We start from the raw sequence: 57,671 nt of genomic DNA, 5'->3' as shown, positions 1-57,671 counted from the left end.
TTGCTTAGGTTGCAAAGGCACTCCACCCAGGAGTTGGCAGAAGAGGTGGGCCAATTTGCCAAGCCTTTTGGTCTGCTGCTGCGAAGCATTCAGGATAGCTACAGCCAACTGGCTTTGCCAGCAGACAGAGCTACGGATGCCAAGGCTCAAGTTCAAAAGCAATTTCAACTGCTGCGCTGGTATGTGGAGAAACGCTTCACCACGCAGGCAATTCTCTTAGCTCGGGAGTGGGTGATCTCGGCCCTCTGCTTGTGTGAGGGGCTGCCCAACTACCGCCAGCGGGAAGCGCGGCAGGAGATCGAACACCAACTGGGATCCCTCATTCCGCGGAAAGACCAGCCCCTTGGAGATCCCCCTGCGACTGGCGAATCGGGCCGATCCCTCATCCCACGGGAAGACCAGCCCCAGGCGCTTCCTCCTATTACCACCCATGTGCCCGACGCCAAGCAGCTTGCCGATCTCTGGTCTCGCCTCAGCCAGTACCGCAACGATGTTGCCCATGTGCAGATGAATCTAGACCCTTTGAACAGCGAAGCTCTAGAAAGCTTTGTTTTGCAAGACCTGCTGCCTGGCCTGGAAGAGCTGTTTCCCAAATTGACCTGGGCAGAAGGGAAGTTGGAAGGGGATCTTTCCACTTCTCCGTAGGCTAAAGACATCGGTTCGCCCTCAGGTTCTGGGTTTTTGGTCAAACAACGGCTATTGAGAAATACTGAAGAAAACTGAGGGCTGGCCGGGATCAGATCGATGTTCGAGGAGTTCCTAACTGTTCTGTTTCTCCAGCGAAAACACCATGTCTTACTACTGGCAAGCTAAGCTCTGGGGTCTGTTACATGATCCCGCCCTCAAAGCCCTACACGACAGGACTGGCCGCTCCAAGGAAGGGCCGTGGACCAGACTGGCGGCGATGCAGGGATGGTCTTCTCCCAAAGCCGAGGGATCCTCTCCCATAGGCGATGCCGATCTCATCGCCTCGGCCAGCGACCGCGCGGCCATTGGCCATTTGCCCATAGCCATCAACTATCAAGTTGAGGATCGCAACTTGGGTCTTGGACTAGAAATGAGCCACTTGCTCTCCGGGCGCAAGCGCTTTTGGCAATTGGCCGATGACCAACACCAAGCCCTCAAGGATGCCCGCTCCCGTGCAGACTACCTGATGGAACGGGAGGAGAGCGCCATCCCCGATTGGGTTTGGCAAGAGGAGGATCCCCAAAAAGTGTTTTGGTGGTTTTGGCGGTGCTTTCCCCAGGCCATTTGTCAGAAGTTTGGGGATGAGAGCTTGCTGCTATTGCCGGCAGAAACCCGGCTTCCAGACGGATCCCTGTGGAGCCACGCCAGCGTCACCGCAGCCCTAGCGGGATGTTTGGCCGGCTACGACGAGCCCACGCGACCCTTTTTGGTGAGCTTTACCTTCAACCCCATCCAAGAGTTGATCAAAGCCAGCCGCAAAATGCGGGACTTCTGGGCTGGCTCCTGGCTGCTGCACTACCTTTCTGCTCGCATAAGTTGGCGACTAGCTGAAAAATACGGTCCCGACTGCCTACTCTACCCCAGCCTCTATGGCCAGCCATTAATCGACTACTGGCTGCGGGAGAAGTACCCCGAATTTGAAGAATGGATCCCTCAGCCTTCGCCTAACGCCCTGCTCACCGCCGGTTTTCCCAACGTGCTCCTGCTGCTGTTGCCGGAAGACCGGGTGCAAGCGGCCATGCAGATGGCGCAGCAGACCCTCAAGGAAGAATGGAAGCAGTTGGCCCAGAAGGTGCTGGATTACCTGCAGGGGGATCGCCGCTGGCTGAGGCAGTTGCACCCAGAGGACCCCACCTGGCAGGGATGGCTGGAGCATCAGTGGCAGCACTACTGGGCAGCCGTGCCCCTGGGATCCCCGGCTCATGCCCTCAAGGATACCGGCATCCTCAAGCCCCCTCAGGTTTCCATTGATGCGGATCCCTGGGTCAGTGCCCAAAACCGCACCCATCACCTAGAGGCCAAGCAAAAGCTCTTTGCTGATGAGGAGCTGGAGTTTCTGCGGGCTAGCTTTTGGGATCCCCAAAGACAACAGCGCCGCCAATACAAGGCCGGACTCAACGTGGGATCTTGGTGGGCAGCCGCAGTGGAGCAAAGTCGGCGGCTACAAGCCGCTTGTAAGCAGGCCCGCGATTGGCAGCTCCCCGTTGCGTTTGGGCCGCGCAGCACCGTTTCGGGCTTGGGGCCGGTGGTGCATCCCTCGCCGCGGCAGGGGTGGATAACAGAAGGGGAGAGTCGGCGGCTTTGGCAACGGCAGGCCGGGCTCTTCGATGGCCGGGAACAGCTCAATGCCACCGAAACCCTCAAGCGGGGCTTGTACAAAGTGCTGCCGGAGCTCTTCCGCGAGCTGGATGAAGACCAGATTGCCGCTTCCTACCCGGATCTCACGGCTGGCGTAGCCGGCTACCTCAAAACCCAAGGGCGACGGGAACGAGAGCACTTCGAGCAGGCCTGTCAGGCAGTGGAGGCCCGCTACCCGGAGGTCAGAGGGGTGCTGCGGGAAATGCGGGGCAAATGGGGGATCCCGTGGGCCGACCAGCAGGAGCTGTGCTACCATCCCCGTCTGCTCAATGCTGGTTGGCTGGTGGAAGACCTGGAGCTGGACGAGGAAACGCAAAGAAGCTACCGGCAGGACATCGAGACGCTTCTAGGCCGCTACTACCCCAGCGTTAACCCCGCCAGTTGGTACGTGCTGGCTGCCGGGGATGGGGACGACATGGGCAAATGGCTCAGGGGCGAGAAGATGAAATCCTACTACGACTATCTGCCTCAACCCCTACAGCGGCTGGCCAACGGGCAAACGGAAGCCATTGGCGAGGTCTTTGGCAAGGACAAGGAGGAGCTGGAGCAAGTCAAAGACGCTTTTCAGAAGTTTGTCAAAAACAGCCGCAAGCGCATGGGGCCTGCCACCCACAGCGCCCTAAGCCGCGCCCTGCTGGATTTTTCCGGCCAGTTGGTGCCCTACCTAACAGAGCAACGCTATGCAGGCAAGCTCATCTACGCCGGTGGGGACGACGTTTTGGCCTACACCAACCTCTGGGAGTGGGATGGCTGGCTGTGGGATATTCGCCAGTGTTTCCGGGGGGGAGAGGATGACTGGCGGGAGTTTGAGAACCTGGGGGACTACTGGCAGTGGAAAAAAGGGCGGCCTCCCGAAGGTTTGAGCCGGCGCCCCCTCTTTACCCTGGGATCTGCAGCCACCATCAGCTTCGGCGTGGTGATTGCCCATCACTCGGTGCCTCTGGCCATTGCCCTGGAAAACCTTTGGCAAGCGGAAGAAGAAGCCAAGGGCCACCTCTATGCCCATGGCTGCCCCAAAGACAGCGTGCAGGTGCGGGTGCTGTTTGCCAATGGCAACCAACTGGTGAGCACCAGCAAGTTCGACACGTTCGACAAGTGGAAAGACCTCCTTGATTTTGACTGGAAGCTCATGGGCCAGCAGCAGGATCAAAGCTCCTTGTTTGAACAAGCGGCCCAGCTTTGGGAGCAACACCCAGCTCCGAGCCTAGAGGCAGTGCGCGAGTGGGCCCGGTTGTTCTGCAGCCGCCGGGATCTCTTCAAACAGGAATCGGAGCAGAAAGAGCACTTCCAGAACAAGCTTGTGGAGTTTATCCAGCATTTTTGGCAGCACAGCCTGCCCGCCCAGCCCCAGGAGTGGGATCTGGAGATCAAAAACTGGTTCAAGTTGGCAGCTTTTGTGCTGCGCAACCGCACCGTTGCTTTGGGGAGGAACAGCCGATGAGTTGGTTTACCCTATCACCCTTGGATGTGTGGATGTTTCGAGATGCCAAGCCCTTTGCCCCGGGAGAGCGGGCCTGGGCCAATAGCAGCTTTCCCCCCAGTGGCCACACCTTGGCCGGGGCTGTTCAAGCCTACCTGGGCCAGCCCTTGACGCTGCGGCTGCGGGGCCCCTTTCTCTGCCATGACGAAAGGCTCTATTTCCCCGCCCCTCTGCATCTGGAAGACGGATCCCCCCTTGTTCCCGTTCCTTGGTTGGACGAGAGGGATCCCTACTTCCATTGCCACTGGGATCCCACCCGGCCAGCCCCCTTGGTTTCCTTGAGGCCAGCAGAGGAGGAACCCGAACGCAGCCAGAGCAGCAAGAAGAAGAAAACAGGAGGCTACCTGCCCTTCGAGGCGGTGCAAAAGGCGCTGGAAGGCAAAGGCTGGGATCTCAGCCAGGCCGTTAAGCCACCGCTGAAGTATGAAGTGCGGCCCCACAACACCCTGCAGGTGAGCAAGCGGCAAGTGCGAGAAGCCGATGGCTACTTTGTGGAGACCTGTATCCGCCTTCAGCCGGGCTGGAGTTTGGCCCTTTCCATCGAGTGCTGGGATCCAGATGGGGAAGCCTGGGATCCCTTGCCCCTGCAGCAAGAAGTGTTTGTGCGGCTGGGGGGAGAAGGCCACGGTGCCTTGCTAGCCCCTTGTCCGAAGTTGCAGGCGCAGTGGCAGCAGTTGCAGGCCCTTTCTCAGGCCGCCTTTTGCCAAGCCGGACGCGCTTTGGCCTACTTAGCGACCCCAGGCGTGTTCATCAAAAAGGTGGACGGGCGTTCCCTCTGCCGTGCCTGGCCGTGGGAATGGCGATTGGCCACTCCCCATCCTGCTCACTCCCTCACCGGCCCCCTGGTGAGCGTGGCCACCGGCAAGCCCGTTCCCATCAACGGCCGCCTGCGGGTAGATCACCCCCAAGAGCCGCGACAGATGAGCCTACCCGCTCCTCAAGTTTTTGCAGCGCCTCCTGGCAGTGTCTACTACCTGGAGCAACCGGCCCCCCTCAACCAAGAAGAGCCGGAGCTGGAAGATGGCCGGCCCAACGTCTTCTATCGCTGGCGGCTTTTGGGCTACAGCGAATTGCTTTGGCTCCGTTGGGCCGACTGAGCGCAGGTGTTTGAAGTTCTGTTTCAGAGTTGATGAAGGAGTGTTTTCCTATGGCTTTTCACGTAGTCTATCTCACCTTGTTGACCCCTCTGCACACTGGCGGCACCACCCAAGAAGGCAACCTCTTGGGCATTGCCCGCGAATCCCACACCCATTTGCCCTACATCCCTTCCAGCACCATTCGGGGCAGGTTGCGGGCCAGCGTGGCCGATAAAGACAAAAAATTTGAGCTCTTTGGCAACGAAATTGGGGAAGGGGATCAGCTTACCCAGGGGTCTATTTGGATTGGAGATGGCTCTTTGCTGTGGATCCCGGTGCCCTCCCTCAGCCACGGGGTGGTGTGGATAAGCTGCCCGCTTCTGCTCAAGCGCTGGCTGCGGCTAACAGGCCAGAATCTGTCAGTGCCGGATCCCTACAGTACGAGCTTGAAGGCCGACCGACCCATTTACCTCAAAGATGCCATTCTCAAAGAAGGTCTCAAACAATGGTCGGAATGGAAGAGCTACACCAAAGACCCCAACATCAGTCGCGTGATCGTTTTACCAGATCAGTATTGTGCCACCCTCATTCAAATGAGCCTGTGGCGGCAGGTGAAAGTCAAGCTTAGCGAGCACAAGGTTGTGGAAGGAGGCTTCCGCTATGAAGAGGCTATTCCTCCCGATAGCTTGATGTACTTTACCTGGGGGGTTACAGCCCAAGCAAATGGCAGTTCTCGACAGACAGCAGAAGAGTTTCAAAAGCTGCTGCAATCTAACCAGATTATGCAGATTGGCGGCCAGGAAAGCTTGGGCCGAGGCTTTGTGGAGCTGTCTTTGAACTAGATCTCAACCTAGGAGGGAGGTTTTATGAATAGCTTTGACCCGCGTACATTGGCCAAGCCCGTTTACGAATCCCTGTGCCAGCTCAGAGCGCAAACCAGGAATCCAGAAAGGCTAAAAGAGCAAAAAAACCAGGCTGTGGAGCTCTACACCTATCTTTCTACTTGGGGCCTGCTGCGCCTCAAGGCCGAAGAAGACGCCCTTAGCCAAGAGGGCAAAAAAGAGGTGGTCAAGGAGTTTTTCGATTGCCTAGAAAAGATCTCCGGTCAAAACGAAATTGCCAAATCCAACGGCCTGGATCGTCTCATGGGGTTGGGAGTTGAAGAGTACCTGGGCTTAACAGGGCTGGGACTTGCTTTGGCACAAGAATTCAGCTTCTGGGCTACAGCCATTTACCATGACATTAGCGGAGGGGAATAATGAGCGTAGCCATTCCAATCCAGTCTATTTCCCTGTGTGAAGGAAGCCAAGTGGTCATCCATTCGCTGACTTGGCAAGACTTTGAGAGCATTTTGGAGGAGTTAGGGGAAGACCGCCACACTCGCGTTGCCTATTACAACGGCACTTTAGAGATTATGTCTCCCTTATCCAAACACGAGCGCCCTCATCGCATTGCCGGCTACATTGTCTCAGCCATTCTCGATTCTCAAGGGAGAGACTGGGAAGACTTTGGCTCAACAACCCTTAAAAAGTCTGGCAGTGCTGGGGTAGAGCCTGACACCTGCTTTTATGTCCATTACCTAGAGCAGGTGCGAGGGTGTGAGGGAAGAATTGATGTTGATCTATTGCCCCCGCCTGATCTGGCCATTGAGTCCGACGTTACTTCCCGGACCTTTATCGATGCCTATAAAGCTATTGGCGTGCCCGAAGTTTGGATCTTGGGTGAGCGAAGTTTACGGATATTTATTCTGCAGGGAGAAGACTACGTAGAATCGAGCTGCAGCCGACTTTTCCCAGACTTCGACATCCCCAGGCTTGTGCCTCAACTCATTCGACGCGCCTTAGAAATTGGCACCAGCGCCATGTTGCGCGAATTTCGGGAAACGCTTCGCAATTCCTAATACTGCTTTCCAGCTTTAGGAGAAGATCAAATGCCTAGCAATCGTCCTGCCAACGCTCCACAACCCCTTCCCCGTCCTGGAAGACCAGGCTCACCTCAGCAAGGGGATCCCAGCCGTCTGCCAAGTTCAGGAAGTCGAGGAGGAGGCCATCCCCCCAATCAGAGAGGGGGGAGTGGTGGTGGAGGGGGCGGCAACCATTCCCAACCTTCTCCTTGGTTAGGACATCCCTCGGATCCCAGTCCTAGGCCGGCTTCCACAGCGAGCTTTATTGAATATCTGCGCTGGATGAGAGCCTATGGGGCTCCTTTCAGGGACGGAACCAAAGTTGATCTGGTGCATCGGGCGGAAGCAGCGGAAGCAAATGCAGACTACAGCTCCCGCTTGCAAGTTCTAAACAATCGCATCAAGCGCATTGCCAATGACACCTTTCAGGTCACCTGTCCCTGGCGAATTCGGGTGGGTGGAGCCAAAGGCCCGGAAAGCATGCTGCTGCCCGCTTTTGATCACTTGGGGATCCCCTACATTCCCAGCTCCACCTTGCGGGGGGTAGCCCGCACCCAGGCTATTCGAGAGTTGATGCGGAAGCACAACCTGTCTTGGGAGGAGGCAGATAAAGCAGTGGCACCCTGGCTTGGGCATCTAGAAGCTGAGGACAAAGATAGTGCTGGCAAGGTGATCTTTTTGGATGCCTACCCTGTGCCGACCAGGACTCAAAAACAAGGGGATCCTGATAACTCCAGGTCGGGAGGCTTGGCTGTTGATATTGCCAATAACGTTTGGAGATGGAATGGCAACAGCTTGGAATATAAAGCAAATCCCAATGTCTTTTTCTCTCTCAAACAGGCCACGTTTTTAATCGGGATCCGCAAAGGCCCAGGCTGCACCGACGAGATGTTAGCCCAAGTGAAAGAATGGCTCATCCGCGGGCTGGAGCAAGGAGTGGGATCCCAGGTTAACACCGGCTATGGGCGACTAATCCTAACTGACCAAACCCCCACCCAATACAAGGGAGAATTCTTGCGGCTGCCTTTTGAGCTGGAGGGTCAGTTGATCCACGGGCGGCAAGTGGTCAACTGGAGACCTGATAAGAACCGGTATGACAACAAATCAATTGCCGAAGTCCGACCGGTAGCCTTTAAGAACATGCTGCGCTACTGGTTTCGAACCTTTGCCCTGGGTGTTTTGCCCGTGAAGCAGGTGCAGGAATGGGAGGGGCAACTTTTTGGGGCCATCACTCCCCAGCAAAAACACGGCTGGATCCACGTGGATCTTTTGAAGGGGCGAGTAACTCAACCGGAGCCGGAACCCAATCAAGCAGGAAAGGGGGAGCCTGCCGGACGGCAAGAAGGGATCCTCATCCTCAGCCTTTCTGAGGAGTGCCAAAACTATGCTTCAAAGGAGAAGCAGGAAGCGGTGCAAAAGCTCTTTCGGAACCTCACGTGGATGATGTTTCATCTGGGAGGTATTGGCCAGGGGGCAAGAAGGCCCTGCTACTCTCGCCAAGACCGCGGTAGAGCTCCTTGGTGGCGTGGCTCTACCCTGATCCCTGAGTCGGAGGATTCATTTTGGGATCTTCCAGAGTCAGTGGCCGAGTTTCAGAAACTTTTCCAACGGCGACTGGTCGACTTCTTTGCGGCTCTCGGGGCCCTCAGCGAGCAGGCTCTTGATCCCAGAAATCCATGCAGCTTTGACCAAGTTGCTAAAGAGAGATGGCCTCAAGCAGTGGACAGAAACTGCCAGATTGTAGTCTGCAGCGGCAAGGAAGAATTCAAAAAGCCTTATGCCTTGGCAATCCTGCATCAATTGGGCCGGCAGGGCGAAGGGCGATACGACAAATTCTTGTGCGGAGGTGTGCAGGGAGATGTCGTGCCCTCGCCTGTTTGGATTGCCAACCTAGATGATTACCAAGTAGTTACCGTTTTTGGGGCAACGGTGGATCCTAGGAAAAGTTATCTTGAACAGCTCAGGAAAAATGCTGATGATTTTGGAATAATCTGGCCCTTGAGGTAGAGATCTTGGAGAATCTCTGGAGGAATAAAATGTCCAAAAAGAGGATCAATGCCAAAGTTCTTAGAAACCTTGTTACAGCTGTGGTCAACGGCTCGATCACGCTGGCCATCCTGCTAATTGCTCCTTTGGGATTGGCAGCCGTGATTACCAATACCATTCTTGTCGCGATTGCCAGCTTCTTTTCGGGCAGTCTGGCCGAGATCGTGATGGATTTCTTGTCAAGTCCTGAAATTGATGTTGAGATTTTACCGGAGCGTGGCCGCTCTAAACCCGGCAATGCCATAGATCAGAGGCGAGGCGCTGAAGATCTGCGTCGTCATGACGAATAATGCGAACTTTATATGTCTCTCAGCAGGGGTGTAGGCTAAGCCTTAAGCAAGAGTTCGTAATGGTCTATTTGGGCGAGTCGCTCTTGCAGGAGGTGCCTCTACCCTTGCTGGAGCAAATTTTAATCTTTGGCCGATCCCAGGTCACCACAGACGTAGTGAGAGCGTGCCTGAGGCGGAATATTCCTATTGCCTATCTCTCCCGGCTAGGCTATTGCTATGGTCGCCTTGTTCCTATAGAGAGGGGGTACCGCCGCTTAGCTCATTTGCAACAAGCGCTCCCTGAAGAATGGCGATTGCAAACGGCAGCCCAGATGGTGCGAGCCAAGCTGCTCAATAGCCGGGTGCTGCTGATGAGGCAGCTCAGGCAACGCCCCACTGAAACAGGGGATCTGACCCTGCGCAGTCTGGAACATTTGGCTGCTCAAGCTCTTGAGGCCAAGTCTCTAGATCAATTGCGGGGCATTGAAGGAGCGGCTGCGGCTCTGTATTTCCCGGAATTGGGAAATTGCCTTCAGCAAAGGGGCTTTGTTTTGCTTAACCGCACTCGACAGCCGCCCACTAACCCGGTTAATGCCATGCTCAGCTTTGGCTACATGGTGCTCTGGAACCATCTATTAACCCTGATTGAGCTGCAAGATTTGGATCCCTATCAGGGTTGCTTGCACGCCAGCAGCGAACGCCATGCTGCTCTGGTTTCGGACTTACTGGAAGAATTTCGGGCGCCTATTGTAGATTCAATAGTCCTCTGGCTGATCAACAAGGGCATTATGAACATCGAAGAAGACTTTGAGTATCGCGATGGTGGCTGTTTTCTAAGTGATAGTGGCAGGAAAAAGTACCTTACAGCTTTCATCCAAAGAATGGAGGGATCCATCCAGACCCCTGACGGAGATCAACCCCGCTGGGATCTGCTAACGCAGCAAGTTAAAAAGTTTAAGCAATCCGTCTATAATCCTCAAGATTTGTACCAGCCCTACCGGATTCGCTGATGTTTCTTTATGTTGTTACCTACGATACTCCCTGCGACAAGCGACGCAAGAAAATTGCCGACCTGCTAGAAGGCTACGGCAAGCGCGTGCAATACAGCGTGTTTGAGTGCGTCCTCGACAAAGACAAGTTCGAGGAGCTCAAACTGCGGCTCCGCAAGAAGATCAAGCCCGAGGAAGACAGCGTCCGCTTCTATCCGCTCACTAGCTATGTCCTCGCCCAGGTGGAAATCTGGGGTGGGCCTGCCCTGACTGCACCCCCCAGCTCGGTCATTGTGTAGCTCAGGCAAGTCTCTTCCTACTTAAGCACTCGGTGTTTCCAAAAGTACACTCAAACGGTATCAACGCCTGCGCGAGCGATCCGCCAAAAGCCGCAAAGGCCGATTCTTTCGTCCGATCCCTCGACGCCTTGCGCCACAAGGCTTTCCGGCCCCAAAGCCCCCTCGCCAGCACCCTTTTTGCCGACTTTTTTCCGGATCCCTCGCAAATGGGTCTTGCATTCCTTGCCCTGCTTGGGTTTAATAGGGGTAGGGTTCCCCCTTCGGGGGGATCCCTAGAAATTGGAAACTTTTTAGAGTAGAAGCGTTCTACTTGTACAGTCAACTAGTTGTTCCCCCTTCGGGGGGATCCCTAGAAATTGGAAACTGTTGGCCTCGATGTTAAGGCCAAGAGCGCCATCATGTTCCCCCTTCGGGGGGATCCCTAGAAATTGGAAACTGCTTGACCGTTTGACCCTCATACAGCCCTTTGTCAGGGCTGGTTCCCCCTTCGGGGGGATCCCTAGAAATTGGAAACGTTGATCATCTGCTCGTCCGCTGGGCAGTTGAATCGCTGCGGCTTGTTCCCCCTTCGGGGGGATCCCTAGAAATTGGAAACGTGCATACGCTCTTGCCAGCCAAATTAGAGCAGCTGGAATTCGGGAAAGTTCCCCCTTCGGGGGGATCCCTAGAAATTGGAAACCGCAAATTAACCGTCACTCCCAACACCTGGTTAAGCTGCGTTCCCCCTTCGGGGGGATCCCTAGAAATTGGAAACAACTGACACCGGCGGTTGTGGACGAGTTGGCTTTGGTGTTCCCCCTTCGGGGGGATCCCTAGAAATTGGAAACGTCTCTTGCGAAACTCTTCTGCTGCCGCTTTGGCTTTGCGGTTCCCCCTTCGGGGGGATCCCTAGAAATTGGAAACACCTGGCTCAGCGGGAGGAAGAATAACATGTAGGTCGTTCCCCCTTCGGGGGGATCCCTAGAAATTGGAAACATGATGCGCAAAGCGCGTAAAGCGGTGGAAGATCTGCGGTTCCCCCTTCGGGGGGATCCCTAGAAATTGGAAACGCTGAATTTTGTTCATAGTACCCTCCTAAAGGAGTAGAGTTCCCCCTTCGGGGGGATCCCTAGAAATTGGAAACTTGGGAGTAGAAACAACACCCAGGAGAAATCCTGGGTGGTTCCCCCTTCGGGGGGATCCCTAGAAATTGGAAACTCCTTTTTCAAGGTTTCGACGATGTTGGATTTGGAGGTTCCCCCTTCGGGGGGATCCCTAGAAATTGGAAACTAATCATATAGACTCCTCCCTTATCGGGATAGAAAGGTTCCCCCTTCGGGGGGATCCCTAGAAATTGGAAACTTGATTTAGTTGGTAAGCTGGTTCAGTTTGCTGATGTTCCCCCTTCGGGGGGATCCCTAGAAATTGGAAACACTCCACTCAGGCAGGAGCCAGTCCTCCTCTACCTTGTTCCCCCTTCGGGGGGATCCCTAGAAATTGGAAACTTGCAAGTGAGGCTTTATACTCGGCTTCGAGCCGAGCCGTTCCCCCTTCGGGGGGATCCCTAGAAATTGGAAACGGCACATCCGCTACTATTGCAGAATTGCGTAAGGCAGTTCCCCCTTCGGGGGGATCCCTAGAAATTGGAAACGGCTACGAAAGTACTGCTTGTTTGTACGCCCGAGAGGGGTACAAGTTCCCCCTTCGGGGGGATCCCTAGAAATTGGAAACTATCGAGCCCAAGCCTCTGGTGGTACGGATGTTTAACAAGTTCCCCCTTCGGGGGGATCCCTAGAAATTGGAAACTTCACTATGGCTATCATGATCACAACTCGTGGTCGGGTTCCCCCTTCGGGGGGATCCCTAGAAATTGGAAACGAATACTACTCAATCGGAAAGAAATTATGCTTCGAAGTTCCCCCTTCGGGGGGATCCCTAGAAATTGGAAACCAACTCGGAAACTCATAAAAGGTACACTTTCTGAGGTAGGTGTTCCCCCTTCGGGGGGATCCCTAGAAATTGGAAACGGCCAGTACTCCTCAGGCAGGAGCCTGATGAGAAAACTGAAACGTTCCCCCTTCGGGGGGATCCCTAGAAATTGGAAACAGGCCAAGAGACGCAGGAAAACGCGGGTCTTCATACAGGTTCCCCCTTCGGGGGGATCCCTAGAAATTGGAAACATGTGGCGCTCCCAGCGCCCAATCAACCGGATCTCCATAAAAGTTCCCCCTTCGGGGGGATCCCTAGAAATTGGAAACAAGAACAACGGTATGTCAGGTGATGTACGTACGGCCCAAGTTCCCCCTTCGGGGGGATCCCTAGAAATTGGAAACTACATGTTAGTCCGTGCCGTCGGGAGGGAAGCCGATAAGCCGTTCCCCCTTCGGGGGGATCCCTAGAAATTGGAAACACTATAGATCAACACAACACCCGAACGCGGTCAAAATGAAGTTCCCCCTTCGGGGGGATCCCTAGAAATTGGAAACGATAATTCTTGACTCGTGTTCGTATACTACTTGAGCTAGTTGCAGTTCCCCCTTCGGGGGGATCCCTAGAAATTGGAAACGTTATTACCTCCAATGTGGAAGAACTCTCCATTGGAGGTTCCCCCTTCGGGGGGATCCCTAGAAATTGGAAACGATATTGCTCCCTTAGGCAGGTAGAAAAACCACCCTTGGTTCCCCCTTCGGGGGGATCCCTAGAAATTGGAAACCTTGTGGTGGGCTAAGTCCTGTGCAATAAACTAAACCGTTCCCCCTTCGGGGGGATCCCTAGAAATTGGAAACCCGATCCTCCTAACTTTGGCAGGGAAACACTGAAACGTTCCCCCTTCGGGGGGATCCCTAGAAATTGGAAACCCAGATCTCAACGTAGACTGGCTGCTTTTTCTCGAAGTTCCCCCTTCGGGGGGATCCCTAGAAATTGGAAACGATCCAACTCACCTCCCCGAGTACCCCAGCAAGATACCGGATGTTCCCCCTTCGGGGGGATCCCTAGAAATTGGAAACGCAACGCCTACCGGACCGTTGCTCTGGTTGTGTCAAGTTCCCCCTTCGGGGGGATCCCTAGAAATTGGAAACTCTGTGTAAATGAAGACTTTCCCATTAGGTTTCTGCTGGTTCCCCCTTCGGGGGGATCCCTAGAAATTGGAAACATTAACCACCCATCGCGATACTTATCGTGATAGGGGTTCCCCCTTCGGGGGGATCCCTAGAAATTGGAAACAACGAGCACCTAGATCAACTAGGATTCGTGTTTCCTGGGGGTTCCCCCTTCGGGGGGATCCCTAGAAATTGGAAACGGCACAGCCCCTCAAGCTGGGGTATCTGTCCACAAAGATCGTTCCCCCTTCGGGGGGATCCCTAGAAATTGGAAACGTTGTATGCAAATTACATTGTTTGGGTCGTGGAATAACTACGGTTCCCCCTTCGGGGGGATCCCTAGAAATTGGAAACAGTGGCGACTAATTCCCACACTCCCTTGTCTAAGGAAAAGTTCCCCCTTCGGGGGGATCCCTAGAAATTGGAAACGTCCCCCCAGTTGAATCGCCCCATTAGGAAGGCAATATCCGTTCCCCCTTCGGGGGGATCCCTAGAAATTGGAAACCGGCGAAACTCGGCGTAGTCCACAGGTTGGTTACCAAGTTCCCCCTTCGGGGGGATCCCTAGAAATTGGAAACAGGAACTAGGTCAGCTTACACGCAATAGCCCACTCTGGGCAGTTCCCCCTTCGGGGGGATCCCTAGAAATTGGAAACAAGTATTCATAACGAACCTCCCTTGTGTGGGAATAAAGAGTTCCCCCTTCGGGGGGATCCCTAGAAATTGGAAACCGTAATCATGGTTTACCTCCCTTTACAGGGATAAAAGAAGTTCCCCCTTCGGGGGGATCCCTAGAAATTGGAAACTTTGGATCGGAACTAGATTAACCAGCGGATTCCCCACTGTTCCCCCTTCGGGGGGATCCCTAGAAATTGGAAACGGTCTTCGAGTAGCGACTGTAGTGGTATTTCACCACTTCTGTTCCCCCTTCGGGGGGATCCCTAGAAATTGGAAACGCTCTACCATGGCGAAAGCCATGTCAAGCGCTTCGTGTTCCCCCTTCGGGGGGATCCCTAGAAATTGGAAACAGGACCGGGATGTTTTTAAAGGAACAGCCAAACCTGCTGTTCCCCCTTCGGGGGGATCCCTAGAAATTGGAAACTTCGTATTGACAGTAGATGTAGTCTTCAACCCGTTCGTACTGTTCCCCCTTCGGGGGGATCCCTAGAAATTGGAAACTTAGAGGCTGCTTTAGAAGAGGTGCGGAACACCCTACCTGTTCCCCCTTCGGGGGGATCCCTAGAAATTGGAAACAGGAGTTAGGGTCACACTGGGTGACACCCCTGAACCCGTTGTTCCCCCTTCGGGGGGATCCCTAGAAATTGGAAACTCTACCATGATTATCAAATGGTCAAATGGCGAACGTTACCTAATGTTCCCCCTTCGGGGGGATCCCTAGAAATTGGAAACACCAAATCCGATGTAATCCGCTACACTTACGTAGTGTTCCCCCTTCGGGGGGATCCCTAGAAATTGGAAACCCCCATCAAAATCGCCCCCCATTGTCTCCCAGTCAGCTCGGTGTTCCCCCTTCGGGGGGATCCCTAGAAATTGGAAACGTTCGACTTCTTAGACGACTGTTTGTCTACCATTCCTGAAGTTCCCCCTTCGGGGGGATCCCTAGAAATTGGAAACGATTAGGGGGTTACTCGTCCTTCAGAATGTGAAAGCATACAGTTCCCCCTTCGGGGGGATCCCTAGAAATTGGAAACTAACTCACCTGACTCAGCACCCAGGATTATCTCCTGGGTGGTTCCCCCTTCGGGGGGATCCCTAGAAATTGGAAACATCCCAGGTGGCGTAGGTTACATTTATGTGAGCTTTTGGTTCCCCCTTCGGGGGGATCCCTAGAAATTGGAAACCGTTTTGACATGGTTTACTCCTTTGAGAAGTGTGCCTAGTTCCCCCTTCGGGGGGATCCCTAGAAATTGGAAACTTTTGGTCGTTGGAGATATTAACCAGTGGAAACCACGTGTTCCCCCTTCGGGGGGATCCCTAGAAATTGGAAACGTTAGATTAGCGTGCTACCCGCCACTGCCCACGCTGGTGGGTGTTCCCCCTTCGGGGGGATCCCTAGAAATTGGAAACCGTAGAGAGAACACCCGACGGGGGTAAGCTCTTTATCTATACCGTTCCCCCTTCGGGGGGATCCCTAGAAATTGGAAACAATAGACCTCCCTTGTGTGGGAAGAAAGAACACCCAGGTGGAAGTTCCCCCTTCGGGGGGATCCCTAGAAATTGGAAACGTTGAATAAAGAGTAACCCCCAACCCAACACACCCAGGTGTTCCCCCTTCGGGGGGATCCCTAGAAATTGGAAACATAACGGGGATACTAATCCCCGTTATCACACTACTGAAAGTTCCCCCTTCGGGGGGATCCCTAGAAATTGGAAACCTGCACGTTACGTTAATCTAACCTAACCTCCCAAAACAGTTCCCCCTTCGGGGGGATCCCTAGAAATTGGAAACGCGTTCTTTGGCTTTCTGGATCTGGATGTCAATCAATTTGGGTTCCCCCTTCGGGGGGATCCCTAGAAATTGGAAACTCACGTCGGGAGGGACAGGTAGGCCATCGAACCGCAACACGCGTTCCCCCTTCGGGGGGATCCCTAGAAATTGGAAACTTCAACCGCAAAGGAGAATTCAACGTTCCTTTTGGAAAGTACAAGTTCCCCCTTCGGGGGGATCCCTAGAAATTGGAAACCTGTCTTGACACTGGGGCTGGTGATCAGCAACTGCGGCTGCTTGTTCCCCCTTCGGGGGGATCCCTAGAAATTGGAAACATTTTCTATGCAACGATTGCCGAGTTTCTCGGCAATTGTTCCCCCTTCGGGGGGATCCCTAGAAATTGGAAACTGCAATCAAAGCATCTGCTGCACCTGATGTTACTGGTAGCAGTTCCCCCTTCGGGGGGATCCCTAGAAATTGGAAACACCATGTTCTGACGTGTACGAGGAATTTCAGCTTAGTTCCCCCTTCGGGGGGATCCCTAGAAATTGGAAACTTTTATTTCCATATGTACCTCCCTTTACTAAGGAGAAGTTCCCCCTTCGGGGGGATCCCTAGAAATTGGAAACCTGGCTCTCCCGACAGATCCCACAGGATCAACTGGGGTTCCCCCTTCGGGGGGATCCCTAGAAATTGGAAACCTTGATTTCAATCCCCTCGTACACTAGGGGATTCATGTTCCCCCTTCGGGGGGATCCCTAGAAATTGGAAACATCACGTGGTGTGCCTACGTATCCGCATGGACCCCAAATACCAAGGTTCCCCCTTCGGGGGGATCCCTAGAAATTGGAAACCCCTTGTTGCTGACATGAGTCTTATATTCTTCTAGACTGTTCCCCCTTCGGGGGGATCCCTAGAAATTGGAAACCTGGGCCAAACGCTGCTTCAGTCGCTCTCGATACCGCCGCGTTCCCCCTTCGGGGGGATCCCTAGAAATTGGAAACCTTCAGAGGCGTTCTGGGGTCATTTAAGGCCCGTACAGGGAGTTCCCCCTTCGGGGGGATCCCTAGAAATTGGAAACAAAAAATAAAAGGAGTGCCTTTATCAGGCACTCCTCATGTTCCCCCTTCGGGGGGATCCCTAGAAATTGGAAACCAAGAAGGCCCCCTCCACCTTCTTGTCCTTTTTTTTATTGTTCCCCCTTCGGGGGGATCCCTAGAAATTGGAAACTTGCGGCACCCTATTGCGATAACCATCGCGATGGGTGGTTAGTGTTCCCCCTTCGGGGGGATCCCTAGAAATTGGAAACCAATGTGATCTGCATAGTAACCTCCCTTGCGGGTAGAGTTCCCCCTTCGGGGGGATCCCTAGAAATTGGAAACAAAAGAGTACAGCCTACATCCAGAGGAGTTCGTCTGTTTTGTTCCCCCTTCGGGGGGATCCCTAGAAATTGGAAACAACAACCTGGGTGTTCTTTATCCCTGAAAAAGGGAGGTTCAACCGTTCCCCCTTCGGGGGGATCCCTAGAAATTGGAAACTTTCCACCCTTAACCTTCACTTCCACGACGTGAAGCGTTCCCCCTTCGGGGGGATCCCTAGAAATTGGAAACTCGGTCGCCCAATTCTGGCCACACGAAGCGAAAGCCGAGTAGTTCCCCCTTCGGGGGGATCCCTAGAAATTGGAAACTTACTGTTGAATAGAGAGTAACCCCAACTCAGCACCCAGGTTCCCCCTTCGGGGGGATCCCTAGAAATTGGAAACGGAAATGGCACAGCGGAAAGCTGCTGTCAAAAACCTCGTGGCGTTCCCCCTTCGGGGGGATCCCTAGAAATTGGAAACCACTTATTCCCCCGCTATTCGTCGGAGAGTGAAGTTCAAGGTTCCCCCTTCGGGGGGATCCCTAGAAATTGGAAACGACATCCAGTGGGTTCAGGTAAATGTCGTTACCTTCGGTTCCCCCTTCGGGGGGATCCCTAGAAATTGGAAACTAGAGCACTTCATTGGCCTCACGAAGCGAGTTGGTGATGTTCCCCCTTCGGGGGGATCCCTAGAAATTGGAAACCAAAAGTCCCCCATTTTGGCCACACTCCACGTTGGGGAGTTCCCCCTTCGGGGGGATCCCTAGAAATTGGAAACAGAGTTAGCCTACTTTCTGATCCCCAAAATATAGAGGAGTTCCCCCTTCGGGGGGATCCCTAGAAATTGGAAACTAATGGCAGCCTTTTTTATTTTAGAAGGCAGGCTTCAGTGTTTGTTCCCCCTTCGGGGGGATCCCTAGAAATTGGAAACTTTCTACTCCCGGAAGGGAGGAGGTTACCATGAACGTCATGAGTTCCCCCTTCGGGGGGATCCCTAGAAATTGGAAACTGTTAGGGATGCACTGTTAGGTCTCCCTAGCAAAGAGTTCCCCCTTCGGGGGGATCCCTAGAAATTGGAAACGAAAACTGAAACGATTAACCAGCAGCTTCCGAAATTTGGGTTCCCCCTTCGGGGGGATCCCTAGAAATTGGAAACTAATGCACCTCCCTTCCGGGAGTAGAAACAACACCCAGGTTCCCCCTTCGGGGGGATCCCTAGAAATTGGAAACTAAGTGAGACAAGACGATAGTTGTGGTAGCCAGGGATTTGTTCCCCCTTCGGGGGGATCCCTAGAAATTGGAAACATAGGTATTCGTCTAGATCGTTGAAGACGAATACCGTCTGTTCCCCCTTCGGGGGGATCCCTAGAAATTGGAAACGCCTCACCGAGGTGAGAAGCGAGTCCGTCTAGACGGTTTAAGGTTCCCCCTTCGGGGGGATCCCTAGAAATTGGAAACAGCACCTTCGTAACATTGCGAAAGTGTTGGCTTCCATGGTTCCCCCTTCGGGGGGATCCCTAGAAATTGGAAACCTGGTGAAGCCCTTCGGGGCAGTAGCTGACCTTCTCGGTTCCCCCTTCGGGGGGATCCCTAGAAATTGGAAACGCTAATGATTGCTTAAAAGCTTTGCAAGACTAACCTTCCTGTTCCCCCTTCGGGGGGATCCCTAGAAATTGGAAACATGAAGTACTCCCCACGATCGTTGTATATACGTACTACCTCCTTGTTCCCCCTTCGGGGGGATCCCTAGAAATTGGAAACGTTCAGGCTTACTTGTTGGACTGATAACCCAGTAGTAGTTCCCCCTTCGGGGGGATCCCTAGAAATTGGAAACTGCAATCAATTCAGCAAGAATGGCATCAGCAGGTAGTTCCCCCTTCGGGGGGATCCCTAGAAATTGGAAACTTGAAGCTCCTCCCTTCATCAGGGATAAAGAACACCGTTCCCCCTTCGGGGGGATCCCTAGAAATTGGAAACTATCGGAGGCTCGACCTCCACACCTGGCAGTGAGGGTGTTCCCCCTTCGGGGGGATCCCTAGAAATTGGAAACTCAACGTTGCTCCACCAAGCGTCCGGACCATTCTTTCACACTTGTTCCCCCTTCGGGGGGATCCCTAGAAATTGGAAACAGTATTGTCGAATTCAATCCCAGCTTAGATTGTACTAGTTCCCCCTTCGGGGGGATCCCTAGAAATTGGAAACGTCTCCTGTGCAGGTCTAGGCTGGGATGCTACCTCCTTGTTCCCCCTTCGGGGGGATCCCTAGAAATTGGAAACTCTTCGTCTGCAGTTATCCAAAGTCTATTATCTTCACCATTGTTCCCCCTTCGGGGGGATCCCTAGAAATTGGAAACCCTTTTCCTCCCTGTTTGAGGGTGTAATTTATCCCTGAAGTTCCCCCTTCGGGGGGATCCCTAGAAATTGGAAACCTGATGTGCCCTTTATAGCAGTTCAACTCAGTCTGGAGTGTTCCCCCTTCGGGGGGATCCCTAGAAATTGGAAACTACTCAAAGTCTTGCGGATTTAAGTAGTCCGCAAGCTGTTCCCCCTTCGGGGGGATCCCTAGAAATTGGAAACTTAAACGGATGGAATTGGGGTTTACTTGCTTGGGTTGGAGTTCCCCCTTCGGGGGGATCCCTAGAAATTGGAAACAGATCTCGTCTATTGCGTAGATGTCCCACTCATGGAGGTTCCCCCTTCGGGGGGATCCCTAGAAATTGGAAACCCACCTGTTAGATTCTTCATCGTGTCTGAATGCGAATGTTCCCCCTTCGGGGGGATCCCTAGAAATTGGAAACTGCTGAAGCTGACCTGAATACCCTGGGGTGTATACTGAATGTTCCCCCTTCGGGGGGATCCCTAGAAATTGGAAACCGACACCGGGTCAAGTAGCCGCGAGCATCGGTCGGTTGTTCCCCCTTCGGGGGGATCCCTAGAAATTGGAAACAGAGTTTCGCAAGAGACTCCAAGCTGCTCGTACTTGGCTGTTCCCCCTTCGGGGGGATCCCTAGAAATTGGAAACGTCTTCCCAGTCCTCGAAGTCGGGTGTGGGGATGATCCCCCAGGCGTTCCCCCTTCGGGGGGATCCCTAGAAATTGGAAACAAGACTTACGTTACCATGTGTGCCTTAGACGAGCAGGATGTTCCCCCTTCGGGGGGATCCCTAGAAATTGGAAACCACGTTCCATTTTGGACCTCCCTTATCGGGAAAGAAACAGTTCCCCCTTCGGGGGGATCCCTAGAAATTGGAAACAGGATAACCCAAAACGGGCTGCAATCCCCTCAAGTGTTCCCCCTTCGGGGGGATCCCTAGAAATTGGAAACATACCGATCATCTTCATATATGAAGTCGGCGTCTTCTAAGGGTTCCCCCTTCGGGGGGATCCCTAGAAATTGGAAACCCTCCCTGAGGCTGTTTGAGACTAGCCGTGCTCTTAGAGTTCCCCCTTCGGGGGGATCCCTAGAAATTGGAAACTTAGGCAGGCATTGGTTTTAATTGGACAGCACTCGAGTTCCCCCTTCGGGGGATCCCTAGAAATTGGAAACTTTTTATCTGTGTAGATAAATCGGATACCATTCTTGGTGGTTCCCCCTTCGGGGGGATCCCTAGAAATTGGAAACGCTCGGTACTGTAGCATTGCCCGGAGCTTCTCCCAGTGTTCCCCCTTCGGGGGGATCCCTAGAAATTGGAAACCCGACTACGGCCTGATAGCAGGCCTCGGCCATTTCGGCGTTCCCCCTTCGGGGGGATCCCTAGAAATTGGAAACACCGTGATGTTCCAACGCTCTTGCATAGCGTCCCATGTTCCCCCTTCGGGGGGATCCCTAGAAATTGGAAACAGCGCAGCATCGGCTTGGGCTTTCGCCTTAGCCTTGTTCCCCCTTCGGGGGGATCCCTAGAAATTGGAAACCTTCAAGTAGCTGCGAACGAGACGAATGGCTGCCAAGTGTTCCCCCTTCGGGGGGATCCCTAGAAATTGGAAACAAATAGTCTCCGTGAGGCTGCTGAAATAGTCCGAACGTTCCCCCTTCGGGGGGATCCCTAGAAATTGGAAACACCACAGCTCACACGCTACATCTTCAACAACCGTGAAGTTCCCCCTTCGGGGGGATCCCTAGAAATTGGAAACCCTATAGCCACAAAAAATCCCCCGCCAATAAGGCGGGGTTTTTCCTTCGGGGGGATCTATAGAATTGGAAACCTAGGGATCCCTAGTTGGAAAGAAATTGGAAACAGAGAAAAGATTAGAGTAAAGCCGGTGCTGCTCGGCAGAGGCCAGGCAGCGCTGTTGGTGCTCAGGCCACTCCTGGAGGGCTAGTTTTTGTTGTTCCTGGAGAAGGGTTTGTAGGTCTGAGTCTGCAGGCAGCTCGCCTTGCAAAACCTGCAAATCGTTAAAGCGGCCCAGTTGATCCTGCAAGCACTTCAGGGTTGCTATCCAATCTTGCATGGTTTCCCCGTAAAAGGGCGCAAAAAACTCCACCTGATAGCGCAGCCGTTTGGTGGCCTTGCGCAGCTCGTGCAGTTGCTCAGCCTGGGCTTCCGTTGCGGGGAAAGCAGGGATCCGCCAGCCTGGCTGCAGCAGCCACTGGGCCAGCAGGGGAGTCAGCAAGTGGGGCAAGCTTTCCGGCAAAGGCAGCTCCGCCTGGGGCTTATAGCGGGGGTGAGCCAGCCACTGCTCGCAGGCAGCTTGAAACGCCAGGAAGTCAGCATCTTCAAGAATGCGGCGGGAGCGTTTCTCGGCTTGGGCTCGACGTTGCTGCAGATCTTGTTTTAGCTTCTCCAGTTCTGCCTGCTGGGCTGCCGGGATCCCTTCCCAACAAGGTTCCTGCAGGATTTCCAGCAGCACGTCCAGATCCCGCTGTTTGCCCAAAGCACTGGCCAGCTTTTGCAGGCGTTTGGGCTTGAGAGGCTTGGGCAGCCGGACGGATCCCTGAAATACCTGCACCCAGGTGCCAATACGGCGCAGGGTCACCCGGATTTGGTGGAGAGATTCTGCCGCCTCTGGATGCTGAGCCAGAACTCGCCTTACGTGTTTCTGCAGCCGCTGCCATTGCTGGCTCAACAGCTGGTGGGCCCAGGCGGCCACGGTTGGCAAGGGCGCAGATGAGGGCAAGGTCAAGTGCAAGGACTCCGTCCCGCTGACGCGAAAGGACTCCGTCCCGCTGACGCGATCGGTTTTCAGCTCAGCAGCAACAGCGTCCACAGCCAGTCTCCTCTACCCAAAACGAGAACCAAGAGGGCAGCAGACTCTTTTCACATAGGTCATCCAGCTTAGCTTGAGGTTACCCCCGCCTCTTCCTTTTTAACCTAATCTTAACCTGGGTAAACCGAGCAGGCTGTGGCCAGGGAAACTGTCGCGAGCTTTGGCCTGTCGCGCCATTCCCGTCAGCGGAACAGAGCATGACTCTAGTCAATAATAAGCTCAACTATACTGAAAATAATGTATAATATGTTCAGTACGGATTACTACCAGTTGATCTTTCTGTTTACTTTCGAGTCTGCCAACATGGTAGCCAAAGCAAAGCAGAAAATTGGTAGTAAGACGACACGGAAACTGCGCTTTGGGTATTCTACTCAAAGCTTTGCGGGATACCGCCATTCTGTTTGGAAACAAACAGAATGCTATCGCTGCATAGTTGAACAGTGATGTTCAGCAATGTTCAGCGTAAATGTATCAGTCTAGGGCTCCCGGCCTGCTGTCGCAAGTGGTAGGCGGGGTTCGACTACTGACCAGAGGCGGGCAGCCACCTCTGCCGGGGATCCCTGGGCTGAAATGCGGACAATCCGCTGGGGTTCTGCGGCGGCCAGGGTTTCGAATCCGCAGTAAACCCGCCGGTGGAACTCTAGGCCTTCTTGCTCGTTAGTGCTCTGCACCGCTAGCTCAACTGCGCCAGAAGAACGGGAGCGAGCTCGTTCTAGCCCCACCTCGGGGGGCAGATCCAGCCACAGGGTGAGATCCGGCTGTAGCCCGTCGGTGACCCATCGGTTGAGCTGCCGGATCAGATCCAGATCTATGCCCCGGCCATAGCCTTGATAGGCCAAGGTGGAATCGGTAAAGCGATCACAAACGACCACCTGCCCTGCCGCCAGAGCCGGCGCGATGACTTTGCTCACGTGTTCAGCCCGATCCGCCGCGTACAGGAGCAACTCCGCCAGAGGGCTAAAGGGATCCCCGTGCAGCAACAGCTCCCGCAGCGTTTTGCCCAGCGCCGTGCCCCCCGGCTCGCGGGTACACAGACAAGCGTAGCCTTCTTGGCGCAGTCGCTCAACCAAGAGGGCCTGTTGGGTGGTTTTGCCCACCCCTTCCCCGCCTTCTAGGGTGATGAACACACCGTCGTCCTGATACATTCACGCTGAACTCTCCTGAACATGGTTCAGGAAAGAAGCGATCGCATCCTGCCTATCTCTGTTCGCGTCAGCGGGACGGAGTCCAAACAGGAAGGCGGTATCCCGCAAAGCCCTGAGGAATACCCCCCGAGCGCTTTCCCCCTTCACTTCCCGGCAACCGTTGCGGTGGACTCAAGGATCAGGGGGAAACTTGGTCTACTATATCCCTCTCAATGACTTTTGCCAAACCGCCTAAAGCTCAGTAAATTCAGCAAAGTTCAGGGTTTTGGGGGTTAGAGGCATGCTCTGCAGGAGGGTTAGCGCAGGTTGAGTTGGGGCTGCAAATTAAAGGAGTGCCCCGGCACCACCACGTAGACGTCGGGGATGTTGGTGGGCTCCAGGCTTTGCAGGGCTAACCCTTCGATGTTGGAGCGCAGGGCGTTGTTGATGGTGGCTTCCAGTTGGGACAAAACCTGCGCCTCGTTGCCCTGAGCGGCCAAGCCCGGAAACTGGCTGTACACGGCGCGCGCCAAGCTGCTGGCCAAGGGGAGCTGGATCAGGGTGAGGTTGGATCCCCCCAGCTGGGGGCCCAAGGTGTTGGCCCGGCCGCGGATGCCCAAAGCTTGGAGGGCATTGGCCGTTTGGCTGACGGGGATGGTGCAAGTATCCATCTTGTAAACGGGCACTGAGGCCATGGTCAGAGCAGAAACGCTGGTCAGTTGCACCACAGTAAAGGAGGCAGTGCCGTTGTAGGCAAAGCAAAAATCGCGAAAGGCTGCGGGCACATTGGCAGCGCGGATGGGGCGCTCATCGTCAAAGCCGCCCGACTCGGCGAAGATGTTGCGGATAGCGAATCCCCCGAAGAAGGCCAGCAGGGCCACCACCAGCAGGATCGTCAGATCGGAGGAGGAGACCCCCCCGCTGGAGCTGCCGCCTCGCCCACCACCGCCATATCCCCCACCGCCAACATAGCCGGAGGTGTAGCCGTAAGCCGCGGAACGGCTGTAGTCACTGCGGTAGCCGGATTCCCCAAGGACTCCGTCCCGCTTACGCGAGCGGCCAGCAAAGGACTCCGTCCCGCTACCGCGAAAGGCAGAGGAACGGGCGGATCCGTCGTAACTGCGGCTGCCGGAGACAGAACGGCGGGGAACTAGCGCTTGCCCAGGGCGCTCACCGGCTCCTCCTGCAGCGGCTTTCTGCCCCCCCTTTTCGCTGTCAACACGAGACCCCTCGTCTCGGCCAGTCTGGGGGGAGCGGTTGGAAGGGCGAGAAGTGGCCCCTTGCGCGGACTCCCTGTAGCTATCCCGCCCATTCTCCAAGGACTCCGTCCCGCTACCGCGAACGTCCAGCCAATCTTCTGCGCCCACAAAGGTTGAGCCCTCTTCCGGCAAAGGGGGTGGGGAACGACGACCTTGGCGCTCCCTTCCTTCACCAGAGTTTGCAACCGAGGAGACCGCGGCTTCCTCACCGGCAGAATCCGGAGCATAGCGGCTGGGATCGGGGGCAGCAGTCCGTTCCGCTGCTGCAATGGGATCTTGATCCTCAAACTCAGAAAAACCCATAGTTCTTCGAGCGCTCCCCTCAGCTGCCAAGGCAAGACGGCTTTCAATTTCACTCCCCCGAAGGGAAGGGACTATTGTATGCTAGCAGCTCCCCAGCCAGGACATCGGATGCTATTCCTTGGATCCAAGCCAGCCCATACGCTTCTCCAGGAGAGGCAACTGCGCTTTCAAGGCGCGCAAGGCTCGGCCTCGGTGGCCGATGGCCTCTTTTTGAGCTGGGCTCATCTCGGCAAAGGTTAGCCCCACTTCGGGCACCCAAAACAGGGGGTCATAGCCAAACCCCCCCTCTCCCCGCGGCTGGGTCAAGATCTCTCCTGAGCATACCCCTTCCACCAGGGCATGCACTACACCTTGGGGATCCACCAGGGCAATGGCGCAGTGAAAGGTGGCTCGGCGATTTGGGATCCCTTCCACTTCCCTGAGCAACCGCTCGATGCGGGCAGCATCGTTGGGGGCATAGCGAGCCGAGCGGATCCCAGGGGCACCGCCAAGGGCTTCTACCGCTAGGCCGGAATCGTCGGCAATGGCCCACTCCCCCAGAGACTTGGCCACGGCTCTGGCTTTGAGAAGGGCATTTTCGGCAAAGGTGGTGCCGGTTTCTTCCACCTCAATTTCTGAGGGCATGCGGCGCAGCTCCCAAGCAGGGGCATGGGCCTGGAAAAAGGCATTGAACTCGCGCCATTTGCCGGGGCTACTGCTGGCCAAGATCAAAGGACGGGTCATGGAAGGTTCCTACGAATTGTATGGATGTAGCGGAAAGCTGAGGAGGCGGAAGGCTGTCCAAGGGCTTCCTGCCTAATGGATCTCGAGAACCATGTTGTGCAGGGCTGTGTTAATCACCAGGGTGGATCCCCATCGCTCTACCTTGCCCCCATCCCAATGCATGTGTCCGCAGATGTAGTAGCGGGGCTGCAGCTGTTCCAAAAGGGGGCGCAAAGTGGGTGTGCGACGGTGATACCACTTCCCGCCTTCATCCAAAAAGCCTCGCGGCGGAGCATGGGTGAGCAGCAGGTCAATGGGCCGGGGGGGTTGACTGTAGAGGGCGAGCAGCTCCTGCAAATGGGCGGAGGTGAGAGACCAGCTCCAACCACAGGGGGGAGTCCAGGGCACAGCCAAAACCTGTAACCCCAGCCACTCAAAGCAGCAGGACTGGGTGATGGCCCGTCCCCAACGGCCAACCAGCGAATTCAAAACCGAAGCTGCTGGATCGTGGTTGCCAGGTAAAAAGAGCCAGGGTTTGCCCAGGCTCTCCACTGCCGCCAAAAAGGATTGCAGATGAACCACCTCTGCTTGGGCTGCCGGATGAAAGCCCTGGGTGGCCTTGCGGGAAGGTTTGCCGGCCTTGGAACAGAAATCCCCGCAGTTGATGTAAGCATCCACCTCCGGCAGATGGGCAAGGGCCTGCCGGATCAGCCGAGCGCTGCCGTGGTAGTCAGAGCCGAGCAGCAGTTTAATCCCCATGGGCCTCTGCAGCAGAAGAATCCAGGTGGGATCCCTGAAGCAGGGCGGCAACTTGCTGCCAGGAGCTGCTGTACCAAGCTTGCTGGGCTTCCAGTTCTTCGCCGAGGGATCCCGTGGGGCCAAAATCTGGGCAGGCGTACCCCAGGGAGCGTAATCCTGCCACCAACACTGCCGGAGACAGCCACCACTGCTGGGCCAAGCGCAGCAGATCCACCTGGCTGCGGGTTTGCAGGTATTGGCGGAGCTGGCGTTGCAAGCTGGCAGCGGAGGGCAGGGGCACCGCTTGCTGATGGACGGCAATCAACAGCTCGCTGCTGGGGGTGCAACAGAGCAGCCACTTGAGGTGATCCAGAGAAGGGGGCCAGCTCCACAACCAGAGTTGATCATAGCGGTGGCCGGCTTGGGGACGGTCGTAGTGGAGAGTCAGGTACCGCCGTTCGCGATAGCGGGCCGTAGGCCTTGAAGACAAGACCAGCGAGGGGCGGCGGAAGCCGTAGAACAGGATGGTTCCCTGCGCCTGAGGCCAGAGGACAGAAAATCGGTCTACAGCTTGCCAACGCAAAGGCTGGGTGGGCTGGGGGGTGGGGCGCCAGATCAACAGAGGTGAGGGCTCTGTCCCCCTCTGGGAGCCAGTCGAGGGCCTGGAGTTGGGCATGGGAGGAGTGGCATCCAGAGAGGCGGGGGAGATGGGAGACTTGCTCCCATCAGGGGTGCGGGGCGCTGTTTTCTCGAGAGGGGGGTTGCCGGCAGTGGCAGCCTCTTGGGCAGGTCGGATCCCGAGAATTTCCAGCTCCAGTTGGGTTTCTCCCTGCCATGTTTTGGCCTTGAGGGTGTAGGCTACATCAACTCGCTCCGGCAGCGGATGGGTTTCCGCTCCCCGCCAACGGATGGCCCAAAGAGGGCGCTGGGGCTTCGCGTTTGTGATCCCCACCAACGCATCGGTGATGCTGGCCACTCCGCGGTCATCACTGGGGGTTTTGGCGGCTGAGTCGCTCCTGCCCGGACAAGAGGACTCCGTCCGAGTAGCACGTAACCCATGGGAGCGTTGCGTAGGGAGAGCAGGATCCCGGAGCAGCAGCTTCAGGTGGCCGGGAACTGGGCCAAATCGCTGCTGTTGCAGAACCTGCAGGTTGCGGCTGCAGAAGACCGGCTCAGGATTGCCGATGCCACAGGGCTGCAGATGCTGGAGCTCTCGATAGAGGTCAAGGGTGAGATCTGACAGCGACACTTCGGCATCGATTTGCACCAGCGGCTGGATCTGCTCCGGCTGCAACTGCTGTTGGGCAAACTGCCGCAATCGTTCTTCAAAAAAAGGCCAGTCTTCTGCTCTCAGGCTAAATCCCCCGGCAGCGGGGTGGCCGCCGTGCTTGGTGAACAGATCCTTGCAAAACTCCAACGCTTGAAACACGTCAAACTCGGGGATCCCCTGCCGCGCCGAGCCACTGATCTCCCCTTGCCGCGACTGGCTGCCGATGAACACCGGACAGCCAAAACGCTCTGCCAACCGCGAGGCCACAATGCCGATCACCCCTTTATGCCATTTCTGCTGAGGGGATCCCAAAATTGTTAACACCCGCTCCTGTTGCAGATCTCGGCCTTGCTGGGCAATTTGCTCTAGGGCTTCTGCCTCGATGCGCCCGCACATCTGCTGCCGCACCTGGTTGAGCCGTTCGCAGCGGCGGGCCAGTTTCTCTGCTTGCAGGGGATCGTCGGTGGTCAGCAACTGGATCCCCATTCTCGCCCGGCCAATTCGCCCAACGGCGTTGATGCGGGGCCCCAGGCCAAACCCAATCCACTCAGGCCGCAACCCCTCCAGGGATCCCTGCATGCCCATCACCTGCAGAAGGGCGCGGATCCCTGCCACCTGGGAGGTGGGCAAGAGGTGCAGCCCCTGCCGCACCCAAAGGCGGTTAACCCCCGTCAGCGGCGCCAGATCGGCAATGGTGCCCACGGTAAACAGTTCCAGGGCCACCCGCTGCAGATGGCCATCACCACGGCGCTCGGCCAGCGCTTGGGCCAGGAGGTAGGCAACTCCCACCCCGGCCATCCCCCGATAGGGAGAAGAAACGGGGAGCTGCTTGGGATTGAGGATGGCATCGGCAGGGGGCAACTGGGGCGGCAAATCGTGGTGATCCGTCACGATCACCGTCAAGCCTAGAGCTTTGGCCAGTTGGATGGGCTCGTGGGCGGAGATGCCGTTGTCCACGGTGAGAATGAGGCGCACTCCCTCTCGGTGCAGCTCTTGCACCATGCGGCTGTTGAGGCCATAGCCCTCCGTCATGCGGCTGGGGATGCGGTAATGCACTGGAGCGTCCTGCAAAGCCCGCAGCAGCAGGGCCGTGCTGGTCATGCCGTCGGCATCGTAGTCGCCGCAAATGGCGATGGGCTCTTGTCGGCGAATCGCCCCGTCCAGCAAGTCCACCGCCAGGGGCAAATCGGCAAAATCCTGGCTGGGTGGAGGCAGGTGGGCGGGATCCGGCTGCAGGTACTGCTGCACGGCAGCAGGGCTGGAGAGCCCGCGATTGAGCAAGATCTGGGCCAACACAGGCGAGATCCCCACTGCCTCGGCCAAGCTCTGGGCAGCCAACTTGTCCACAGGATGAAACAGCCAGCGTTGAGCAGGGATCCCGGCCATAGGGAAGGGTGGGGCTTGGATGGGGATAGAGGGTAGGCAGTGCTACAGTTGGCCTATAGGGTATCCTTTTGACGTTAGCTCAAAACGCTCCTCTGAATCTTTCCTGCCGCCGATGTATTCTCTGCTGCTTACCTATGGTCTTAACCCGCTGACAGGCTTAAAGCTGTTGGTCAAGTCCTCTGAGCAGACCTCTCTGTGGACACTGGCCCAGCAGCTTTGGGGCCGCCCCGGATCTCGGCGACGCAGGCCGCGCCTACAAATCTCGTTAGGCCGCTTGGTGCCAGAGCAAACCGAGCACTTGTCCAAGTTGGAAGTGCTGCTGCGTCTGCGGTTTTTCATTGCCCTCGAAGCGGAAACTCCAGAGAGTGCTGCCCACCACTGTCGCGAACGGTTCTTGCTTCCTTCCGGCCAGGGATCTGCCATTCAGCTTGCCCGCTACACAGAGGGCTCGCAGCAGTACAAGACGGAGATCATCCGCTTTGCCCTGGGGGGATCCCGCACCCTTGTGGCGAGGACTCCATCCCGCCGCCGTCGCCTCTGAAACAAACTCCCCGACAAGCCATAGCGATAGAGCATGACTCTAGTCAATAATAAGCTCAACTATACTGAAAATAATGTATAATATGTTCAGTACGGATTACTACCAGTTGATCTTTCTGTTTACTTTCGAGTCTGCCAACATGGTAGCCAAAGCAAAGCAGAAAATTGGTAGTAAGACGACACGGAAACTGCGCTTTGGGTATTCTACTCAAAGCTTGGCGGGATACCGCCATTCTGGTTGGAAACAAACAGAATGCTATCGCTGCATAGTTGAACAGTGATGTTCAGCAATGTTCAGCGTAAATGTATCAGTCTTGCCAGCCTATCTATACTGGAGATGCACTAGATCTGTGTTTCTCCCGTGAACCCAACTGGGCTGCATCTTTGCGGTGGCAGTGCGGAGCATTCTATCGGTGGTGGGCGGCATCTGCAAGCCCATCCCTGGCACAGCCTTGCCCAAACTTCGGCTTACGCTAGCTTTGAGTTGTCCTTCCCGCAAGGGGTGAACTGCGAGCTCTGGCACTGTGGGGGATCCCCGCAGGCCCAGGCAAAGACTCCATCCCGGATGCAGAGGTTTGAGTTGCCGCCAATCCCGCCAGAGGAGATGGATCCCATGTGCAACACCCGTCAGGACTACGGCTGGCTGAAATGCTCCGTACCCCTGTTGCCAGCGCAACCGGCCCTCTTTGCCGGATCCCTGGCGGCCTTTGCCCTTGTGCTCCACGCCGTTAATGGGAACGTCCTGCCGGCTGCTTTGGCCCTGACCCGTTACCAAGTGCATGTACTGGCGGATGGGGCGGCGGAGTTGGCCCAGGTGCGCACCCAGGTGCCGGATGCCTATTTTGTGCAAGGGGATGGGCAGGTTTTCATTCTGGCGGGGACGTTCATCAACCGCAGCCATGCCCAACGCCGTCAGGCCGACTTGGAACGGTTGGGGTTATCGGTGCGGGTGGTGAGCCGCCAAGAAACGGATCCCCCTCTGCCCCCTGCTTTTCCTGCCCAAGCAGCACCCAGCCGCCCTGTTGCCAGCTCAAAAGCCTCTGTGCCGCCGACGCCAACCGCTCCGCCCTTGGATCCCCAGCGTCCCTTTGCCACCCACGTGCCCAACCCCACCGGTGATCCCCGTTTGGAAGAACGGGTGCGCCGCTTCTTTCCAGGAGCCACTGTGGTGCAGTACCGCGGCCAGGTTGCTTTGCAAACGGGAACCTTCTCCCGCCTGTCGTTGGCCCAGGATCAAGCCCGCTGGCTAACCGCTCAGGGGTTACCGGCAGTGGCGGTGTCGCTGGTAGGAGAAAATGCTGGCCAGGATCCCATCTCCAATCCCGCCCAAGGGGAACGCTATTGGGTGTTGGTGGCGGATCCCACCGGGGAGAAATGGCCTGCGCTAAAACAACTCCTAGAGGGATCCCTGCCCTTGATCTACGATGACCTGCGGGTGGTGCGCACAGGTGGGTTTGCCGACCCTGCTGCTGCCGCCGAGCAGGTGCGTTACTTGGCCGGCCAAGGCTATGAAGCGGGGATCTTCCCCGCCGATCTGCGCCGCTCTCAGCCTCTTTTGCAAGCGGATCCCGTCTCCTCCTCGCCTGCCCAGGCTGTTCCTCCTGGGGAAGAAGGTGCTGGCAGATTTTGGGTGGTGGTGCCGGCTGGGGAAGAGGCCCTACCCAAGCTGCAACAGTTTGCCCCTGATGCCTTCCTGCGGGGCTCAGTGATTCAGGTGGGCACCTACCGGCAACGGGCCAACGCCGAACAGGCGCGGCGCTCTCTGGCCGAAGCAGGGTTCGATGCCCGCATCCTGCCCGTGGAGTAGCCAAGAGCCACTTCCGCCATAAACGCTCTCCTCCTTCCCTGCCGTTGGGGATCCCCATTCTGCCCAAATGGCGACTTGGGTGAGTTTCTGCTTTTGACATACTCCCCACCCTACTGGCTTGTCAAAGCCTACAGCCCGCTTGGGCGAATAGAGCGGTTGACTACCCTGCCACTGCCCTGAGCCTACCGTAAAGCCCTCCTCAAGGACGGAGCGTTTGGGCAACTGGGCGAGGCTGGTAAGAAGGAGAGGCCAGCCGTTGCACCACCTGTTTGCAATACACCACCTGTTTCAATAGCAGTGCGGAGCATTTTTCCTAGAGGGCTTGCTTAGCCTGCTGCAGCGTCTGCTCAAACACCTCCAGCGGCTGCGCACCGGAGAAGGCAATGCCGTTCAAGATGAAATGGGGAGTGCCACCGATGCCCAGTTGAGAGGCCAGGTCAATATCTCGCTGAATGGCGCGTTCTGCCGCCCGACTGCGCCGATCCCGATTGAATTTTTCTATATTCAGGCCCAGCTTCTCAGCAGTGGCCACATAAAACCCATCCCCAAGCTGGGATTGGTTGGCAAACAGCTCGTCGTGAAACTCCCAGAACTTACCTTGACGTTGGGCGGCCCAAGCAGCCCGGGCAGCCGCCATCGCTTCTGGGTGGATGCTGGTCAGGGGCAGGTGCTTGTACACCAAGGTCACCTCATCTCCATGGTCGGCCATGAACTGCTTGAGGGTGCTGTGGGCGCGGGCGCAGAAGGGGCATTGAAAATCGGAGAACTCCACCAACACTAACCGCAGAGCGTCGGATCCCAGTCGAGGGGAATCTCCGATGACGGCGCGTGGGTTCTCCCGCAGTTGACGGCCAAATTCTTCCGCCAGCCGCTGCTGTTGTTGCTGCTGCTCCTGGTACTGTCGCTGCTGGTATTCCTGTACAGCTTCCAGAATCACCTGGGGGTTCTTCCGAATGATCTGCAGCACTTGCTCTTCCAAATCCGCCGGGGCAGCCGCCGCCGCTGGTAGGAAAACCAGAGCTCCACTTCCCACTCCCAGCAGAACCGTCAGCCCGAACAAAAGTCCAGCCCGGGCCAAGCTCCGCCCCCAAGCGCGAAAAACCCTCACCAGCCTATGCATCCCAACCCCCCTCTCAAACATGCCTAGAGCCGTTGCAACTCACCCAGCCTACCGTCAGAGACCGACGGTGTCTATTACTCCTTTTGGGGGGGTTAGGAATTGGTGACCTGCAGAAGCTGCTCCTTGATCCGCTGCAACTGGCTGGCCCAGCGGGGATCCGGCTCAGAAGCTCCCTCACTTTCGGCAGCAACGGTGGAGCGCCCACCCTTATTGCCCCGCTGGCGTTGCTTCTTGCTGGGGGCAGAGTTTTCCGCCGACTCTTTAGGGCCCTTGGCCTCAGAATCCCTGGACGGCCTGGAATCTTTGGAACCTTTGGACTCTTTGGATGAGGGCTCAGGAACTGTTGCTTTGGATTCGGCCTCTTCCCCGCGGTCGCGCGGCTGGGCGATCTCGATGCGCAAGTTGACATCCCCAAAGCTGTGGCCGTTGAACTTTTCGATGTACTGCTGCGCCTGCTCTTGGGTGTTTACCGTTACAAAGCCGAAGCCGCGGCATTTGCCTGTCTTCCGATCCCGGATCACCTTGGTGGAAATGACCTCACCGGCAGAGCGAAAGAGCTTCTCCAGTGCCTGACGATCCACCTCTTCCGGCAGATTTCCAACATACAGACGCACAGGCATGATCCAGCGAAGCTCCTAATCGAAATAACAAAAGGCCAAAATGCAAAGCGCTACATCTAGGGCGCTCAAGCCCATAACATCAAACCCGGAACCCGGTAGTCCATTGTCACACCATAGCGCGCCGCAAAGCGCAACCCTTGGCAATCACGAAGCTATTTTTTAATTTACCTCAACCTGGAGCCGCGAAGACGAGGAGAACGGTTTTTGTGAACGACTGCTTTGTACAGCCGGTTTGTACAGCCGGCTTTTGCAGCTAAGCTAAGCCGGTGTTGTTCAGGCGATCCCGATGTTGAAAAGGTCGGGCCTGGGGGCCCGTGTAGTCGGCTACAAGATGTCCTTGCCCTCGCAGTTGGTAGCGGTAGGTCACCAAGCCTTCTAAGCCCACCGGCCCGCGCGGCGGCAGTTTTTGGGTGCTGATGCCCACCTCCGCCCCGAAGCCATAGCGAAACCCGTCGGCAAAGCGGGTGGAAGCATTGTGAAAGACCCCTGCCGCATCCACTTCATCCAGAAATCGCCGGGCGGCGGCGGCATCTTCGGTCACAATCGCCTCGGTATGGCGGGATCCGTACTGCTGGATGTGGGCAATGGCCTCGTCAAGGGAGCCCACCACTTTAATAGAGAGGATCAAATCGGCATACTCGGTGCTCCAGTCGTCCTCGGTGGCCGGGATCAGATCGGGCACCAGCTCGCGGCAGAGGGGATCCCCCCGCAATTCCACCCCCTTTTCCCGCAGGGCCTTGACCGCCAGAGGCAAAAAGTGGGGGGCTATGGCCTCGTGAACCAGCAGAGTCTCGATGGCATTGCAGGCAGCGGGGTACTGGGTTTTGCTGTCCACCGTCAGCTTGATCGCCATGTCCACATCCGCTGCCCGATCCACGTACAGGTGACACAGGCCATCGGCATGGCCCAATACCGGGATGCGGGTATTCTCCAGGATGTAGCGGACAAAGCTGCTGGAGCCGCGGGGGATGATCAGGTCTACCAGCCCCTCCAGTTGCAGTAGGGCCTTGACCTCGGCGCGGCTGGTGAGCAACTGCAGGGATCCCTGGGGAAACTCTGGGATCTGCTGCAGGCCCGCCTGGATGGCCGCCATCAAGGCTTGACAGGAGAGCAAAGCTTCGGATCCCCCCTTGAGCAAGACGCTGTTGCCGGTTTTCACCGCCAGGGCAGCAATTTGCACCAGAGCATCGGGCCGCGACTCGAAGATCACCCCCAGCACCCCCAAAGGGTAGGTGCGCCGTTCCAAAATTAGCCCCTCGTCCAGTTCCCGGATCAGCAAAGCTCGGCCCACCGGATCCCCCAGCCGGATCACCTGCCGCACTCCGGCCACCATGTCGGCCAGTTTGTGGGCATCCAGCTTCAGGCGGGCATAGGCAGATGCCGACAACTCCCCGGCTTTCACCATCTCTGCTGCCCGCTCCAAGTCCGCCCGGTTGGCGGCCAAGATAGGCTCTTGGTGCTCCACCAAGGCAGTGGCCATGGCCTCTAGAGCGGCATTCTTAATGGCAGTGGGCAAGGTGGCCGTGTGTTGGGCAGCAGCGCGGGCCAACTGCACTTGGGACAGCAGCGGGCGGTCTGAAGCAGAGGCAAGCGAGCTGGGGCAATCGGTGGCGAGGGACATAGAGTCAAACAGGGGCAAAGGTGCCCATTGATATGAAGAAGAGCTGTGAGGATAAGTTGTGTTGAACTGTGATCCCAGGAGCACCCCCAGAAGGGATCCCTATGCTAGGTTGGGCACAGTCGCTTGGGGGTATCTGTAGCCTACCAAAGTCTGGATCCCACTTGCTGCAGCAGGGGAGCCTTTCCTTGCTCTCGATGCTTCTAAGCTGAAGTTTGGATAGGGGAAGACCCTTGCTCGAAACCCAGTTCCCTGACGATTAGAGATCCACCTCGTCAACCTCGATTTAGCGCCTTCCAGGAGAGCCAATGAGAAAGCGTGGGTTTGTGGTTAGTGCAACGGCTGCGGTGATGACAGCGGTGTCGCTGGTCGGCGTGCAGCTATCTATGCCGGGTTGGGCGGGGTTTCGCCGGGATCCCAAAGAGGTGGTGGACGAGGTTTGGCAAATTGTCAATCGGGAATATGTGGATCCGTCTTTTAATTCCCTGGATTGGGAAGCGGTGCGGCGGGATCTGCTCAGCCGAGAGTATGCCACCCGAGAAGATGCCTACGCGGCCATCCGGGAAGCCCTGAAGAAACTGAACGATCCCTACACCCGCTTTCTGGATCCGGATCAGTTTGCCAGCATGCAAATCGATACATCCGGTGAGCTGAGCGGGGTGGGGATCACGCTGGGCATGGATCAGGAGACAAACGAGCTGGTGGTGATCTCCCCCATTGAAGGGTCTCCTGCCGACCGGGCTGGGATCAAATCCAAAGACGTGATCGTGCGCATCGACGACAAGTCCACCGAAGGCATGGACACCAACGCTGCAGTCAACCTCATTCGGGGCGAGCCGGGTACGCGGGTGCGGCTGACCATTCGCCGCGAGGGGGAAGGGCTGAAGGTGTTCGATTTGGTGCGGGAAAGAATTGAGCTGGCCACCGTGCGCTACAAGGTTCACGAGGAGAACGGCCTGCCCATCGGCTACATTCGCATCACCCAGTTTTCCGGCAACGCCGCCGAGAAGGTGCGCCAAGCCATTCGCGAGCTGGAAAAACAAGGGGTAGCCGCCTATGTTCTGGATCTGCGCGCCAACCCAGGGGGGCTGCTCTACTCCAGCGCCGAGATTGCCCGCATGTGGATCAACCGGGGCAGCATCGTCTCGACGGTGAACCGCCAAGGGGAGCAGGATCGCCTGACGGCCAACAACACGGCCCTCACCGATAAACCTTTGGCCGTTTTGGTGGATGGTGGCTCGGCCAGCGCCAGCGAGATTTTGTCGGGGGCTCTGCAGGATAACCGGCGCGCCGTGATCGTCGGCACGCAAACTTTCGGCAAGGGCCTGGTGCAGTCGGTGCATCCCCTGTCTGATGGCTCGGGGCTGGCGGTGACCATCGCCCGCTATCGCACTCCCAACGGCAACGACATTGACCACAAGGGCATTACCCCCGATATTTTGGTGGAATTGTCCGAGGAAGATCTGAAGCGGCTCAGCCAGAACCGAGAGCTGGTGGCCACCCCAGCCGACCCACAGTACGCTGCTGCCATCCAGGCTCTGCAGGCTCAGATCTCTGCCCGTCGGCAACAGGCCCAAGAGGCCATTCGTTCTTCTTCACGTTAGCCGGTGTTGGGAGCGGTTTTGATGGGTTTGAGATGGACATTCCTGAAGCCGTGGTTGAGGGAATGGCCAAACCCTTGAGGACTGTCCACCAACCCTGGGTTGAAAATGCTTTTATTGTTTCTGTAGGTGGCGCGTAGCACAATGGCGGGGTCGAAGATCGCGGGATCCATGAATTTGGTCGGACGGGATCTGCTCAAGCTCAGCGACCTAACCCCGGCGGAGCTGTCGGCCCTGCTAGCCCAGGCGGCTGAGTTAAAGCGGGATCCCTATCGGGTGGAGCTGCGGGGTCGGGTGTTGGGGCTGTTGTTTCAGAAGGCTTCTACCCGCACCCGCGCCAGTTTTACGGCAGCCATGGCCCAATGCGGGGGCAGCACCCTCGATCTGGTGCCGACAGTGATGCAGGTGAGCCGCGGCGAGCCCCTGCAGGATACGGCCCGCGTCCTCTCCCGCTACCTGGATGTGATTGCCATTCGCACCTACCACCAGAAGGAGCTGGAAACCTTTGCCGAGTATGCCGATATTCCGGTGATCAACGCCCTCACCGATCAGTTTCACCCCTGTCAGGTGTTGGCCGATCTGCTCACCATTCAGGAGAACTTTGGCCAACTGGCGGGCCTGACCCTGGCCTATTGCGGCGATGGCAATAACGTTGCCCACTCCCTGCTGTTGGGTTGTGCCATGAGCGGGATCCACATCCGCGTCGCCACCCCCCCCGGTTACGAGCCGGATGCGGCAGTGGTGGAGCAAGCCCGCACTCTGGCCCAGGGATCCCAGGTGTTGGTGCTGCAGGATCCCCAGGAAGCCGTCTCTGGATCCCAGGTGGTCTATACCGACGTGTGGGCCAGCATGGGTCAAGAAGCTGAGGCCGAGGCCCGCAAGGCCACCTTTCTGCCCTACCAGGTCAATGCCGAGCTGCTGCAACAGGCAGATCCGGAAGCCATTGTGCTGCACTGCCTGCCGGCCCACCGGGAAGAGGAAATCACCACTGAAGTATTGGAGGGATCCCAGTCCCGCGTGTGGGATCAGGCGGAAAATCGCCTACATGTGCAAAAGGCACTCCTGATTCAGGTGCTGGGCGCAGGATGACCCCTCACCCCCAGGCTAGAGAGCGGGTTAGCAAATGAGCTTACCGGAAAACTGGGTCTATGGTCATTTCGATTTAAACCAGGACACTGCACCCACACCCCAAACGTTGGTCGCGTCGGCGTTGCAGAGCAATAGCGTTGCGGAGCGATAATGCAGAGGGCCAGAAGGTTTTTCAAGGACTCCGTCCCGCTGGCGCGACCAGTAGCCTAGGCGTCTCACCCTAACCTGAAATGACTATATTTGACAAAACTGGCCCAAATCCTAAGCTGGCTACCGATTACTGCTGGGGCGGCGGGCGGCAATTGCCAGGCTGACATTGGGCACCCGCTGCAGAGTATCCATCACCTCCACCACCTTGCCGTGGGAGAGCGCCAAATCGGCGTTGATCACCACCAAGCGCCGCCCTTCAGCCGGCTTCTCGGCCAGGATGCGTTCCACTGCCGGGATCAGGGCAGAAATATCGGCAATTTTCTCCTGATTGACGGCAATCTGTCCTTCCGCCGTCACGCTCACCGTTACATCCGGCTGCAGACGAACTTCAGCTGTAGTGGCATCCGGCAGGTTGACATCCAGAGCCTCGGAGCGGGTGAGCACCAGGCTGGCAATCACGAAAAACACCAGGATCGAGAAGATGACATCGATCAGGGGCACGATGTTGATCTCGCCAGCTCGGAAGTTCTCTTCGGGGATGCGCATAGGTTAGGAGGGCTCAAGCGAGGAGTAGGGGGGAAGGGTGGAGCTGCCACTGGGGCTAGATTGGGTGTAGGAATACTGGGAAAGCTGTTGGGCCTGCATCTCTTGCCGCTGCCGATGCAGCAGCTCCAGCATGCCGCCGTACTCTTGGATCTTAGAGAGTTGCCGCAGGTACAAAGAGCGGAAGACGTTGGAAATCAACAGGGTGGGAATAGCCACAATCAGTCCAAAGGCCGTCGAGTACAAGGCTTCGGCGATCCCCCGACCTACCCCCTGGGTATCGGTGCCGCCGATATCCCCCAGTTGAATGGAGCTGAGGATCTGGATGATGCCGGTGACGGTGCCCAACAAGCCCAAGAAGGGGGCAACGGTGATTACGGTGTCGAAGACCGTGTTGAAGCGCTTCAGCAGAGGCACTTCTGCCGCCAGGGCCGTTTCCAGAGCCAGCTTAAAATCTTCCGGGCTGGCCTCGTTCAGCTCCAACCCGGCCAAAAAGATGCGGGCAATCGGCAAATCGGCATTTTGCTCCAGCAAATACTGGGCAGCGCGCGGGTTGCGCCGGTACTGGCTCAGGGCTTGCTGCACCACCTCCTCCTGCCGATGGGTGATCTTCCACCAAAACAGCACCCGCTCAATGCAACAGGCCACCGAGAAGACCGAGAACGTCAACAGGGGGATGGAGTAATACCAACCCTGGATCATGAGCTGCAAGACTCTATCCATCGATCCTGATTCCCCCCTCCAAGCGGCAATTTACGCTCATCTTGTCATAGCACTTTCTCGGCAGGGCTGGGATCCCTTCTTGCGCGGCGAAGATTGCACCTTCTGGCAATTTTGCCCCCATGCCGGCTCTCATCTCGTCAATTGTCAATCCAGAGGGCATACTGGTTGCAACAATTTTGGATCCCGAGGGCGTGAATTATGAAATTCAGACGCTGGTTGGGTCTTTGCTGCGCCGGCTTGATGGCCTTGCTGTTGACGGCTTGCGGCAAGGGATCCGCCCCCTACGACAGCATCGTGGTCAATTTTGTAAACACGGCCACCCCCAGTCAGATTGCTGCTATCGCTAAAGAGTATCACTTGACGCTCCGCCCCAGCAGTAACAGCGCTTTTGCCCGCCAGGAAGCGATCTATCTGTTTGACGTGGATGCCAACCACCTGGGATCCACGCGGCGGCTGGTTAAGCGGCTCACCGACGAAGCCTTGATCGAGTATGCTCACCCCAACTATCAATTCCAGGCGGCTTTCGTGCCCAATGACCGCCTCTATCCCCAGCAATGGAACCTCAGGGCCATCCGCATGCCGGAAGCCTGGGACATCTCCCAAGGGGAAGGGGTGACGGTAGCCGTGGTGGACACGGGAGTAACACGAGTGCCGGATCTAGCCCAAACCCAATTTGTGAAGGGCTACGACTTTGTGGATGACGATGAGGATCCGGAAGACCTCAACGGCCACGGCACCCATGTGGCGGGAACCATCGCCCAATCCACCAACAATGTCTTGGGTGTAGCCGGCATTGCCTTCAAGGCCAAGATCATGCCGGTACGGGTGTTGGATGCCAATGGCTTTGGATCCCTGTCGGATGTGGTGGAAGGGATCCGCTATGCTGCCGACCACGGGGCTACGATCATCAACCTCAGCCTGGGTAGCCGCGCTTCTGCCCAACTGATGGAAGAGGCAGTGGCCTATGCCCATAGCAAAGGGGTGACGGTGATCGCAGCCGCTGGCAACGAAAACTCCAACCAGGTGAGCTACCCGGCCCGTTACCCGCATGTGATCGCCGTCTCGGCCACGGGGCCCAACGGGGAGAAAGCCCCCTACTCCAACTATGGGGTGGGGGTGGACATCTCTGCTCCCGGCGGAGCCAAAACGCCTGATCACCCCGAGTACGGCATCCTGCAGCAAACCATCAACCGTCGTAACCCCAACGAGCCGGTCTTTGCCTACTTCCAAGGCACCAGCATGGCCACTCCCCACGTAGCCGGTGTGGCAGCCCTGATCCAGGCTCAGGGCATCAAAGACCCGGACAAGGTGGAAGAAGTGCTGAAAATGTCGGCTACCCCGGTGCCCGGCGACAAACAGAACTTCTACGGGGCCGGTCGTTTGGATGCGGCCAAGGCGCTGGCCAGGGCCACAGGACAACAGGACGAAAACCCCTTGGTGCTCTGGCTGAAGGACTTCCTGCAGTACCTGAACAACAATGGCTACCTCAACCCGCGCTTCTGGTTCGATGGCGGCCCGATTGCCCTGGTGCCCAAGCTGCTGATGGTGGTGGGCGGATACATCATCCTGGTGCTGATCCGCTGGTGGCTGGCTCCCAAGCGGTTGCTGCAGACGGTGCCTTTGCTAGCCGGGATCCTGTTGGGCAGCGCCGGTCTCTTCCCCTTACAGGGGCTGGCGATTGTCGGTGGCCCCCGTTGGCCCTTCCAACTGGCGGGCAGCTCCCTGCCGGAGTTGGGCACCGCCTTTGCCCAGACCAATGCCTTGAACCCCCTATTTGCCAGCGTGTTGATCCCGGGCCTGTTGATGTTGCTGCTCCTGGGCCATCGGCGCTGGCGCTGGGCGGTGATCGGCCTGTGCATCGGCATGGCCTCGCATCTGCTCTTGTCCGGATCCCTGTTTTATGAGGGGGTGCTATGGCTTGGATCCTCTGCTTGGTTGGGTCGCTCCTTCTTGCTCTTCAATGGCTTGCTCTGCCTGGGCCTGGCCTACTTGGGAGCGCAAGCGGCTACGGAATCTCAGTCCACGGCAACCGGGCTGGCGCTGAGGCGGTGATGCAAGAGTACAGCGGTACCATCCAGTTCCTGGATATTGAAGGGGGGGTGTGGGTGCTAACCCTGCCTTCCGGCGAGCACTACGCCCTTTTCCGTGCCCCCAAAGAGCTCTTGCAAGAGGGGCTAGAGGTCACCATCCAGGGACAGATCAAAGAAGACATGGTGACGGTGGCTCAGGTAGGGCCGGTTTTGGAAGTCAGGAGCTTCCGGCGGCAGCCCTAGCTTGGCTTGCGGCTCCGGCCAAATAAAATCGGGGATCCCTGTTTGGGGATCCCTGCTTTTCTGGAGTGCTTTTATGTCATTTCGATTCAAACTAAGGCACTCACCCACACCTAAAACCACCTAAAACGCTGGTCGCGTCGTCGCGTCAGCGTTGCGGAGCAATAACGCATGGGGTCAGAAGGCTTTTTTCAGCAGCCCAGGCGTCTCACCCTAACCTGAAACGACGCTATTCGCCAAAGAGAGAAGGGATCCCCACTAGGAAAACGCAGCCTCCAGCTCCTGCAGCGTCTTTTTCACCTTGGCTTGGGCTGCTTCCACCTCAGGTTGGTCATAGGCTTTGGCAGCAAAGTCCAGTTGTTCCAAGCTGCGGCCCATCTCCTTGGCCAGGCGCAGCACTTCCCGCTTTTGCTTATCCGGCAGGGTAGCCGCCAGGCCGGTCAAGGTCTTACGAGTGAGTCCCATCGGCCCGTGGATGTAGGAGCGAATCTCCAACCAGTCCTCCGCCTCCACCAGGCTTTGCAGCCGCTCCACCTGTTGCTCCAGTTGTTGCAGCTCTCGGGGCAGGACAGCAGCCGCTTGCACAGGAAGGGATCCCAGCCATAGCCCCAGTGTCAGGATGGCAACCAGCAACACACTCCGCCAGCGACAGATCATCACACACCTCCCACATGCCTGCAACAGGCTTGATTTCTTGGCCATCATTGCCGTCAGTTTCTTGGCCATCATTGGGCAACCAAATGAATAGTTTACCTGCTGGCTGCACCCCAACCCCTTGGCTGCCTCTCGAAGAGCACAGCAAATCGGTTAGGCTAGGGATGTAAAAGAATGTAAATGGCACTCTCATGCAACGCATCATCCTCATGACCGGCAAGGGTGGAGTCGGCAAAACCTCGATGGCGGCGGCGACCGGCTGGCGTTGTGCCGAGATTGGCCTGAAAACTTTGGTGCTGAGCACAGATCCGGCTCACTCTCTGGCCGATAGCTTCGATCAGCCCTTGGGCCATGAGCCGGTCGAGGTCAAACCTAACCTTTGGGGGGCGGAGCTGGACGCCCTCAACGAACTGGAGCTGAATTGGGGATCCGTCAAAACCTACATTACCCAGGTGTTGCAGGCGCGAGGGCTAGATGGGGTGCAGGCACAGGAGCTGGCGATTTTGCCAGGGATGGATGAGATCTTTGCCCTAGTGCGGGTGAATCGCCATTACGACGAAGGCAAGTTCGATGTGTTGATCATCGACTCGGCCCCTACAGGCACGGCCCTGCGCCTCTTGAGCCTGCCGGATGTTTCTGGCTGGTACATGCGCAGGTTCTACAAACCCCTGCAGGGGCTGGCGCAAATGCTGCGTCCTATTGCCGAGCCGATTGTGAAGGGGCTGACCGGGATCCCGCTGCCCAATGACCAGGTGCTGGATGCTCCTTATGAGTTCTATCAGAAGATCGAGCGGCTGGAGCGCATCCTCACCGATAACCGCATCACCTCCGTGCGGCTGGTCACCAACCCGGAAAAGATGGTGATCAAAGAATCGCTGCGGGCCCACGCCTACCTCAGCCTCTACGGGGTGGCCACCGATTTGGTGATCGCCAACCGCATCTTGCCGGATGGAGTGGTGGATCCCTACTTTGCCGCTTGGAAGGCTGCCCAGCAAAGATATCGGCAGGAAATCCACGAAAACTTTGCCCCCCTGCCGGTCTTCGAGATCCCGCTGTACTCCGAGGAGTTGGTGGGGTGGGATGCCCTGGCCCGCCTGAAAAAAGACCTTTGGGGGGATCGCAACCCGGCGGACGTGCTCTATGCCGAGCAAACTCTGAATGTGGTGACCGACAACGGCCAGTACCGACTGGATCTTTACCTGCCCGGGATCCCGAAAGAGCGGGTGGAATTGACCAAAACCGGGGATGAGCTGAACATCCGCATCGGCAACCACCGCCGCAACTTGGTGCTGCCTCAGACTTTGGCGGCCATGACCCCGGCCCGCGCCAAGATGGAAGAAGACTACCTGCGCATTCATTTTGCCGCTTGAGCCTGTAGCCGCTAACAGGCCCGTTTCGCTTACTTTTGGGTCCCCGAACGTGAAGTTGACCTTCTGGGCTTTTTTCAAGCGCATACAAGCCCATGCTCTTCCGTCTCCACCTCGACCCTGGTCGCGTCAGTGTTGAACGGCAACGACGCAGCGACAGCGCAAGATGGCACAATGAGAAAATCCCCCACCTCTAAAGATTGATCGCCAAGGATCCCTCCACAGAAGAGCATGAGATCATGCTGTTGCTTCGTATCTTCCTGGTGGCTCTGCTCATCACTTTGACGGGTTGGTTTTCCCCTCCCGCCAGTGCTCTGCTCAACGACGACCGTTACGATGGCAACATCTTTGCCCTCTACGGGGCCAACGGCGGCATGATCCCCCCCCGCGTCTCCCTGAAGCAGGCAAAAGAGCAAGGGATCCCGGCCCTCCTTGTGTACTACATCGATGACAGCAGCGATTGCAAAAAATACGCTGCCACCATTGCCAACCTGCAGGTTCGCTACGGGCTGGGAGTCTATTTCATTCCCTACTCGGTCGATTCCCTCTTACCCGGCGACGAGCGCGGCCAATACTACACCGGACAAGTGCCTCAAACCCTCCTCTTCGACCCAGAGGGAAATATCGTCTATCAATCCGTCGGCAACCGCCCCATCACCGAGGTGGAAAACGCTATTCGCGCCCTCTTCAAGTTGGATCCCGTTCCCCCAGGGCTGATCAAAGCCAAACCCTTCAACGAGATCCAAACCGGATTTGCCGGATCCCGTTCTCCCCAAGCCTACCCCCCTACAAAGGCCCAGCCGTGACGGCCAACCCCAATCGCGATAGCGGGACGGAGTCCTTTCGCGCTATTCGGACGGAATCCTTTCCCTCCGATTCTCTCGAGGCTCTGCAGGAAAAACTCCAGAGTCTCCAGGCTCGCCTTGCCGATCTGCGGGAACTGGAGCGCATGGCCCAGCTTTCCCCTGAACAATGGGCTGAAATCCAAGCCGAAGCCAGCCAACTGGAGCAACGCCTCCAGGCTTATGTGCTAGAGGTGTTTAATCCTGTCCCTGCCACCTTTTGGCAAGTGGTGCGCTTCGGCGGCCTTGGCCTGCTGCTCGGCATTGCCCTGCAGCGCTGGGTGCTGAGCTAGCCTACCCCTTAGGATAGAAAAGCTCTCGGATCCCGGAGCTCTTGTCCATGCGCATGCGACGTTCCAAGCCGTTTAGCTAGCTCGCCGGGAAGCCCCGCACTCTCTGTAACAGCAGGAGGGTCGGGATGAAAGGCGGATATATTCTGTACTATAATCAACATGGTTGTACAAAACGGCGTTGCCGGAATCTGGTACAACTACGCGGTAGGGCATTCCGTGTCTGCGCGTGGAGGGTTCTTGCGTAGGCTCCCCGTTCGCGTCAGCGGTGCGTAGCACTTTGAAGCGCGAAGCCCACGCTGTACCCGTAGGGTCAGTGATGGGAGTATGTCACTCCCACCATCAAACTCCCCCAAATCCAAACAACCTGTCGCAGCAGCCCCAAACTTTCCTGCACCACTTGCGGGGTCAAAGGGCGAGCCGGGATCCCCAATTTGGGTTTCACCTTCGGGATCCCCTGATAGAAATTGGTTCCCCCCAGTTGGATCTGCAGCCGCCAGGCAAAAGCCGCTTCGCTCCACCCGGAATTGGGGCTGGGATCCGCCTGCGCATCCTGACGACACCGCTGCCAAAACCCCCAGGGATCCCGGCTGAGCAGGGCCAGGGTGAGCACCGTCAGGCGGCAGGGCAGCCAAGTCAGCCCATCCTCACAGCGGGCCGGCACCGTGCCCAAATGGGTGAAGGGGGGATGGCGGTAGCCTACCATCGAATCCAGAGTGCTGCTGGCCTTGTAGGCCAAGGCCAAGGGTGCCCCTCCCAAGAAGGCGTAGAACAGAGGGGCAGTCGCTCCGTCGGGGGTATTTTCGGCCACCGTCTCAATCACCGCCCGCAAAATCTCCGGCTCCGTCAGGTGCTCTGTATCCCGCCCCACGTAGCGGCTGAGCCGTTGACGGGCCTCCGGCAGATCCCCTTTTTCCAAGGGATCCAACACCTCCAACGCAGCAAAGCGCAGGCTGCGCCCTCCCAGACAACTGGCCATCAGGATCACCTGCACGAGGATCCCTGCCCAGGGGTGGATGGCATTGCCGATGGCGACCAGCCCCCAGCCTATGCCGTAGGATCCCCCCACCAAAGTTAGGGTGAGCACTGCCCCGCCCCACCGTTGTGCTTGCGGAGTCGAACAGTGCTTGAGGATATAGCCTTGCCCCCAGGCAATAACAGCCCCCATCACCCGCACTGGATGAGGCCAACCCCAGGGATCCGCCAGCAGGTAATCCAATACCAAAGCTGCCGCCAGCACCAGCCCGGCAGTCGGTTGGGCCGGAAAAAACAGCGATGACTCCATCCCGCCAGCAGGCTCAAACCACAAATCCACTCTCCTGATCCTGAGCCGCTTGCCAGCTCCGGGCATCAAAATACAGATCTTCCAGAGTGGTTTCCTCCAGCACCTGCTGCACTTGCCGAGCGATCCGCTTCCACAGGGCTTCCGTCACCCAGTCCAGCCGCTCCGCCGGATGCACGGCTGAAGGATTAGAACTGTCCATGAGAGGATCCAAGGATTCTCCCACTGCCGCCAAAATGGCGCTAATCGGGATCCGCCGCGGTGCCCGTGCCAGCCGGTAGCCCCCCTGGGCCCCCCGTTGGGAACAAACCAAGCCAGCCTGGCGCAACTCAATCAGCAACTTTTCCAGGTAGGGAGCTGGGATCCCCTGTCGCTCGGCAATGGCCCGCACCGAAGCCATTTGCCCGGAGCCGAGCATAGCCAGATCCAACAAAGCCCTGATGCTATAGGTGGCCCGCGTTGTCAAGCGCACCGGGATCCTTCTCCAGAGAGAAAAGAGGAAAGAGCAGAGAGAAAAGAGCCTCACTTCTCAATCCTCACTCCTCATTGTTGCTACGCAACGCTAGCACGAAAGGCAGATGCCTGGGTATCGGGGCACCGGCCAAGAGAAGTTAATCTGGGGATCCGAGGTGATCTCCAATTGTTGGCAGCAAGCCCTTGGAGCGGAGAATAGGTTATCGGGATGGAACACCCCACCGCCAGCCTTTACTTGGTGGCCACCCCCATCGGCAACCGCGAAGACATCACCCTGCGGGCGCTGCGGGTTCTGCGCGAGGTGGATTGGGTGGCAGCAGAAGATACTCGCCACTCCGGCCAGCTTCTTAAACATTTTCAAATCTCCGCCCGCCTCATCAGCTATCACGAGCACAACGCTGCCCAGCGGATCCCTCAACTCCTGAAGTATCTGTCGGCGGGCCAGTCGGTGGCCCTGATCAGCGATGCCGGCACCCCCGCCATTTCCGATCCGGGAGAAGAGCTGGTGCGTGCCTGCATTCAAGCTGGGATCCCGGTGATCCCTGTGCCGGGGCCGGTAGCTGCTGTTGCGGCCTTGACCGCTTCGGGCCTGCCCACAGAACGATTCGTGTTCGAGGGATTTTTGCCGCTTAAACCCAGCCAACGACAAGCCCGCCTGCGGCAGTTGGCCCAAGAGCCCCGCACCCTCATCCTTTACGAGGCCCCCCATCGCCTGCGCCAAACTCTGCAGGATCTGCTGGATCACTGCGGCCCAGAGCGGCAGATCGTGCTGGCGCGGGAGCTGACCAAGCTGTATGAGTCCTTCTGGCGGGGATCCCTGGCAGCAGCCTTGGAGCACTGCGCTGCTCAGCCGCCCCGAGGGGAGTTCACCCTCTTGCTTGAGGGATATGTCGGTGCCGTTCGCGGCCCCGTCGCGACAGCGTTACAAAGCAACAACCCTGCCAGGGGCGGGGCGGAGTCCTTGAACGGGCTGGGAGACGGTGCTTCGGAAGCGGAAATTCGCCAAGAAATGGCCCGGTTGCTGGCCGAGGGCCTATCCCGCTCCGCAGCCAGCCGCCGGTTGGCCCAGCGTCTGCAGGGATCCCCCATCTGGACGCGGCGCCGCCTTTACGATCTATCCTTGCAGCTTGAGCCGCTCTCCAGTTCTGGCGGGACGGAGTCCTTTTCTGAGTACGTCAGCGCTCCACATTGTTTCCAAGACAACAGCGAGACCGAGTCCTGAGGTGTTCGCGTTAGCGGGACGGAGTCCTATGGCACGGATTTTATTGGTGGACGATGAAGTGGAGTTGGCCGATTCTCTGGCCCAGCAATTGAGGCGAGAGGGCTACACGGTGGACGTGGCCTACACGGGGGGGCGAGCCTGGGAACTGCTGCAAAAGTCCCCCGCTCTGCCCTACGATCTGCTGGTCTTGGATTGGATGTTGCCGGAGCTCTCCGGGCTTTCCCTCTGTCAGCGGGTGCGGCAGGTGGATGGCACCACTCCTATCCTGTTTCTGACGGCCAAAGATACCCTAGACGACCGGGTGGAAGGGCTGGATGCCGGGGCAGATGATTACTTGGTAAAGCCGTTTGAGCTGCGGGAACTGCTGGCGCGGGTGCGAGCCCTCTTGCGGCGGGCCACCGGCCCTGGAGAAGGGATCCCTCGCCTGCAGGTCGGGGATTTGGAGCTGGATCGGGAGAACCAGGTGGCCTACCGGCAGGGGCGGATGATCCACCTCTCTCAAAAAGAGTTTCGCCTGCTGGAGTACTTCATGACCCATCCCGGCCAGTTGCTCACCCACGACCAGATCTACGAGCAGGTGTGGGCCGGAGAGGATCCCCCCAGCAGCAACGTCTTGGCAGCCCAGGTGCGCCTGCTGCGGCGACGCCTCAGGTTGCCCGGGGCAGCAGAATTGATCCACGCCGTCTACGGCAAGGGCTATCGCTTCGGGCCTGTCGCCGGGGATCCCTAGCAGCCGTCCCACCTGTAGATAAAACCAAGGCTCCCCCGAAAAGAAGGAGCCCTGCCGGGTCTGGGGAGCGCTTTCAGTCAGCAATGCCACCAGGGCGTTCCCCCCTTCAACCCTGGGGAGCCCAGTCGCCGCGCTATCGGCAACTCCCCTCTCCTCCTGTGGGAAAGGGGCTGGGGGTGAGGGCTCACTTGGACTTGAGCTTCTCGGCTTTCTCGATGGCCTCTTCGATGGTGCCCACCAAGTAGAAGGCTTGCTCCGGCAGATCGTCCAGTTCTCCCGACAAAATGCGCTGGAAGCCCTTGATGGTGTCTGCCAGTTTCACGTACTTGCCGGGGGAGCCGGTGAACACCTCCGCCACGAAGAACGGCTGGGACAGGAAACGCTCGATGCGGCGGGCACGGGCCACCACCAGCTTGTCCTCTTCCGACAGCTCGTCCAGCCCCAGGATGGCGATGATATCTTGCAGCTCTTTGTAGCGCTGCAGCGTTTGCTTCACCGCCCGGGCAGTGTTGTAGTGCTCTTCGCCCACAATGTCCGCCTGCAGGATGGTGGAAGAGGAATCCAGGGGATCCACCGCCGGATAGATACCCTTGGCTGCCAAGCTGCGGGACAATACCACCGTCGAGTCGAGGTGGGCAAAGGTGGTTGCTGGGGCCGGATCCGTCAAGTCGTCAGCAGGCACATACACCGCCTGCACCGAGGTGATGGATCCCTGCTTGGTAGAGGTGATGCGCTCTTGCAGGTTGCCCATTTCGGTAGCCAAGGTGGGCTGGTAACCCACCGCCGAGGGCATGCGGCCCAACAGCGCCGACACTTCCGACCCGGCCTGCACAAAGCGGAAGATGTTGTCGATGAACAGCAGCACATCCTGCTTGTTAACGTCGCGGAAGTACTCTGCCATGGTCAGGGCAGTCAGGCCAACCCGCATGCGGGCACCCGGTGGCTCGTTCATCTGGCCATAGACCAGCGCCACTTTGTCCAGCACACCGGATTCTTTCATCTCGTTGTAGAGGTCATTGCCCTCGCGGGTGCGCTCTCCCACGCCCGCAAACACCGATAGGCCAGAGTGCTCCTCAGCGATGTTGTGGATCAGCTCCTGGATGAGCACTGTCTTGCCGACGCCGGCACCGCCAAACAGGCCCACCTTGCCGCCCTTTCTGAAGGGGGCCAACAGGTCGATCACCTTGATGCCGGTTTCAAAGGGCTCTGGCTTGATCGTCAAATCGACAAATGCAGGCGCACTGCGGTGGATGGGGGCAAATTCTTGGGCTTGAACGGGCTCTCCTTGGTCAACCGGCTCTCCCAGCACATTGAAAATGCGCCCCAGGGTGGGCTGCCCGACCGGCACAGTAATCGGAGCGCCCGTATCCACCACCGGCATGCCCCGCACCAGGCCATCGGTCGAAGACATGGCCACTGCACGCACGCGGTTATCCCCCAAAAGCTGCTGCACCTCAAAGGTGACCTTGACCTTCAGGCCGCTTTCGGTTGTGCCCTCCACCTTGAGAGCATTGTAGATTTCGGGCAGCTTGCCGCTGGGAAATTCGGCGTCGATCACAGGCCCGATGACCTGAGTGATGTAGCCAACATTGGTGGCAGTAGCGGTGGCAGTAACCATGATTGAGGTTCAGCTCCTTGTGTGCTCAGTTATCGACTCAGCAATGCCGGGTTGATAAATTAAATCATCATCATCATACAAACAAAGGGATCCCAGTTGCTGCCGCGCTTTTGCCTGTCCAGCCTACGGGGGATCCCCGGCAGGGAGGGCTTTTCTTCGCTACCCTAGAGCTAGGTTAGAGAGGGGGATCGCCAGCGATGAGCCACTACGGAGGCCGTACCGCACAGCTCAGCTCCGTCAGGTTGGGAGGACGGCGTTCCCGCCCGCGTCGGGGCCGGGCCCTACAACTGGGGATCCTCGGCTTTTTGCTGGGGCTGGGGGCGATGGGGGCAGCCTGGTGGTACACCATTGGGCCGCGGCAGACGCTTTCCTTGTATTGGCTGACCAGTGCCGACAACTCCATTTACTATGTGCAGCAAGAGCGCACGGTTCGCGCCTTCGACGCTCAGGAAGCCATCCGCCTGGCTCTGGAGGAGCTGATTGCCGGCCCCCGGGATCCCCACCTCACCACGGCCATTCCCCCCCAGACGCGGGTGTTGGATGTGCGGGTGGAGGGCGACGATATTTTCCTCAACTTCTCCCCCGAATTCACGCAAGGGGGGGGATCCACGGCGATGATGAGCCGGATTGCGCAGGTGCTCTACACGGCCACCAGCCAAAACCCTGGCGCCCGGGTGTGGATCTCGGTGGAAGGCCGTGCCCTAGAAGTGCTGGGGGGCGAGGGGCTGATCCTGGATCAACCCCTGACACGGGCCTCGTTTGTGCCCAGCTTTCAGTTGCCGGCGGAACCGGCAACCCCAAAGGATTCCGCCCCGCTAACGGGGTCGCCAAAGCGTCGCCTAGCGATAACGGCTTCTTGAGACAGAAACCATGAGCTGGTTGCAGCGGGTGGGCAGCAGTTTTCTCCTGACCGGTCAGGTGATTCTGCATCTGATGCGGGGTCGTATCCATCGCCGCAACACCCTGGATCAGCTTTCGGCGGTAGGGCTGGAGTCGCTGCTGATTGTTCTGATTACGGCGGTGGTGATCAGCGGCGTTTTCACCATCCAGTTGGCGCGGGAGTTCATCAACTTTGGCGCTTCCTCCCTAATTGGGGGAGTTTTGGCGATTGCCCTTGCCCGTGAGCTGACGCCGGTGGTGACGGCGGTGATCTTGGCCGGACGGGTGGGATCCGCTTTTGCTGCCGAGCTGGGCACCATGAAGGTCACGGAGCAGATCGACGCTCTGCTGTTGTTGCGCACCGATCCGGTGGATTATCTGGTGATCCCGCGGGTGCTGGCTGCGGGGCTGATGCTGCCGGTGCTCACCATCCTCTCCCTGCTGACGGGGCTGGTGGGGGGGATGGTCATCTGCGCTTCGGCCTACAACATCTCTCCTGCAGTGTTTCTCAACTCGGCGCAAACCCTTCTGACCTCTTGGGATTTGCTCGTCTGTTGTTTTAAGGCGATGGTGTTCGGGTCTTTGATCGCCATTGTCGGCTCCAACTGGGGCCTTTCCACCAGCGGAGGGGCCAAGGGGGTGGGCCGCTCCACCACCGATGCAGTGGTTACGGCGCTGCTGGGCGTGTTTGTCACCAACTTCCTTATTTCTTGGCTGTTGTTTCAGGGGCCGGGGAGCGCCCTCAGCCGCGCGTTGTAGCCACTTCTGCTGTCCCGTTAGCGTTGCGGAGCAATAGGGAGAGAGCATGACTCTAGTCAATAATAAGCTCAACTATACTGAAATAATGTATAATATGTTCAGTACGGATTACTACCAGTTGATCTTTCTGTTTACTTTCGAGTCTGCCAACATGGTAGCCAAAGCAAAGCAGAAAATTGGTAGTAAGACTTGGTAGTAAGACGACACGGAAACTGCGCTTTGGGTATTCTACTCAAAGCTTTGCGGGATACCGCCATTCTGTTTGGAAACAAACAGAATGCTATCGCTGCATAGTTGAACAGTGATGTTCAGCAGTGTTCAGCGTAAATGTATCAGCTAGGATGGGATCCCCTTTCCCTTCAGCGGTGCAGAGCACTTTGCGAGTAGAATTTCAGATTTTCCGACAGTTGCCGCCGGAGCCGCCCCGCTGGCAGTCCTTCTGGCTGGAGACATCCCCTGGCGCCACCATTCTCGATTGCCTCAACCAGATCAAGTGGGAGCAGGATGGCAGCTTGGCCTTCCGCAAAAACTGCCGCAACACCATCTGTGGCAGTTGCGCCATGCGCATCAACGGTAGGGCAGCCTTGGCTTGTGGCCGACATGTGGGCGAAGAGCTGGATCCCCGCAGCCCCCAGCCGCAGCCTATTCGCATCGGCCCTCTGGGAAACCTGCCCGTTCTGCGGGATCTGGTGGTGGATATGCAGCCCTTCTGGAACGATCTCAGCCGGGTGGATCCCTTTGTCAGCACGGCGGGGCGACGCATCCCGGAGCGAGAGTTTTTACAGCTGCCTGCCGAACGGGAGCATCTCAACGCTGCCGGTGGCTGTATTCTCTGCGGAGCCTGCTATTCCGATTGCAATGCCAAAGAGGTGAACCCAGAGTTTGTCGGCCCCCATGCTCTGGCCAGAGCCAACCGCCTCGTCCAAGACAGCCGCGACAGCCAACGGGAACAACGCCTGCAGGCTCTGGATAGCTTGGCTGGTGTCTGGGGCTGTACCCGCTGCTGGAACTGCAACAGCGTCTGCCCGATGGGCGTGGCACCTCTGGATCAAATCACCGAACTCAAACAGGGGATCCTCTCCCGCCATGCAGACAAGACCGCTGCTCTGCCCACCGACCGTTCCCGCCAGCACGCTGTTCGCGCTATTCGGACGGAGTCCTTGCCCATAGCCATCCGCCACCGCAAGACTCTGGTGCAACTGGTGCGCTCCGGTGGTTGGATAGATGAGCGCCGCTTTGCCCTGCAGGTGGTGGGCCGGGATCCCAAAGGGCTGCTCAGCTTGGTGCCTTTGGGTCTGCGCCTGTTGGCCAGGGGCAAATTTCCCTTTCGCTTCCAGCCCTCTGCAGGGGCGGCGACGGTACGGCGGCTTATCGACACAGTTAGGCAGGAAGGAAGGGATCCCCTCTAGGCTCCAGTTTTGAGGTTGTCTTGGCCGGAAATCAATCTGGCACTCAAAATCCGATCCCCCACTTTGATGTGGCGCAGCACCTCCGTTCCCTCTGTAACGTACCCGAACACGGCATAGCGGCCATCCATCAGGTTGAGCCCAGCGGGGGTGAGATCCGGTTCGGCCATGAAGATGAAAAACTGGGAAGAAGCGCTGTTGGGATCGTCGGGATAGCGGGCCATGGCCACCGTCCCTTCGGCAGAAAAAGGCAAGGCCGGCTCCACATCCCACAGGCCCATCTGATCAAAAGTTTGGCCGTAGCGGGGCATCACCTCGCCTTTGGCGCGAATCTCCATGGGGATGGTGCGAACCTTGCCCGTGGCCGGATCCACATAGCCATCGGCAGGGCCAGGGGGATCCCCGGCCTGCGCCAGGAAGAAGGTCTCCACCCGGTCAAAGGTCAGGCCATCGTAGAAGCCCCGCTGCACCAGGTCGGCAAAGTTGCCGGCAGTGATGGGGGCGCTGTAGCCATCTAAGGTGATCACCATGCGCCCAGCGGTGGTGTTTAGCTCCACCTCTGCCCGCCCCAAGAGCTGAGGTTTGTCGGCATACTCAGCAGGCACTGTGTAGGGGAAAGCCCCCACCCAGTTGTTTTCGAGGGATCCCAACTCGTCCACTAGACGGTCGTAGGCAGCGCGGGCCTCTTCTTTACCCTTGGATTTGCGCTCGCTGGCTTGGCCGATCACCCGCAACTGCTCCCGCAGCGCAGCCATCTGTTCAGAGGCTGGGGTCACCCGATCCGGAGGCAAGCCGGCCAGCAGGGAATCTCCATAGCGATCCAAGAGGTGCTCTACCTGGCGCACATCTCCCCGCACCGCTGACCAGCGGTTGTACTTCAGGTCGGTGTCGATTTTGGAGATGGCCTCATCAATTTCCAGCAGCTTCGTTTCCTGAATAGGCAACGCCCGCCGCAAGAGGGTACGGGGATCCGTGATGGCATCCCCTTGGGGCAGAGCCAAGGCCGGGATCCCCCAGAGCGCCACCCCGCAGAGCAGAGCAGCTACGTAGAGGCCAATCCGGCAAAGGGATCCCCATTGCCAAAATCCTTGGGCACGCTGCGTCATGGTTCCTACCGACTGCAAAACCACTCCTGTCTCAGCCTGACATCCCACCGTCACAGGCGGCAAGCGCTGTCAGACCTCGATAGACTGTCAAACCTCGATAGATATCTCCACGACTGGCTCACTCCACCTGGGGGAAAGCCGTCATCGCTACACGACGCTTTTGCGACCGCAATAGCGGGACCAACTTCTCCAAGGGCATGGCTACACGGCTCTCCTACCTAGGAACGGCGACCTCGAAACGGATGACCCCGGCTGAGCCAGAACTGCCTCCCCCCACATTCACCACCACCACACCGTTGGGGTTGCTGATGCCCCCACAAGCAGGCGGCACGGCCCCACCCGGCGGAATGAAGGCCCCCCTATCCCCATCTTGGGCGTCGCTGAGGGCCACAGGGGATCCCCCTGTGCTCACCGACAGGCTGCCCGGCACGTACCGCAAACCCGCTGCCAAGGGGTCGCACACCACAAAGGTGGAAGCGGGCGAGTCCAGCAGGAAGTAGATGGCAAACTGCACCCGCGCTCCTGGGCGCACCGGCAGGTTGATGGCCCCCTGCAGGAAGGTGCTGGCTCCGCCTGGCCAGGGGAGCTCTGGGTTGTCGTTGGGGTCGGTGGGCTCGTCGAAGAATTCGGGAATGGAGAGGCCATTGAGGGCGCTGATCCGCTTGACCAGTCGGATCCCTTCGCCTGGGGGAGGTGCTGGGCTGGGGGTCGGGGTTGTACCTGGGCTCGGCGTCGGTGTTGGAGTGGGTGTTGGCGTCGGCGTTGGTGTTGGTGTTGGTGTTGGCGTCGGTGTTGGGGTGGGGGTGGGCGGAGCTTGCTCCTCATATGCTCCTACATCACACCGAACTCCAGCAGGTCGGGAAAAACCCCGCTGATCCTGGTTGACAGGGCTACTGTTCAGGTCGGTACACTGCCCGGCTGGCACAGCGTCGATGGCTACACTGCCTGCCAGAAGGGCATGGGTCTGGGTCGGCCCACCATTGTTGACCAGTGGCCCAAGGTTCAAAGCTGCTGAGGTCACAGCCGTAAGTCCTGGGCAGCTTCCATCGGTGTCGAGATTCGCCCCGCTGGGGGTGAGAGTGCCAGCGTTGGAACAATTACCTCCGCTTGTACTGTTTGCTACGATTGAGTTTCTGAGGTTGGCTGTGGCGTCGTTGAAAATACCTCCACCTTTTGAAGCTGAGTTCGATGCAATTGTTACAAAGCTTAGACTGCTGGTGCCGAGATTGTAAATGCCACCGCCTTTTGTGCCAGCACTATTTCCTGATAGGGTGCTGTTGGTAATGTTTACTGTACTGCTGCTGGAAACATAGATGCCTCCCCCCTCCTGGCCGACATTGTTGAAGGAGATCTCGCTTGCGTTGAGGGTCACCTTGCCGCCATTGCCGTTGTAAATGCCGCCCCCCTTTTCACTAACGTTATTGCCGGAGATCCCTGTTTTGCTGATGTTTGTCGTGCCTAAATTGTAGATGCCGCCCCCTTCCTTGCCAGCACCATTGTTGACAATGCCGGCGTTGGTAACCGTTACCGTGCCGCCGCTGCCGTTGTAGATGCCGCCTCCCTCCTGGCCGGCACCATTGTCGGAAATGCCCGCTGCGTCAATGGTTACTGTGCCCAGGTTGTAGATACCGCCCCCTTTCTCACCAACACCATTCTTGGAAATGCCAGTGTTGGTAATTGTTACCTTGCCGCCGCTGCCGTTGTAGATGCCACCTCCCTCCTGGTCGGCACCGTTGTCGGAAATGCCCGCTGCGTCAATGGTTACTGTGCCCAAGTTGTAGATGCCGCCCCCTTTCTCACCAACACCATTCTTGGAAATGCCAGTGTTGGTAATTGTTGCCTTGCCGCCGCTGCCGTTGTAGATGCCGCCCCCTTCCTTGCCAGCACCATTGTTGGCAATGTCGGCGTTGGTAACCGTTATCGTGCCGCCGCTGCCGTTGTAGATGCCGCCCCCTTCCTTGCCAGCACCATTGTTGGCAATGTCGGCGTTGGTAACCGTTATCGTGCCGCCGCTGCCGTTGTAGATGCCGCCCCCTTTGTCACCAACGCCATTGTTGGAAATTCCAGTTTCGCTGATGGTTGCCGTGCCCAGGTTATAGATGCCGCCCCCTTCCTTGCCGGCACCATTGTTGGTAATGCCGGCGTTGGTAACGTTTACCTTACCGCCGCTGCCGTTGTGGATGCCACCCCCTTGCTGGTTAGCACTGTTCCCCGAGATATCGGCTTTGTTGATAGTTACTGTGCCCAGGTTGTGGATGCCGCCCCCGAAAGAAAAAGCCCCATTACTGGAGATCTGAACCTCGGAGACTGCAAGCTGACTGCCGACCTCCACAAAAACACCGCCACCGGCAGTATCTGGAAAATTGGCTCCATCCGCACAGCCGCCTTTGATCGCTACACTTTGTAGATTGAGCTTGCCTCCGCTGCTGACATGGAAAATCCGAAACTCGCCTTTGGCTGCACTACCATTTAGATCGCACTTTACCGAAGTATCTCGCTGGATCGTCGCCCCGTTGCCTTGAATGGTGATGGTGCTGGTAATGTCCAAATCGTCGTTGTCCGCTCCAGAGTCGGTTTGGTGTCCCAGCCCATCGTCGTCTTTCGACAAGGTGTAGGTCGTCGCTGCCGACAGCACAATCGTGTCTGCACCTGAGCCCGCAGGACACTCATTCACTGCTGAATCGGTGTTTGCAGCTATCACGGCCTCCCGCAGAGAGCAGAAGCCATCAGTGGCTATAGCATCGCTTGGGGTGGTGACGGTGATCGTAGTCTGTGCCGGCGAAGGCAACTGCAAACCTGCTGCTGCTATACTCGCCAACAAAGGCAATACGAACCTAGAGCTGTATTTGCCCACACCTTGCCTCTCTGTCAATCAAGATGGCCCAGTAAGAGGATCTCCCCCTGCTCACCTGCGGCAACAAGCCATAGACAGGGAGAGGGGCTTGGCAATCGGCTAACCTCGAAGACCTCCTCTCCCTAAATCTACCGCTGGCTGCAGTGGATTTCCCATTCCACTCTTTCCACTCTCATTTCCCTTCTGCCAGCCGATAAGGCATGGCTACACCTTGGGATGAGAGGCTGCTCCCGGTTGAGGGGCAAGGTGTGGAATGGGCTTCACCTAGGAACGGTGACCTCGAAGCGGATGACCCCGGCTGAGCCAGAACTGCCTCCCCCCACGTTCACCACCACCACGCCGTTGGGGTTGCTGATGCCCCCACAAGCAGGAGGCACAGCCCCACCCGGCGGAATGAAGGATCCCCCTCCCCCTGTGCTCACCGACAGGCTGCCCGGCACATACTGCAAGCCAGGCGCCAGGGGATCGCACACCACAAAGGTGGAAGCGGGCGAGTCCAGCAGGAAGTAAATGGCAAACTGCACCCGCGCTCCTGGGCGCACCGGCAGGTTGATGGCCCCCTGCAGGAAGGTGCTGGCTCCGCCTGGCCAAGGGATCCCTGGGTTGTCGTTGGGGTCGGTGGGCTCGTCGAAGAATTCGGGGATAGGAGTTCCGTTGAGAGCGGTAATCCGCTTGACCAGTCGGATCCCTTCGCCTGGGGGTGCTGGGCTGGGGGTCGGGGTTGTACCTGGGCTCGGTGTTGGCGTCGGTGTTGGTGTTGGCGTCGGTGTTGGTGTTGGCGTCGGTGTTGGTGTTGGCGTCGGTGTTGGTGTTGGCGTCGGTGTTGGTGTTGGCGTCGGTGTTGGTGT

42 protein-coding genes, 3 pseudogenes and 1 CRISPR repeat array (1 of these 46 running past the window's edge) are annotated in these 57,671 nt (G+C 57.6%); of the genes and pseudogenes, 26 read left to right on the top strand and 19 right to left on the bottom strand.

Translation table 11 applies throughout. The features are described from left to right. The 10 genes from csx2 to cas2 form a co-directional block, all read left to right on the top strand. Positions 1 to 645, top strand: partial view of a TIGR02221 family CRISPR-associated protein gene (gene csx2, locus ACVWZ1_RS06785; protein ID WP_457502921.1) — the final stretch only. It extends 690 nt beyond the left edge of the window; 645 of the gene's 1,335 nt are visible here — the last part of the coding sequence; its start codon lies off the left edge, out of view; it ends in the stop codon at positions 643 to 645. Between the two features lie 145 nt (positions 646 to 790). Beyond that, complete coding sequence (cas10, locus tag ACVWZ1_RS06780) at positions 791 to 3,766, top strand: type III-B CRISPR-associated protein Cas10/Cmr2 (RefSeq protein ID WP_457502920.1); 2,976 nt, start codon at positions 791 to 793, stop codon at positions 3,764 to 3,766. After that, positions 3,763 to 4,902: a type III-B CRISPR module-associated protein Cmr3 gene (locus ACVWZ1_RS06775; RefSeq protein ID WP_457502919.1), complete on the top strand. Its 1,140-nt coding sequence runs from the start codon at positions 3,763 to 3,765 to the stop codon at positions 4,900 to 4,902. The genes cas10 and ACVWZ1_RS06775 overlap by 4 nt, the downstream gene beginning before the upstream one ends. 50 nt (positions 4,903 to 4,952) lie before the next feature. Continuing rightward, positions 4,953 to 5,723 carry a type III-B CRISPR module RAMP protein Cmr4 gene (cmr4, locus tag ACVWZ1_RS06770; protein WP_457502918.1) on the top strand — a complete coding sequence of 257 codons (771 nt, stop codon included), beginning with the start codon at positions 4,953 to 4,955 and terminating at the stop codon, positions 5,721 to 5,723. 24 nt (positions 5,724 to 5,747) lie between these two features. Next, positions 5,748 to 6,140: a hypothetical protein gene (locus ACVWZ1_RS06765; RefSeq protein WP_457502917.1), complete on the top strand. Its 393-nt coding sequence runs from the start codon at positions 5,748 to 5,750 to the stop codon at positions 6,138 to 6,140. Continuing rightward, on the top strand, positions 6,140 to 6,781 hold the full coding sequence (locus tag ACVWZ1_RS06760; protein WP_457502916.1) for a Uma2 family endonuclease: 642 nt from the start codon (positions 6,140 to 6,142) through the stop codon (positions 6,779 to 6,781). Before ACVWZ1_RS06765 ends, ACVWZ1_RS06760 begins: the two co-directional genes overlap by 1 nt. 30 nt (positions 6,782 to 6,811) lie before the next feature. Then, on the top strand, positions 6,812 to 8,791 hold the full coding sequence (locus tag ACVWZ1_RS06755) for an RAMP superfamily CRISPR-associated protein (protein ID WP_457502914.1): 1,980 nt from the start codon (positions 6,812 to 6,814) through the stop codon (positions 8,789 to 8,791). A 29-nt stretch (positions 8,792 to 8,820) separates the two neighbouring features. Then, on the top strand, positions 8,821 to 9,120 hold the full coding sequence (gene csx18, locus ACVWZ1_RS06750) for a CRISPR-associated protein Csx18 (protein ID WP_414406322.1): 300 nt from the start codon (positions 8,821 to 8,823) through the stop codon (positions 9,118 to 9,120). Continuing rightward, positions 9,120 to 10,109: a CRISPR-associated endonuclease Cas1 gene (cas1, locus tag ACVWZ1_RS06745; protein WP_414329661.1), complete on the top strand. Its 990-nt coding sequence runs from the start codon at positions 9,120 to 9,122 to the stop codon at positions 10,107 to 10,109. The genes csx18 and cas1 overlap by 1 nt, the downstream gene beginning before the upstream one ends. Beyond that, a complete protein-coding gene (gene cas2 / locus ACVWZ1_RS06740; RefSeq protein WP_414329659.1) occupies positions 10,109 to 10,387 on the top strand; it encodes a CRISPR-associated endonuclease Cas2 in 279 nt (92 codons plus the stop codon). Before cas1 ends, cas2 begins: the two co-directional genes overlap by 1 nt. Positions 10,388 to 10,638: 251 nt before the next feature. After that, a CRISPR array of direct repeats spans positions 10,639 to 21,403; the repeat unit is 36 nt; unit sequence GTTCCCCCTTCGGGGGGATCCCTAGAAATTGGAAAC. A gap of 72 nt (positions 21,404 to 21,475) precedes the next feature. Here the strand turns inward: cas2 and ACVWZ1_RS06735 are convergent. Further along, positions 21,476 to 22,477 carry a CHAD domain-containing protein gene (locus ACVWZ1_RS06735; protein ID WP_457502913.1) on the bottom strand — a complete coding sequence of 334 codons (1,002 nt, stop codon included), beginning with the start codon at positions 22,475 to 22,477 and terminating at the stop codon, positions 21,476 to 21,478. A 249-nt stretch (positions 22,478 to 22,726) separates the two neighbouring features. Here ACVWZ1_RS06735 and ACVWZ1_RS06730 point away from each other — a divergent pair. After that, positions 22,727 to 22,910 (top strand): annotated as a pseudogene (locus ACVWZ1_RS06730) (hypothetical protein); the annotation flags it as partial. Positions 22,911 to 22,953: 43 nt separating this feature from the next. Here ACVWZ1_RS06730 and tmk read toward each other — a convergent pair. The 5 genes from tmk to recJ form a co-directional block, all read right to left on the bottom strand. Beyond that, positions 22,954 to 23,604, bottom strand: a complete 651-nt coding sequence (tmk, locus tag ACVWZ1_RS06725) for a dTMP kinase (RefSeq protein ID WP_457385072.1) — start codon at positions 23,602 to 23,604, stop codon at positions 22,954 to 22,956. A gap of 314 nt (positions 23,605 to 23,918) precedes the next feature. Continuing rightward, positions 23,919 to 25,163 (bottom strand): hypothetical protein, encoded by a 1,245-nt coding sequence (locus tag ACVWZ1_RS06720; RefSeq protein ID WP_457502912.1) that lies wholly within the window; start codon positions 25,161 to 25,163, stop codon positions 23,919 to 23,921. 111 nt (positions 25,164 to 25,274) lie between these two features. Then, on the bottom strand, positions 25,275 to 25,886 hold the full coding sequence (gene rdgB, locus ACVWZ1_RS06715; RefSeq protein ID WP_457502911.1) for an RdgB/HAM1 family non-canonical purine NTP pyrophosphatase: 612 nt from the start codon (positions 25,884 to 25,886) through the stop codon (positions 25,275 to 25,277). Between the two features lie 72 nt (positions 25,887 to 25,958). After that, complete coding sequence (locus tag ACVWZ1_RS06710) at positions 25,959 to 26,624, bottom strand: metallophosphoesterase family protein (RefSeq protein WP_457502910.1); 666 nt, start codon at positions 26,622 to 26,624, stop codon at positions 25,959 to 25,961. Further along, on the bottom strand, positions 26,614 to 29,259 hold the full coding sequence (gene recJ, locus ACVWZ1_RS06705) for a single-stranded-DNA-specific exonuclease RecJ (RefSeq protein ID WP_457502909.1): 2,646 nt from the start codon (positions 29,257 to 29,259) through the stop codon (positions 26,614 to 26,616). Before recJ ends, ACVWZ1_RS06710 begins: the two co-directional genes overlap by 11 nt. 112 nt (positions 29,260 to 29,371) lie before the next feature. Between recJ and ACVWZ1_RS06700 the strand changes: the two genes are divergently transcribed. Both ACVWZ1_RS06700 and ACVWZ1_RS06695 read left to right on the top strand, forming a co-directional pair. Then, positions 29,372 to 29,800, top strand: a complete 429-nt coding sequence (locus ACVWZ1_RS06700; protein ID WP_414331038.1) for a hypothetical protein — start codon at positions 29,372 to 29,374, stop codon at positions 29,798 to 29,800. Positions 29,801 to 30,160: 360 nt separating this feature from the next. Next, the gene (locus ACVWZ1_RS06695; protein WP_457502908.1) at positions 30,161 to 31,606 is read left to right on the top strand and encodes an SPOR domain-containing protein; all 1,446 of its coding nucleotides are present in this window, start codon (positions 30,161 to 30,163) and stop codon (positions 31,604 to 31,606) included. 313 nt (positions 31,607 to 31,919) lie between these two features. On the opposite strand, the gene ACVWZ1_RS06690 is transcribed toward ACVWZ1_RS06695, so the two are convergent. From ACVWZ1_RS06690 to ACVWZ1_RS06680, 3 genes are all read right to left on the bottom strand, one after another. Next, a complete protein-coding gene (locus ACVWZ1_RS06690) occupies positions 31,920 to 32,726 on the bottom strand; it encodes a DsbA family protein (protein WP_457502907.1) in 807 nt (268 codons plus the stop codon). A gap of 92 nt (positions 32,727 to 32,818) precedes the next feature. Next, complete coding sequence (locus tag ACVWZ1_RS06685) at positions 32,819 to 33,346, bottom strand: RNA recognition motif domain-containing protein (protein ID WP_457502905.1); 528 nt, start codon at positions 33,344 to 33,346, stop codon at positions 32,819 to 32,821. Positions 33,347 to 33,599: 253 nt separating this feature from the next. Then, on the bottom strand, positions 33,600 to 34,967 hold the full coding sequence (locus tag ACVWZ1_RS06680) for a glutamate-5-semialdehyde dehydrogenase (protein ID WP_457466647.1): 1,368 nt from the start codon (positions 34,965 to 34,967) through the stop codon (positions 33,600 to 33,602). 305 nt (positions 34,968 to 35,272) lie between these two features. On the opposite strand from ACVWZ1_RS06680, the gene ctpC reads away from it, so the two are divergent. Beyond that, positions 35,273 to 36,568, top strand: a complete 1,296-nt coding sequence (ctpC, locus tag ACVWZ1_RS06675) for a carboxyl-terminal processing protease CtpC (protein ID WP_457502904.1) — start codon at positions 35,273 to 35,275, stop codon at positions 36,566 to 36,568. On the opposite strand, the gene ACVWZ1_RS06670 is transcribed toward ctpC, so the two are convergent. Then, on the bottom strand, positions 36,565 to 36,738 hold the full coding sequence (locus tag ACVWZ1_RS06670) for a hypothetical protein (protein WP_414357621.1): 174 nt from the start codon (positions 36,736 to 36,738) through the stop codon (positions 36,565 to 36,567). The genes ctpC and ACVWZ1_RS06670 overlap by 4 nt on opposite strands. On the opposite strand from ACVWZ1_RS06670, the gene argF reads away from it, so the two are divergent. Next, positions 36,737 to 37,654, top strand: coding sequence for an ornithine carbamoyltransferase (argF, locus tag ACVWZ1_RS06665; protein WP_457466648.1), 918 nt, complete (start codon positions 36,737 to 36,739; stop codon positions 37,652 to 37,654). The genes ACVWZ1_RS06670 and argF overlap by 2 nt on opposite strands. A 270-nt stretch (positions 37,655 to 37,924) precedes the next feature. Here the strand turns inward: argF and ACVWZ1_RS06660 are convergent, their stop codons facing one another. Together ACVWZ1_RS06660 and ACVWZ1_RS06655 are read right to left on the bottom strand one after the other, a co-directional pair. Then, positions 37,925 to 38,350 carry an ExbD/TolR family protein gene (locus tag ACVWZ1_RS06660; protein WP_414352051.1) on the bottom strand — a complete coding sequence of 142 codons (426 nt, stop codon included), beginning with the start codon at positions 38,348 to 38,350 and terminating at the stop codon, positions 37,925 to 37,927. Between the two features lie 3 nt (positions 38,351 to 38,353). Next, positions 38,354 to 39,070, bottom strand: coding sequence for a MotA/TolQ/ExbB proton channel family protein (locus ACVWZ1_RS06655; RefSeq protein ID WP_049749560.1), 717 nt, complete (start codon positions 39,068 to 39,070; stop codon positions 38,354 to 38,356). 198 nt (positions 39,071 to 39,268) lie between these two features. On the opposite strand from ACVWZ1_RS06655, the gene ACVWZ1_RS06650 reads away from it, so the two are divergent. Next, a complete protein-coding gene (locus tag ACVWZ1_RS06650) occupies positions 39,269 to 41,122 on the top strand; it encodes a S8 family serine peptidase (RefSeq protein WP_457502903.1) in 1,854 nt (617 codons plus the stop codon). After that, on the top strand, positions 41,122 to 41,343 hold the full coding sequence (locus ACVWZ1_RS06645; protein WP_414356853.1) for a hypothetical protein: 222 nt from the start codon (positions 41,122 to 41,124) through the stop codon (positions 41,341 to 41,343). Before ACVWZ1_RS06650 ends, ACVWZ1_RS06645 begins: the two co-directional genes overlap by 1 nt. A gap of 255 nt (positions 41,344 to 41,598) precedes the next feature. Here the strand turns inward: ACVWZ1_RS06645 and psbQ are convergent, their stop codons facing one another. Further along, positions 41,599 to 41,997 carry a photosystem II protein PsbQ gene (psbQ, locus tag ACVWZ1_RS06640; RefSeq protein WP_414356854.1) on the bottom strand — a complete coding sequence of 133 codons (399 nt, stop codon included), beginning with the start codon at positions 41,995 to 41,997 and terminating at the stop codon, positions 41,599 to 41,601. A gap of 188 nt (positions 41,998 to 42,185) precedes the next feature. Between psbQ and ACVWZ1_RS06635 the strand changes: the two genes are divergently transcribed. The 3 genes from ACVWZ1_RS06635 (at position 42,186) to ACVWZ1_RS06625 (ending at position 44,496) form a co-directional block, all read left to right on the top strand. Continuing rightward, positions 42,186 to 43,364 carry a TRC40/GET3/ArsA family transport-energizing ATPase gene (locus tag ACVWZ1_RS06635; protein ID WP_457466650.1) on the top strand — a complete coding sequence of 393 codons (1,179 nt, stop codon included), beginning with the start codon at positions 42,186 to 42,188 and terminating at the stop codon, positions 43,362 to 43,364. A 236-nt stretch (positions 43,365 to 43,600) separates the two neighbouring features. Beyond that, positions 43,601 to 44,167 (top strand): thylakoid membrane photosystem I accumulation factor, encoded by a 567-nt coding sequence (locus ACVWZ1_RS06630; protein ID WP_457388580.1) that lies wholly within the window; start codon positions 43,601 to 43,603, stop codon positions 44,165 to 44,167. Further along, entirely contained in the window at positions 44,164 to 44,496 is a 333-nt protein-coding gene (locus ACVWZ1_RS06625; RefSeq protein ID WP_457466651.1) for a hypothetical protein, read from the top strand. The genes ACVWZ1_RS06630 and ACVWZ1_RS06625 overlap by 4 nt, the downstream gene beginning before the upstream one ends. Positions 44,497 to 44,806: 310 nt before the next feature. Here ACVWZ1_RS06625 and cbiB read toward each other — a convergent pair whose 3' ends face one another. Beyond that, positions 44,807 to 45,778 (bottom strand): adenosylcobinamide-phosphate synthase CbiB, encoded by a 972-nt coding sequence (gene cbiB / locus ACVWZ1_RS06620; protein WP_457502928.1) that lies wholly within the window; start codon positions 45,776 to 45,778, stop codon positions 44,807 to 44,809. A gap of 13 nt (positions 45,779 to 45,791) precedes the next feature. After that, complete coding sequence (locus tag ACVWZ1_RS06615; protein ID WP_457466653.1) at positions 45,792 to 46,247, bottom strand: Rrf2 family transcriptional regulator; 456 nt, start codon at positions 46,245 to 46,247, stop codon at positions 45,792 to 45,794. Between the two features lie 210 nt (positions 46,248 to 46,457). Between ACVWZ1_RS06615 and rsmI the strand changes: the two genes are divergently transcribed. Both rsmI and rppA read left to right on the top strand, forming a co-directional pair. Continuing rightward, complete coding sequence (gene rsmI / locus ACVWZ1_RS06610) at positions 46,458 to 47,471, top strand: 16S rRNA (cytidine(1402)-2'-O)-methyltransferase (protein WP_457491690.1); 1,014 nt, start codon at positions 46,458 to 46,460, stop codon at positions 47,469 to 47,471. Positions 47,472 to 47,499: 28 nt separating this feature from the next. Beyond that, positions 47,500 to 48,201 carry a two-component system response regulator RppA gene (gene rppA, locus ACVWZ1_RS06605; RefSeq protein ID WP_414349658.1) on the top strand — a complete coding sequence of 234 codons (702 nt, stop codon included), beginning with the start codon at positions 47,500 to 47,502 and terminating at the stop codon, positions 48,199 to 48,201. A gap of 184 nt (positions 48,202 to 48,385) precedes the next feature. Here rppA and atpD read toward each other — a convergent pair whose 3' ends face one another. Further along, positions 48,386 to 49,819 (bottom strand): F0F1 ATP synthase subunit beta, encoded by a 1,434-nt coding sequence (gene atpD / locus ACVWZ1_RS06600; RefSeq protein WP_457502902.1) that lies wholly within the window; start codon positions 49,817 to 49,819, stop codon positions 48,386 to 48,388. A 197-nt stretch (positions 49,820 to 50,016) separates the two neighbouring features. Between atpD and ACVWZ1_RS06595 the strand changes: the two genes are divergently transcribed. The 4 genes and pseudogenes from ACVWZ1_RS06595 (at position 50,017) to ACVWZ1_RS06580 (ending at position 52,866) form a co-directional block, all read left to right on the top strand. After that, positions 50,017 to 50,679: a GerMN domain-containing protein gene (locus ACVWZ1_RS06595; protein WP_457502901.1), complete on the top strand. Its 663-nt coding sequence runs from the start codon at positions 50,017 to 50,019 to the stop codon at positions 50,677 to 50,679. Between the two features lie 10 nt (positions 50,680 to 50,689). Next, positions 50,690 to 51,457 (top strand): MlaE family lipid ABC transporter permease subunit, encoded by a 768-nt coding sequence (locus ACVWZ1_RS06590; RefSeq protein WP_457502900.1) that lies wholly within the window; start codon positions 50,690 to 50,692, stop codon positions 51,455 to 51,457. 97 nt (positions 51,458 to 51,554) lie between these two features. Further along, positions 51,555 to 51,751 (top strand): annotated as a pseudogene (locus tag ACVWZ1_RS06585) (hypothetical protein); the annotation flags it as partial. Positions 51,752 to 51,834: 83 nt separating this feature from the next. Further along, entirely contained in the window at positions 51,835 to 52,866 is a 1,032-nt protein-coding gene (locus tag ACVWZ1_RS06580) for a succinate dehydrogenase/fumarate reductase iron-sulfur subunit (protein ID WP_414342869.1), read from the top strand. Here the strand turns inward: ACVWZ1_RS06580 and ACVWZ1_RS06575 are convergent. The 3 genes and pseudogenes from ACVWZ1_RS06575 to ACVWZ1_RS06565 form a co-directional block, all read right to left on the bottom strand. After that, complete coding sequence (locus ACVWZ1_RS06575; RefSeq protein WP_457466658.1) at positions 52,863 to 53,969, bottom strand: peptidylprolyl isomerase; 1,107 nt, start codon at positions 53,967 to 53,969, stop codon at positions 52,863 to 52,865. The two genes, ACVWZ1_RS06580 and ACVWZ1_RS06575, sit on opposite strands and share 4 nt — an antisense overlap. Positions 53,970 to 54,183: 214 nt before the next feature. Next, positions 54,184 to 56,643, bottom strand: coding sequence for a choice-of-anchor Q domain-containing protein (locus ACVWZ1_RS06570; RefSeq protein WP_457502899.1), 2,460 nt, complete (start codon positions 56,641 to 56,643; stop codon positions 54,184 to 54,186). Positions 56,644 to 57,083: 440 nt separating this feature from the next. Then, positions 57,084 to 57,671 (bottom strand): annotated as a pseudogene (locus ACVWZ1_RS06565) (hypothetical protein); the annotation flags it as partial.

It is taken from the genome of Thermostichus sp. MS-CIW-25 (assembly GCF_054060015.1).
This window is presented reverse-complemented; position numbering and strand designations above follow the sequence as displayed.

Coding starts and splice junctions, on each gene's coding strand:
- cas10 (WP_457502920.1), top strand. CDS start 791: ATGTCTTACTACTGGCAAGCTAAGCTCTGGGGTCTGTTACATGATCCC.
- recJ (WP_457502909.1), bottom strand. CDS start 29,259: ATGGCCGGGATCCCTGCTCAACGCTGGCTGTTTCATCCTGTGGACAAG.
- ACVWZ1_RS06760 (WP_457502916.1), top strand. CDS start 6,140: ATGAGCGTAGCCATTCCAATCCAGTCTATTTCCCTGTGTGAAGGAAGC.
- ACVWZ1_RS06575 (WP_457466658.1), bottom strand. CDS start 53,969: ATGACGCAGCGTGCCCAAGGATTTTGGCAATGGGGATCCCTTTGCCGG.
- ACVWZ1_RS06650 (WP_457502903.1), top strand. CDS start 39,269: ATGAAATTCAGACGCTGGTTGGGTCTTTGCTGCGCCGGCTTGATGGCC.
- ACVWZ1_RS06680 (WP_457466647.1), bottom strand. CDS start 34,967: ATGTCCCTCGCCACCGATTGCCCCAGCTCGCTTGCCTCTGCTTCAGAC.
- rsmI (WP_457491690.1), top strand. CDS start 46,458: ATGGAACACCCCACCGCCAGCCTTTACTTGGTGGCCACCCCCATCGGC.
- ACVWZ1_RS06660 (WP_414352051.1), bottom strand. CDS start 38,350: ATGCGCATCCCCGAAGAGAACTTCCGAGCTGGCGAGATCAACATCGTG.
- ACVWZ1_RS06755 (WP_457502914.1), top strand. CDS start 6,812: ATGCCTAGCAATCGTCCTGCCAACGCTCCACAACCCCTTCCCCGTCCT.
- ACVWZ1_RS06635 (WP_457466650.1), top strand. CDS start 42,186: ATGCAACGCATCATCCTCATGACCGGCAAGGGTGGAGTCGGCAAAACC.
- argF (WP_457466648.1), top strand. CDS start 36,737: ATGAATTTGGTCGGACGGGATCTGCTCAAGCTCAGCGACCTAACCCCG.
- ACVWZ1_RS06685 (WP_457502905.1), bottom strand. CDS start 33,346: ATGCCTGTGCGTCTGTATGTTGGAAATCTGCCGGAAGAGGTGGATCGT.
- rppA (WP_414349658.1), top strand. CDS start 47,500: ATGGCACGGATTTTATTGGTGGACGATGAAGTGGAGTTGGCCGATTCT.
- ctpC (WP_457502904.1), top strand. CDS start 35,273: ATGAGAAAGCGTGGGTTTGTGGTTAGTGCAACGGCTGCGGTGATGACA.
- ACVWZ1_RS06720 (WP_457502912.1), bottom strand. CDS start 25,163: ATGGGTTTTTCTGAGTTTGAGGATCAAGATCCCATTGCAGCAGCGGAA.
- ACVWZ1_RS06655 (WP_049749560.1), bottom strand. CDS start 39,070: ATGGATAGAGTCTTGCAGCTCATGATCCAGGGTTGGTATTACTCCATC.
- ACVWZ1_RS06710 (WP_457502910.1), bottom strand. CDS start 26,624: ATGGGGATTAAACTGCTGCTCGGCTCTGACTACCACGGCAGCGCTCGG.
- cbiB (WP_457502928.1), bottom strand. CDS start 45,778: ATGGAGTCATCGCTGTTTTTTCCGGCCCAACCGACTGCCGGGCTGGTG.
- ACVWZ1_RS06670 (WP_414357621.1), bottom strand. CDS start 36,738: ATGGATCCCGCGATCTTCGACCCCGCCATTGTGCTACGCGCCACCTAC.
- ACVWZ1_RS06775 (WP_457502919.1), top strand. CDS start 3,763: ATGAGTTGGTTTACCCTATCACCCTTGGATGTGTGGATGTTTCGAGAT.
- ACVWZ1_RS06765 (WP_457502917.1), top strand. CDS start 5,748: ATGAATAGCTTTGACCCGCGTACATTGGCCAAGCCCGTTTACGAATCC.
- ACVWZ1_RS06595 (WP_457502901.1), top strand. CDS start 50,017: ATGAGCCACTACGGAGGCCGTACCGCACAGCTCAGCTCCGTCAGGTTG.
- ACVWZ1_RS06700 (WP_414331038.1), top strand. CDS start 29,372: ATGTATTCTCTGCTGCTTACCTATGGTCTTAACCCGCTGACAGGCTTA.
- cas1 (WP_414329661.1), top strand. CDS start 9,120: ATGCGAACTTTATATGTCTCTCAGCAGGGGTGTAGGCTAAGCCTTAAG.
- psbQ (WP_414356854.1), bottom strand. CDS start 41,997: ATGATCTGTCGCTGGCGGAGTGTGTTGCTGGTTGCCATCCTGACACTG.
- rdgB (WP_457502911.1), bottom strand. CDS start 25,886: ATGACCCGTCCTTTGATCTTGGCCAGCAGTAGCCCCGGCAAATGGCGC.
- cmr4 (WP_457502918.1), top strand. CDS start 4,953: ATGGCTTTTCACGTAGTCTATCTCACCTTGTTGACCCCTCTGCACACT.
- cas2 (WP_414329659.1), top strand. CDS start 10,109: ATGTTTCTTTATGTTGTTACCTACGATACTCCCTGCGACAAGCGACGC.
- ACVWZ1_RS06630 (WP_457388580.1), top strand. CDS start 43,601: ATGCTGTTGCTTCGTATCTTCCTGGTGGCTCTGCTCATCACTTTGACG.
- atpD (WP_457502902.1), bottom strand. CDS start 49,819: ATGGTTACTGCCACCGCTACTGCCACCAATGTTGGCTACATCACTCAG.
- ACVWZ1_RS06645 (WP_414356853.1), top strand. CDS start 41,122: ATGCAAGAGTACAGCGGTACCATCCAGTTCCTGGATATTGAAGGGGGG.
- csx18 (WP_414406322.1), top strand. CDS start 8,821: ATGTCCAAAAAGAGGATCAATGCCAAAGTTCTTAGAAACCTTGTTACA.
- ACVWZ1_RS06590 (WP_457502900.1), top strand. CDS start 50,690: ATGAGCTGGTTGCAGCGGGTGGGCAGCAGTTTTCTCCTGACCGGTCAG.
- ACVWZ1_RS06690 (WP_457502907.1), bottom strand. CDS start 32,726: ATGCATAGGCTGGTGAGGGTTTTTCGCGCTTGGGGGCGGAGCTTGGCC.